Below are 57,393 nucleotides of genomic sequence, written 5' to 3' on the forward strand. Positions count from 1 at the left end.
ACCTCGTAATCCAGCGACGACGCCCCGGCGCGCAGAAACTCCACGTCGACCTTCTGCAACTCCGACGGCGGCAACAGCGCTTCGAAATGCTCACGAACGCCGCGCCGCATGGCGTCGATCACACCGTCGGTCGCGTCGGCCTGATGCCGATAGCCGATGCCAAACTCAATCTCGATCCGATAGCCGCCGGATAGGTTTTCGGGATTCGTCGCCAGAAAATCCTCGGTCTGGTATGTGACGCGTGACCCGCCCAGCAATTCGACAACAACCATCTCTGGCGTCTGCGCAACGACCTGCCCCGCTGTGTCGTCTGACAGTTTGACCCAGTCGCCCTTGTTCGACGGAAACCATGCCTCATCCACCGCAGCGGGCCGGGAGTGCATGGAAACGATCTCTCGAACTGGAAGCGTGAACTCACCCCCATCAAGGGCCGGATTGACGAGGTCGGTGAAGAAACTAAGACGCGCCACCTTGAACGGCACGCCGTTGAACAACACCCGCTCTCCTTCCTGCACGGCCCCGAGGTTCAGCAATACGGAAAGCTGCTCAAGCAAGTTCGGCAACATTTTCAATGCAACCCACAGCGCAGCGATGAACAACAGCATGGCGAGGCCCAGCAACAACCAATCATTGCGCATGTTGAACACAACGACCATCGCGCCGAAGCTTGCAAAGACCGAAAAGACGACGAACAGGATGCCCCCCAATCGCATCGCGAAGGTCTTTTCTTTTGTTCTGCGTGAGATCGCCTTCTGCGCTAGGAACAGCAAGAGGCGCGCGATGATCAGCACGCCAAGAAACGCCCCGATCCCAAGAATAAGGCTGATGCCGCGATCCCGAAAGAACCGTTGGAACGTCGAATTCACGTTGCGGCCAACCGTCACGCGTTCCGATTGCAAATCCTCGATCTGCTGTGACAGGGCGTCGACTTGCGTTTCATGCAATGTCAGCCGCTCGTTCCAGGTCGACAGATCGTTGTTCAATCGTTCGGCAACCGCGGAGCTCGGCTCCTGCGCCAGAACGGCCTTGATGTTTGCGATGGCAAGCGCGGCGCTATCAAGCCGCCGCACCGCAACATCCTGATTGCGGCGCGCGCGTTCCAATTCACGGGCATCGTTTGTCGCTTCGTTCAGGACAAGCACGAAGGGTTCAATGAGGCTCTGAAGCTCAGAGTTCAAATCAAACTCCGACTCATCCATCGCTTGATAGCCCTGCTCAGAAATGCCGGTTACGACGACTGAAATCTGCTCTTGCACGTCGCTGAGTTCTGACCGGAGCCTCTCTAACTCCTCCGCCGCCGCTTCGTCCCCCTCCTCTGCCGGGACTTCGTTTGCGGTGGCTATTTGATCTTCGAGGCTGGTTTCCAAATCCAACAGAGGCTGCAGCAAATCGATGGTATTCTCAGCGCGTTCCACAATCTCACTGCCGGTGTTTTCCTGCCCCGAGTCCGACGTCTGCGCACTGGCCCAGCTTCCGAATGTCAAACACACTGCCAGAACGACAAATCGCAGGCCCATCGTGTAAATCATGCGCGTATGGTTCAAGTTTCGCCCTCCACCTCTCACTGCCCATCCCACCAGATCAAAGCAGCCCGCCCACCATACCTGTCCAGCGGTTCATGGCCACATCTCAATTCGACCGTCGCGAATACCCCGTCGGCGCCCCCAAATGACATTGACGCAATTGCCGATCTGGTACATCAGCACAACAAAGCGAACGACCAGCTTGCACATGCGGGCTATTTCGACTTTTTTAACGATGCCGAGGCGAGGTCTGCGAAAATCGGGCCGCGTTGGTTATGATTGGCGCGTTGGAATAGAAGAAGAACACGAGGCAACGATGGGCTCGACGCCACTACTGCTTACCAATCAGGTAACGGCCGTTTTCCGAACTCGCCGGAAAGAGGACGCTGTTGTTGTGTCGAATGAGCTTACGGGCAATGCGGAGGCCGTCGTCCCGCCTATGGATTTCGCCGAAGTGGATCTGGACACGGAACAATCCGAAGCTGTCCGAAATACAACGGCTGAACCCCGACCTGCCGCCGACGATGCCGATCTTCGCGCATATGCTTTGTCGCTTGCCGATGCCGACTTGTTTGTTTTAGTCGATGAGCGGACCGAAACACCCGCATCAGAGCTTTCCATCGTCAAGATCGACGGGCGGCAATATACGCTCGCCTTCGAAACCGACGATAACGTGAGTGAACTGCTGGGCCGCGAGGCTGTCACGCTTGCCCTTAAGGGGCGTGATCTTTTCAATCTGGTCAAAGAGCGTGACGTCAGAGTCGCGATGAATGCCGGCGACCCGGAATCGGCAAAGCTGTTGTCGTGTGAATTGATCGATTGGGTGTGTGACAGGTTTGAAGAAGATGCCGCCGCAGAAACCCCCCAGTCGTTTGAACAGACATTCAACTTCAGGGCGTTGCTGACCCCACGGAATTTTCCGGACACGGTGAAAGTGCGTCTGGGCGAAACACTCTCGCCCTTGTCTGATCTGTTCGATCAGGCCTTTCTTCTGAGGGCCGAGTATGAGGATGGTAAATCCGGCTATCTCCTCGCCGTATCTTCTGTCGAAGAGGACAATCAAAGACGTATCGCAGACGCGATAACCACCGCCGTGACCGAAAGCGGTCAAATCGACCTCAAGCTTGATATCGCGATGCTGACCGACGACGAAGACACCCTGAATCGTCTTGGCCGGGTCGCCGTTGTCATCAAGCCTGCGCGTGCGAATAATCGTCAGGGATTGCGGTTCCGCCGCGCCCCAAGCGAGGATACGGACCAGACCTAAGCGACCAAAACGACCCCGGCGTTTGGAATAATCCGCGATTAAGAAATTTTTTACTTTTCTTGGCTCAACGCTGGATTGTTCATGCCTGCTTGACTCTTCCGGGGCGATTTATCCCCAGAAAGAGACAGTATCGGCCGTTTGCCGTGAATGTCCCTAATTCGTGACACAAATTCTCCCCAATTTTCGGTGAAATGAAACCGGTTGTTAACCAAAGTGGGGAAGTGAGCATGAAAATCAGTGTTTTCGGCATCGGCTATGTTGGCGTTGTTTCTGCAGCGTGTCTGGCCAAAGAAGGTCACGACGTTATTGCGGTCGATGTTGACCCTGGCAAAATTGATTCAATCAATGCGGGGAATTCTCCGATTGTTGAGCAGGGCATTGATGATCTTGTTCGCGAGGTTGTTGCCGCAGGAAAGCTGACCGCAACAGCAGATACAGAATTCGCCGTTCAGAATACCGAAGCGTCGTTCATCTGTGTTGGGACACCATCGGCCCCGGACGGGTCCGTTGGCCTGACCTATGTCGAAGGCGTCTGCCGTAATATCGGCGCGGCACTTGCAGGCAAATCGGATTATCATTCGGTCATCGTTCGTTCGACCATCGTGCCGGGCAGCACCGAAGACTGCTGCATCCCCGCGCTTGAAGAAACATCGGGCAAATCGGCCGGTGTTGGCTTTGGCCTTGGATATTACCCGGAATTCCTGCGCGAAAGCACGGCAATCAAAGACTACCATGATCCGGGCCTGATCGTGTTCGGATCGATGGATCAGCCGACGCAGCATATCCTGACCTCGCTGAACGAACATTTGCCTTGCGAGATTCACAAGGTCGATATCCGCACGGCCGAGATGGTCAAGTACACGTCGAACGCCTGGCGCGCGACCAAAGTTACCTTTGCCAATGAAATCGGAAATATCGCCAAGGCGTCTGATATTGACGGCCAGACGGTGATGGAAATCCTGTGTTCCGATGACAAGGTGGCGATGTCGCCCTACTTCATGCGGCCGGGCTTTGCCTTTGGCGGATCGTGCTTGCCGAAAGACGTCCGCGCACTGCGCTATCTGGCCCGCAGCACAAACACCTCAGCCCATTTGCTGGAATCCGTTCTCAAGGCGAACGAGGAACAGATCGCCCGTGCGGAATCCATGGTCGAAGCCTCCGGTGCGCGAAAGGTCGGGTTCGTCGGGATCAGCTTTAAACCCGGAACCGACGATCTGCGGGAAAGCCCGCTTGTCGCGCTCGCATCGCGTCTGATCGGCAAGGGGATCGAGGTCAACGTCTATGACCCGTTTGTTCAGGAAGCCTTCGACGCCGGAACACCGGGGGCGGGCCGTGGCAATGACGGCATCCCCGACCTGAAAGACCGGATGGTCGATGACCTCGACCAACTGCTGAATGACGCAGGTGCTGTCTTGGTCGGTAACTACTACGCCGACACGGTTGAAAAGCTGAAGGCCGCCGCCGACCGGCAAACCGTCGTCGACCTGACCAGACTGCATCGCGATCTGGTCAGCGAAGGCTCCTACGCCGGCATCTGCTGGTAAGGCGCGGGAAAGGGCGGGGGCCATGACACGCGCGATGACGCATATCGCCTATTTCGGACTCATCGTCTTGTTGACGCTGTCCGTTCCGGCGGCATTCGTGGGCGACCCCCGCGCTGCGCGACACGCGATCGTCGTCATCGGGATACTCGGCGCATGGCGCTATTCCTGGGCGACGATCAACTTCACCCGCGCGATCATTTTCCGCCGTTTCGCCCACCCGAAACGCAAACGGAAAGCGTTCAAGCGATACAAGGAAAGCGGGGTCGTCAGCCACGCGTTCTTCATGGTCACGTCCTACATGGTCGATCAGGACACCACGCTGATGGTCTACCGGCGCCTGTTTCGTGCCGCGGCGAACGCCGAAGGCGGCGCGACCATCGTATCGTCGGTCGTGGATGGCGCTGATGAACGTCTGATCCGTCAGGTCTATGCGACGATGCAGGAAGACATGTCGTCGGTCAAACTGGTGATCGACCGGATCAAGTCGAACGGCAAGCGCGATGCAATGGCGCGGGCGCTGCGGATACTGGCGTCGTTCTCGCCCACGCCGCATGACATCATGATCTTCGTCGATGGCGATACCGTCGTTCCCGACGATGTCGTTGCCCAGTCCGCGCCGTGGTTCAGCGACCCCAATGTCGGGGCGCTGACGACGCACGAGGCCGCGATCATCGAGGAAGAGGGGCTGTTCAAGGACTGGTTCACCCTGCGCTTCAACCAGCGGCAGGTCATGATGTGTTCGATGGGCCTTGCCCGGAACGTGCTGACCCTGACCGGGCGCATGTCCGTGTTCCGCGCCACGCTGGCGACTGATCCGAATTTTGTTCAGGGCGTCGGTCACGACTATCTGGACCACTGGCGCCTTGGTCGCGTCAACTTCCTGACCGGCGATGACAAATCGACGTGGTATTGGCTGCTCAGAAACGGCTACCAGATGCTTTACCTGCCGGACGTGGTTTCCAGATCGGTGGAAACACAGCCAAGGGATACGTTCTTTGACAGCGCCAAGACGCTTATGGTGCGCTGGTTCGGCAACATGATGCGCACGAACGGGCGTGCCCTGACGCTGGGCCCGAAGGCGATGGGGTTCTTTACCTGGTGGTCGATCCTTGATCAGCGGGTCAGCATGTTCACGACGCTGGTCGGCCCGATCTCGATTCTGGCGACCGCCATCCTGCTGACCCCGGCGGTGCTGCCGCTATATATCGGCTGGGTTCTGGCGACGCGCTATATCTTCTGCGCCTTCATCGCGCTGTTCAACGGCACATGGTTCCCGGTCACGCACCCGCCGACGCTTTACTTTTCGCAGATCGTCGGGGCAGCGATCAAAACCTTCGTCCTGTTTCGCCTCGATAAGCAGAAATGGACTCGCCAAAATTCAACCGGCAAGGCCGCCGTATTGGCCTATTTCGACCGCCTCAAAGCAGTGGAATCTGCAGCACACCACGTCGCAACGTTGTGCTGGCTGACAATCGCTGTCCTCTTCGTAATGACAATATAAGAGAAGAATAATGGGACTTAGAAACATCGAGAATAAGGGACTTAACCTGGTCAGCACCAGCGTCCCCGCATCCTACGAGTTCGGCTTTGAGAATGAGCATCCGACCGTTTCGCCGCCGTTCACGATGTCGGTGTTTGGGCAGCGCTTCGAAGGGCGCCGCCTTTCGCTGACGACGGTGCATCTCGCCGCAGAGGACGAGGTGATCCTGATCGCCGGGTCCAACCACACGGTCACGATCCAGTTCGAGTTCCAGAATTTTTCCGTGTCGATCTACCCCGAGGTGATCGTTGTCGGCGAGAAAAACGGTGAGCTGATCCTGAAATTCGCGGACCCGTCCGGGGATCACGCGGCGCAGCTTCGGTTCGTTCTGAACAGCTTTATCGCGGGCGATTTCGTCACACTCGGATCGGTGATGAGCTATTCCGGCCCGACAAAGCCGAAAGAAGAAAAGGCGGCGGTCGAGAAAAACTGGAAAGAACGGTATCGGTCGATCGGGGTGTTCTTGGCCTCTGCCGCGCTTGCTGTCGTCGCGGCGTCGGCGCTCTTTACGCGCTACACGACCAGCTACGAAATGCACCCCGTTCTGATCGAACGCGCGGGTCATTCCATGCAGGCAACGACCGCCGGTCAGGTGGCTTATCTGAACCCCGAGGCGACAAAGGGAGAGATTCTTTTTTCGGTTAACGCGAATAGTGGCGACGTGCTGAACTTCCAGATGCCATGTGACTGTAAAGCTGTTTTGGCTCAAGGTGTTAGAGAAGGCATAACAGTTCTTCCTTCCGACGTAATCTTGACAATATTGGTTAATAACTTCGATCTCAGCATAGAGACTTTGATGAGTGTCGAAGGGCTAGCACGCGCGATGAGTGGGGATCACGTGTATCTGGATCTGGCGGACGGACGGTCCATCCCAGTTCAGGTAATTGCTGGCCAGGCCGCCAACACCGCCGCACTAAGTGGTGAACTGTTGGTCCCGGTCCGACTGGAAGCTCCTGAAGGTGCTCTGTCAGAGACTGACATAGGAAAGTTTGCTCAGTTGCGGTTGACGAAGTCGTTCTTCTGAACCGAGCACATCGAGGGGAGTTGACGTGAAAAAGATTTACCCACTCATACTGTGCGGAGGCAGCGGCACACGCTTGTGGCCCCTTTCGCGGACACGGAGCCCAAAGCAGTTCCAGAAAATTGGCGGCAAGAACTCTCTGACGTTCTTCCAGACGGCCATCCAGCGCCACCGAGGTGAGCGTTTTCACGAACCTTGCATCGTGACCAATCTGCGCCATCGCGGCACCGTGGTCAGCCAGTTGCGCGAAATTCAGTCAGGGTCGCAGATCATTTGCGAACCGATGGGGCGGAATACCGGCCCGGCCGTCCTGGCCGCCGCACACGCCATGAACAGCCGCGACCCGAATGCGATCATTCTGGTTATCCCGGCAGATCACGTCATCGAAGGCGACATCAACGAAACGATCTTTTCGCAGGTCGACGCGGTCGCCGACGGACAAATCGTTACATTCGGCATTGCGCCGCGTGGGCCCGAAACCGGTTTTGGCTACGTCGTTCGTGGCGAAGAACTCGCGGATCATCCCGGCCTGCATAAGGTTGAACAATTCATCGAAAAGCCTCCGCTGCAACAGGCAGAGGAACTTGTCGCCGGTGGAAATGCGTCTTGGGCGTCCGGGATTTCGATGTTCTCGGCCCGGTCGATCATCGAAGAATACGAAAAACACGATCCTGAAACCGCCGCGAACGTGAAAAAATCGGTCATGGGCGCGAGCCTGTTCCCCGAGGCGTTGTATCTTGACGCCGACGGGTTCAGCCAGACGAAAGCAGAGCCGACGGAAAAAGCGGTTTTCGAAAAGACCGACCGCATCGCCACCGTTTCGCTTGATGTGACGTGGAGCGATGTTGGCAGCTGGGCTGCGATGTATGACATCTCGGCACCGGACAAGGACGGCAACGTCTTTCAGGGTGATGTTGTCGCCGTGAATTCGAAAAACACTCTGGTTCGGTCGGAAAGCCGATTGGTAAGCGTCGTTGGGGTTTCAGACATCATCGTCGTCGACACCTCTGACGCGATCCTGATTACCCGGCGCAACAAGTCGCAGCACGTCAAGGAAGTGGTCGAAATCCTCAAGAAAAACAGCCGATCCGAAGCAGAGCATAACGTCGGGGCCGCACCAAAGATGATCCCCTTCTCTGCGCCAAAGGTTCAGGAACAGATCCTGCAAACGGACAATTTTCAGTTGGGAACAAGCCAGATCCCGGTTGGCGGATGTATTGACATGGAAGACGGTCACGGAAAGCAGGTGATTGTCGTAAACGGGTCGGTGCACGCACAGGGTCCGGGTTGGCAGAAAACGGTTCGCGAAGGCGGTCGTATCTACTCCGATCCCGAAGGCTCAATCCGCATCACGAACTGCGAAGATGTCGAGACAGAACTGCTGTTCATGGCGTTCGATGTCGGGGTGGAATCGCCCAAGTCCGTGCCAATGGCCGGACATGCCTAGCCTTTTCAGGAAGGGATGCTTAGACGCTCAGCGATTGATCCTCGCCGCCCTTTTTGGTGCGCATATGTCAGGCGCAAGCTCTGCCGCGGAACCCGCGTGGGAACTGCTGGAGCTTCGGGCCAATCTGACCCAGCTTTCCGATGACCTTCGGCCCCGTGGTGGGTCCAGAGAACCAAGGGTGCGCGACTTGGTTGAGGGGCTGAGCTGGTCCCTGCCAAACGCGGTCCCATCGAATAACCCCGAACTCCGCGACCCTGCCACCCCTGCGGTATTCGGCTGGACAGACGGGCGGATGGCCCTTGCCACCCTGTCGCAAGTTTACGGGGGTGCTGACAATTTCGACGTGCTGCAAGCCACGCGAAAAGGCGATAACGAGGCTATTCTTATTGAATCCGGCGTCGCAACGCTGGATCAGCTTCGCAGAAACCTGACCAACCGCCATATCGGATGGGATGTCAGAACCCGAACCGATGTGCTTCGGGTGCCGATCATCGTTGGCCAAGACGCGACCTTGCAGCTTGGCCGCGATGAGGTGTTGATGCTCAGCCGGCGCGATGGCGCGTTTATTATGAACTACGGCCGTCTTGAGGTTATGGGCGGGGAAATATCCGCCACCACGGACCAGAATGAACGCAATGATGAGTTCAATCCGTTCATCGCCTCACTTGGGTCGGGGTCTGTGCATCTGTCCGAGGCGACGTTCACGGGACTCGGCTTTGGCAATACCGAAAAATTCGGCGGATTTTCGATCCTTGCCTACCCGACGCTGCGCCCCTCACAGCGCTCCGTCATCGAATACAGCAGCTTTGAAGGCTTGGTCACGCTGTCCGTCGTTGGCGTGACGAATGTAGAGCTGCGGGAAAACAAGCTGTTCGACATGCGGCGCATTCCGCTTCTGATTTCGCGGTCGCAAAACGCCTTGGTCGTCGGAAACCTGTTCGCAGGCGACTCTCCTACCAACGCCATTCGGGTGTCTGACGGATCGGACCGCACCAAGATCATCGGAAACATCATCCTTGAAGGCAGGCGTGCCGGGTTGCTGATTGCATCGGGCAGCGATCATGTTGAGGTCAGCGGCAACCTGATCTGGCACCGCAACGGCGGCGGCGTAAAGCTGCACAATGTGGCGTGCGGGCGCGTCGAACAAAACACCATTGTCGACGACAAGCAAAAGGGCGTGGAAATTCGCAACAGCCGGGATTCCTTCATCCACGCGAACCATATTATCGGCAATAAGAACGCAGGAATATGGGTGTCCGACCAGATCGCCAGCGATGTTACCTATGTCTCTGACAATATGATGCGCGAAAACGGGTCGGGTGTTGCGACGGCAACCGGTGCAAATATCGCGATGTCGGGCAATGATCTGTCAATGCAACTGCCGCGGCTGCTGGATGGCGATGTCACGCAGCACTTCCGTTCAATCGTCAGGGACTTGCACGGGCAAACACCGATCATACTAAACGCTGGCGGTGCGCTGGAAACAGAGCAACTATCCCCGGAGTCGTGCGAGTCTTGATCCGCGACACCCCTGAGATAGACTGAGGTTAACGACTTAGACAAATAAGCGACGACGGCTTGGGGTTGGCGACGCGCGCAAAGAAAGCGCAAACATACTTGGGTGCGAGCAAGGGACGATGGGGCGAACAGGAATAAATCCTATTTGGTTAAGGGATTGGCTAAAGATATTCCTTGTATCTTTGGCGGTGCTTTTTTCCGTGCCGGAAACAGCGAAATCTCAGTCAAACCTTGGGTGCCGTGACCTTCTCGGGGGGCGGTTTCCGGCGATCGAGGGCACGGGCGGCATGTTCTTCCGGGTAGAGCCGGATATGCTGATGTATAATCGGCTGTCCGACGAAATGGTCGATCAGATCGGCGACCTCGCCAAAGCCTTGTCCGCGAACGGCACGACGCTGGTTTTGTTGCCGATGCCGACGAAAGCGCTGGTGATGTCGGAACGCCTTGGCCCCGACGCCGCGCAATTCGGATACGATCCGTCGCTGGCCGCAACGATATATGCCGACACGCTGGCCCGGCTGGACGCCGCCGGTGTGACACTGATCGACGTGCGCGCGGTTCTGCGCAATGCCAACGCGCAAAGCCAACCCTATTTTGACGCTGACAGCCGGTTGAACAATGCCGGGCTGCTGGCCTTGGCCCGCGCATTTGCCGAAGGCGTCGTTGGTGCCGATACCTCCGGCATCGCGACTGAGACTGTCGGAACCACCGAACTTGCATCCGTCGAACGGCTGTCGCTTCAATCACAGTGCCTGATGTCGTTGCCCGAAGTCTCATCGCCCGATGTCAGGCTTGATACGGCTGAGGTGCCAGACGGCTCGACGGCCAGCCGGATCATGTTGGCAAACACCGATCTGACCGGGCAAAGCGACCTTAATTTCGTGCATTACCTTGCCGGACTATCCGGCCTGCCGGTTGCGCAGCACAGCGTTACCGACAGCGGCGTGGCCGCAGCTGCGTCTGCGCTGACGTCAGACACGTTCTGGGACCTGCGGCCCGAATATCTGATCTGGGAATTGCCGCTTTGGCAGAATCCGGGGCGTCATGGCGACCAACCTCTGCGCGAACTGATCGCTGCCGCGAAAGGGCAATGCGGTCAGGAACTGGTGGCGGAGCGCACCGACACAGGGAAGCTTCGCGTCGATCTGCCGCAGCTTGATCGGCCCAAGGTTCATTCCCTGTTGCTTCAGTTGGGCGATCAGGCCACACGCCGCGCTGATTTCGGCTTCACCTCTGCGCAGGGCCAAGTTCGGTCGCGATCGATCCTGCGCCCGGAGGATCAGCAGCCAACCACTCGTTTTCTCATGCCGATGACCGGCCTGTGGCCGGATGGGGCCGAAACGGTCGAGGTCACATCAGATGCGATTGCAGATGGCGACGCCAAGGTATTCCTATGCGAAGGATAGGTATGATGACCGGGAAACGCATCAGCGGCGTTCTGTTCGCACTCGTTTGCCTTGCGATGCCACGGCCCGCATCGGCAGAGCTTTTGTCGCTGAATTTCCTGCCACCGGACCTGCCCGCCAGCAACCTGTGCGGAATACAAGTGGCGGATGCAGACCCCGCATCCAGCGAAGAAAACGAAGGGGGCGACGGACGACAAGACCTGACTGAAGAGGATCGGCTGGATTTCCTGTCGCGCGATATCAACAGCCTGACCCGCCAAAACCCGGACGCGTGGTTTGACTTCATCGCTGGCCTGATCACCTACCGGGCAGAACTTGACCCCGAGTTTGCCGGCGCCGAAGAAGCCTTCGCGCGGATCAACCTATATGTCGCGGCCGAGCGGTTTGACGAATTGCAGCAAACCGAAACCGTCGAAAACCTGCGATTTCAGGCCGATACGCTCACGAACAATCAAAAGGTAAAACTGGCACATTACTACCTGTCCGGGGTCGGCGTCGCACAAGACCGAGACCTCGCGCTGGAACTTATTGTTAGCGCCGCGCTGGAAGGTAACGCGAACGCCCTGCTGGACATCGTGCGGATGCAGCTATCCGGCGAAGAGATGACGGATTGGTCCCTATCAGCCGAGCAGACAGCGACGATGGCCTATGGCGGCGTGATCGGCAAACTCAACGCCGGTATCTGCAATCGCGCCGAACGTCTGGCGCGGGAATACACCGACGGCGACATCCTTTCGCCCAACCCTGATCTTGCCTACGCGTGGCGAAAATTCGCGGCGGATATGGGCGGCAAGGATGCCGCGTGGCGCGTCGTTGAACACCAGTTGAACTCCGTGTCCCCCGAAAAGGATTACGAGGAACTGCAGCGCTATCTGAACATCGCTATCGGTGATTTTCGGGACATCGGCAGCGCTGACGTTCATCGGTTGATCGACCAAGGCGCACGTTCAGAGGCTGATGTCAAAAACGTCCTAGGCCATTATCCCAGCCCCTCTCCGTCGTTGCAAAGGCGATCCGCCGTACCATTTCTGGAACTGGACCTCGACCTTGAAACCGGCGACCAAGCCACCGACAGCCCCTATCTGCAATACCTGCGCGAAATCGCAGCCATCCCCGACGCGCCCGGCCTGATCTACACCCGGCTGGCAAAGGAACTGCTGCTGTTGAAAGGCGCGTGGGAAGGGGCTGCCGAAGCGGTCCCCATCCTCGAACAAGCCGTCGAACTGGGCGAACCCGAAGCAATGGCCATTCTTGCCGAAATTCTGCTGCGCGACGTGGATGATCCGGCCATCGCCAAACGGGCGGAACAATTGCTGATTGATTCCGTGTCGCTTCACGGGCACGCGCCATCGATGAATAGGCTGACTAACCTCTATCGCTGCCAGATGCCCAACGCCCCCTTGCTGGCCGAGGCGAACTATTGGGCCGACACCTATGGGGCGACCGATCTTGCGCCGATCAGAATGCCCGCAACCGATCTGGCCCGGATCGACGCAACGCTAGAGCCCGAAGCCGTCGCAAAAATCCAGAGCTTAGCCCTTCTCGGCCATGGCAGTTCAGCCGCGAACCTGCTGCAATTGATGCAATCTGACCTTATGGTGTCGGACCAGACCCTTCGGTTTTGGGCAGAGCGCGTAGGTCGCAGCGACCGGGCGCTCGAAGATTTCGTGCGTCAGGAATTCGAACTCGCCCTGACCAGCGAACAGCGCCAGAAAGCGGTAGAGATTTTCCGGCGCGCCTACCTTCACATCGGCCCGGCGATTACGCTCGATCTGGCGGTCGCGTTGGTGAAACATGCCGGGCGCGATCCGGTGGTCAGCGCGGAAATCCAGCAACTTCTGTATGACGCCGGCCAACGTGGCGAAGGGGCCGCAATCCGTCTGCTGAGCCGTCTGACCAAATCGGAAGGGATCATCACCTACGGCGTGTTCAGCGACGCAATCGAAACGCGCGGCGACTTTCTGGCCTTCATGTTCGCCGCCCCGTTCATCACCGATGAGGAGTTCGATGACTACATGAAGCGCGCCGTTTCGATCATGAACTGCACCTCTAAAGACATTGCAGAACTGACCGATGCCTACGTCCTGCGCGGCCGCGCGGACGAAGCGACCCATTGGACAAAAATCGGGCTGACAATCGAAGAAGGCCATATTCTTTCGCGGCTGGGGATCAACGAAGTGCACCGCGCCTATTTCGGCACCGGCGCGCCGGAGGCGTTTGAACCGAACGACACCGCCCCTGCCGATCTGGCCACCCTGCAACGGGCTTACCTGCTGGCCTCAAACCCAAACGCCCGTGCGTATGATCCTGAGGGTGCGGCAGGCCACCTCGTCTCCCTGCTTAGCCAATCGGACAGCTCCGTTCTGTCGTGGGCGCTTGATAAGTATCGAAGCGCCCGCCGCCCCGTGCAGCGTGGCGTCGAGGCGCAGCTTGATATTCCAGCGGTCTATGAACAGGTCGCAAATTCCGGCGACAGCCGGGCGATGTTTGAATACGGAATGCACTTGCGTACGCAGGCAGAGGGGGCGACGGACTTGGCTCAATCGACCGACTGGCTGCGACAAGCGGCAGAATCCGGTCTAAGTCAGGCGATGGTCGAATATGCCTATGCAATCGGCTTTGGTCTTGGCCAGACCCCTGATCCAAAGCTGGCGGTCATCTGGCTGCAAAAAGCCGACGGCCTGAACGCGCCCGACGCGCGGGGGCTGCTCGACATCTTCAACGCGATGACCCGTGAATGAAACCCCGCACCCTCAGACCCATCGCAATATGGTCCGCCGCCATCCTGTTTCTGTATTGCAGCCCCTCTGCCGTGCACGCCGAAGACCGCTGTGCGCCTGAAACCCCGCCGATCATCTCGCTGTCCTATGTCAGCCGCTATTCCGACGACGACGGCAGCAGCAGCGTCTTGGACCCGCTCCGCGAGGCAGAGGCCGAGGCTGCGCTCGCGCCGCTCGACCAGTTCATCGTCGACCTCGCGGTGCTGACTGATCGGCTATACACCGGCACCGTCAGCGACCGCGAAGCCACCTCGACCTGCATCCTTGAACAGCTTGCCCACTGGGCCAGCGCAGATGCGCTTTCGGACCTTGGCACCGAAACGGTCGAATTGACAATCGGCGCGAGGTTGGCGGCGTTTGGCATGATCCTCTGGCAAACCTCACCCTATGCGCCCGCCGACCCAAACCGCGATGTTATCCTTGATTGGTTGGGGCGGCGCATGGACGCGCAGATGGCATTTTGGGAAACCGCCCATGAAGGCGCGCAAACCGGAAATCTGCGGGCGTGGGCTGGCCTTGCCGCGGCGGCGTATTCCCTTCAGGCGGACAGTCCAGAAAAACGGGATTGGGCGGTCAAATCTGTTGAGGCGGTTTTATGCACAGCATCGCCAGACGGAAGCCTGCCGCAAGAAATGTCGCGCGGAAAATACGCCCTGCATTACCAACTTCACGCAATCGCGCCGCTGGTCTCCGCGACCCTTCTGCTGGAACGGCAAAGGGTGCCAATCAGCGATAGCTGCAACGGCGCCCTGCACCGCGTCGTCGACTTCGCAGTGTCCGATCTGTCGGACGGCAAACAAACCCAAGCCATCACCGGCACCGAACAAAACCTGTTCGACGGCACCGATACGTTGATGAACTTCCAACTGGCGTGGATCGAGCCTTATCTGCTACTGCGAAGCAGCGAAGCACTTGAAGACCTCGCAACGAATTTCCGCCCCCTGACCTACTCAAAACTCGGGGGCAATCAGACGGAGCTTTGGCAGCGGTAGCCCGATAGGGCCACCCCTCCCCTGTCATTTCCTTCACTCCGACGCGCCGATTTCTTTATAATTACGCATAACCTCGGCGTGCGGTTCGATCACACCCCACTGGCCCGCCGCGAATTCGATATCCAGCGCCTTGGCCCAAGCGGCTTGCGATGTAACCTCAGGATCTGTCGCTTAAGCATGACATTCTAAATAGCCGTCCCGGCCAACGCCTGTTGATGCGATCGCAGCGATTACGTTGTATTCTTACCTAAAGATGGAACCTGCAAACCCCGATCTGGCCAAATTTCCCGCGAATGGAGCATCAACTGAAGATAGCGACGCGTGTAGGCGAACGTTTCGTAGAAAAGCGACAACGGTGTAGGCCAAGGCGGGGTCAGCGCGGCTTCTGCCTCGCCGGCGTCAAAATGCAGAACTGCATCGTGCTTTTGCGCCAGGTGTTGCATGCGCTTGTTCTCTTTCAGGCAGAGCATGTGAATCGACTTGATGTTGCGGTTCTGCGCTGCGGTGATAGCACGGTCGAATAATGCACCACCGATGCCCAACTCCTGCCATTCGGGTTCAACCAATAAAGCAATCTCGGCGGTCCGAGGCCATCTGTCCTTAACAACACGCAATTCAGCGATACCGTGCAATGTTTGATCGGGGAAAGCGCCAAAAGCCACGGTATCCGTCGACATCAGGCTTTCGACGTAGCTTTTCAGATACTCATCACTCACCGGGGCACCGAACCTGAGGCGGCGCGTTTGCAGGTCCATTCTTTGAAAGAAATCGACCATTGTTGCCTGGTCAGACTGCCACAATCGTCTGATATTGGGTCGGATATAGCCTGCTTCAGTTTCCATGAACTCGGACCTTATTGCTAAAACAGCCGCGCTGGCGGCTATCGTGGCCTCCCATATGATAGGTAATGCTGCGTCGCGGCATTTTCCAGTGGCATGGAGGGCAAAGGCAGGTTTTCGTTCAAAAGAATTCGATTCCCGAACATGGCCCATGCTGGGTTTCCGACATTGGATGGCCGGATGTCGCTCAAAGTAGATCAGCGAGTTTTAGCCTTTGGATTTTTCCCGACGGCCCCTTTGGCAGTTCCTTTAGAAAGTGCACACGCTCTGGCGCCTTGAATTTGCCAAGACGCTCTTTGCAAAGCGACAATAGATCCGCTTCCGCCAGAACGGAGCCATCGCGGATAGCGACAGCCGCCTCGACCCGTTCGCCGTATTGCGTGCAGGGGCGAGCGAATGCGGCGGCCTCGATGATATCGTTGTGGCTATATAGAACTTCATCGATTTCACGCGGGGCGATGTTCTCGCCGCCTTTGATGATCAGCTCTTTCAGGCGCCCGGTCACGAAGACATAGCCGTCGGCATCCATTCGCCCAAGGTCGCCGGTGCGCAGCCAGTCGCCAGCGAATGTCGCGGCTGTTGCATCGGGGTTGTGGAGGTATTCGTGCATAACATTTGGCCCGCGCACTGCGATTTCACCTTCGGACCCGCGGGGGGCTTCTGTCAGGTCAGCGGTCAATATCCGGATTTCATTCCCATACCCAACGCCGGGCGAGCCTATCTTGCGAACCCCCGGCGGCAATGGATTGGACAGGATTTGTGCCGCTGTTTCAGTCAGCCCCATCGTTTCGATAATCGGCACACCGAAGCGGGATTCAAACGCAGATTGCGTCTCAACCGCCAAAGCAGACGAGGCCGACCGCCCGAACCGGAGCCGCGCACGCGCGGCATCGCTTGGGTCTGAGGCACCATGCAACAGATGGCTGATGATCGTCGGCACGACCGAAAACCACGTCGCCTCGCCCTTATTGATCTGCTCCCAGAACTTGCCCGACGAAAAGCGCGAAACCATAGCCAGCGACCCACCCGAGACAAGCGCGCCCATGACCGTCACGCAAAGACCGTTGATGTGATAGATCGGCAGAACGCAGAACCCCCGGTCGCGCGATCCCAATGCGTGCGCAACGGCGGTCGTCCATCCGCCCGCCAGCAAGCTGGCGTGGGTGTGCACAACACCTTTGGGTTTGCCCGTGGTGCCGGATGTATACATCAGCAGCGCATGATCGCCCGGAGTGATGTCGTGCAGCGGCGCTGGCGCTTCTAAATCGTCTGGGCGAATGGCCGCCACGTCGTTTGGTGCGATTTTGGCAAAGGCTTCGTTCTGCGAGGCATGAACAAAGGCGAACCGCGCGCCCGAATGACCCAATGCGTAGGCAATCGCATCCGGTCCGGCGGCCAGGTTAATCATCGTCGCCCGAAATCCACCGTAGAGCGTGGCATAAACCGCCACCAGGCCTTCGCGCCCGTTTGGTTGGATGATCGCGACGCTTTCACCCTTTTCAATGCCGAGCCCTGTCAGTCCTTCCGCGGTTCTGCGGGCTTCATCGCGCAAATCGGACCAGCTTAGGGTTTCGCCGGTTTCAGGGAACACAACTGCAACCCCATCGCCCGCCGCGCGGGCATCAAGCCAGTCGCGGACCGTGCCGTTGGGGGGGGTTGCCGTTTCAAAGATCACTTGCCGACCTGCTGCCAATAGCCATCGAAGATGTCTTCAACAGAAGGTTCTCGGGCGGGGATTTCTCGCACGATCTTGGTCGACTGGATAAAATGTTTCCAATGCAGGTTGTCGTCGATGGAATTACCACCCCAAGACCCGCAGCCCATCGAAAGGGAAAACGGCATCCCGTTGTTGAACGCGCCGCCCGTTGCAAAGGTGTGGGCCTGATTGACGATGACGCGGCTGGTTGGAATTACAGTGGCCAGCGTCATTGGGCGGCTGTCATCCTTGGTGTGGATACCGACCGAATGGCCCGCCCCTTGATGCAACTGCACCTCGCGCGTAGTGGCCACGGCATCATCAAAATCGCGCGCGCGATACACAGTCAGAACACGGCTGAGTTTTTCGCCCGACAGCGGAAACTCTGGCCCGATACCTTTGGTTTCCACGGCGATGAATTTTGTATCTGACGGCACGTCACCCGTAAGGCCCAATGCATCGATCAAGACATGGGCATCCTGGGCAATGGCGCGCGGGTTCAGATGCCCTTTCACCCAGAGGGAGCTGGTGATTTTCGTATCGTCCGTAATCAGAGCGCCGCCCGCCTTAGCAAGCTCTGCGGTGAATGCATCGTAGATTTCATCCACGACCACGATGGCGTTTTCCGATGAGCACGATGTGGCATTGTCAAAGGTCTTCGACGCCGCGATTTTTTGGGCGGCCGCAGAAAGATCGGCAGTTTCGTCCACAATCACGCAGACGTTGCCCGCGCCCACAGCCAGTGCAGGCGTGCCAGAGGTATAGGCACGCTTCACGTTGTTCTGGCTGCCTGTCACAACGATGAGGTCGGAAATCTCAAGCAACCGTTGCGTTTTTTCCTTTGACCCGCGTCCGGGGATCATCTGCACCAAATCATGGTCCAGCCCCAGCTTATCGAACTCGGCATGGATGTAGCCCAACAGCGCCTCGCAAGTGGGCACACCTTTGGGCGACGGTGACACAACAATTGCATTCCCGCATTTGAGCGCATTGATGATGTTGTTTGCTGGCGTTGCGCCGGGGTTGGTCGACGGGACCACAGCACCGATTACCCCAATGGGGCGGGCGATTTCGGTGATGCCTGTTTCTTTATCGTCGCGGATCACGCCATAGGTCTTGGCGGTCGCGATGTCGCGCATCAGACCCAGCGTCTTGCGGTGGTTTTTGGTGATCTTGTCCGGCACGTTGCCAAGACCGGTCGTCTCGACCGCCAGCTCTGCCAGGTGACGGTTGCGGGCCGGTTCCATAATCGCCCAAGCTGCGGCCTGAGCCGCGCGGTCATACAGCTCTTGAGATCCGCGTGCTTCGAATGCAGCTTGTGCTGCTCTCGCGCGGGAAACGATGGCGTCGACCTCGGCAACCGTGTCTGGGGCGTTCATGGATAGTCCTCTTGGGCATATGACGGAGCGCGCAGTGCCGCTCCGTCCGTTTGTTTTAGCTGTCGCGTATTGGTGTCGCGCTTAGAGGCCTGCCAAAAGCGCCTCAAGCGTTTCCTTACGCTGCGCCCACATCTCGATCACCTCGTCGCGGGTCATGATGTGCATTGGCGAACCGCCAGCGGTCATACGCTTTGCCACGCGTTCGTTTTCGAACATTGTAGGGACGACGGCAGCGAGATGATCGATAATCGCCTGATCTGTGCCCGCTGGCACCATCACACCACGGAAGTTTACGGATGCGTTGTCGATGTCATAGCCCTGTTCCATCATGGTCGGCACATCCTCAAGGAACTCATTGCGCTCAACGTCGAACACGCCAAGGATTTTTATAGTGCCCGCCTCACGTGCGCGGAACGCATCGGAGAGGTTGTTCACACCGCCCAGAACTTCGCCTGCGATCACTGCCCGCATTGCACCGGCACCACCTGCGTTGTTGGGGATATAGGCAAGTTCCACGCCAGCGGCTTTTTCAAGCTGCAAGGCCGCGATGTGGTGGCCGACAAACAGGCCAGCGCCAGAGAACGTCAAACCGCCGGGGTTTTCGGTCGCATAGGCAATCACGTCTGCCATCGAATTGAATTCGCTATCTGCGGCAACAACGAACACAGCAGGATCAGCGCCCCAGTTGGCAATGGGTTCAAAGCTGTCGACTGAATACTCAACGCCGCCTTCAATGGACTGCGCGATGAAATGCGGCACGTTGTAAGCACCCATTGTGTAGCCATCGGCTTCGGCCTGGGTTGCAAACCAGTTCCAGCCGACACGACCACCCGCGCCGGGCTTGTTCAGAATTGCGACGGGCATTTGCAGCGCGTCTTCGTTTCCTGCTGTCATGGTCACGATACGCGCCTGAAAGTCAGTAGCACCGCCAGCACCATAGCTGACCATCAACATGACCGGACGTTCGGGATAACCACCATGACCATCGGCCATCGCCATTCCCGTCAATGCTGTCACGGCCAATGCCGCTCCTGCGATCCATTTTTTCATTTTTCTCTCCCTTGGTTAGACCCCAAAACTGCCTCCCGCAGCTTCAGGAAAATATCTCTCGCGGTGTGAAGACACTCAAAAGAACCGCGAAAAGACCGTATAGAACCGCCATGAAACCGGCGGTGATCAGAACCCGTTTGACCCATGTTTTTACATCCGAGTGGGATGCGGGATCGTAGAGTGTCAGCAGAATGAAGAAGGTGATCGTGGTCGCCGTATAGAACCCCAGCGCCTTGGCCGCCCAGAACGCATAGATCAATGCCACGATCAAACCGGGCAGCATGTTGCGCATCTCGGGCCCGCTGATCCCGGCACCGACCTTGGTGCGCCCCAGCACGGCTTTCACAAAGGTCCAGATCGCCAGCACCGCAAACACAGATGAAATGAGGCGTGGAAAGACAAATGCACCGGCCGGTTCCTGAGTAAAGCTGACATAGGCCACAGAAAGACCAACAGCGGCAATCAGACCCGAGGCGATGATGTGTTGCGTGCGAGGAAGATCTGTCATGCTGCGGCGTCCTCCTTGGTTGTGTAGCGACGTTGGTGCAGTTCCATCCAGATTGAATAGCCGATGGACAGGACAACAATCGCAATCAGCAGCCAGTTAAGCCATCCGGTGAAGAAAAAGACCAACTGCCCAACGGTGGCGTCGGCAATCATCGCGCCCTGCATAAAGTTCGCTTCAGCAATTGGACCAAGGATCAGGCCAAGCACCAATGGCGCGGCCGAAAATCCAAAACGCTCCAGAAAGAACATCCCCAGCCCCAGCGCCATCATCACATAGACGTCGCCCATCGAATGCTGGACCGAATAGCTGCCAAACACTGCCAATCCCAATACAACGGCGGCCATCACCGCAGGCGGGACGCGGGCGACATTGGCCGCCCAACCCGCGATCAGCAGGCCAAACACACACATCAGGATTTGCCCGATCAACATCGAATTGATGAACGGCCAAACGACCTGCGGATATTGGGTGAACAGGGTAGGCCCCGGGAAAATGCCGTGGATCAAAAGACCTCCCAGCAGCACCGCCGCAGTGGGCGATCCGGGAATGGAGAGCGTCAGAAGTGGAACCAGCGAAGGACCAACCATAGCATTGTTCGCACTTTCTGCGGCGATCACGCCTTCAGAGTGACCGGTGCCGAATTTTTCGCTTTCCGGGCTGAGCTTCTTGGATTGGTCATAGGCCACAAGCCCGGCAATCTGCCCGCCCACACCGGGGATCAGACCAATGATCGACCCGACGGCGGTGCCGATGGACAATGCGCGCGTGCGGCTGAAGACCTCGCGGAATGCGGCCCCAATGGGGTGCCGCTTGACGGTAATGATCTCAGCATCGGAGCCTTTGCGCCCCTTGGCAAACATCGTGATGACCTGAGGGATCGCGAACAACCCAATCAACGCAGGTATCACATTGATCCCGCCACTGACGGACGAATGAAAGATAAACCGCTGCGCGCCCATGATGTCATCGAACCCGATGGTGGCGAGCCACAGACCGATACATCCGGACAACAGGCCCTTTACGACCGAACTGGAATCCAGAGTGCCGATGACAGTGACGCCGAGAATGGCAAGCCAGAACAGTTCTGACGGTCCAAAGGCCAACGCCCATTCTGCCAGCACCGGCGTCAGAAAGATCAACAGGAAGACGCCAAACAACCCACCAACTGCCGAAGCGATGAACGACAACTGCAGCGCCTTCGCGCCCTGACCCTTCTTGGCCATCGTATGCCCATCCAGCGTGGTGGCAATGTTCGCGGGTGCACCGGGGATCTTAAGCAGGATCGCACTGACCGCTCCGCCGGCGACGGTCGATGTATAGGCGGCCCCCAGCAGAATCAGCCCTTGCTGCGGCTCCAGCTTGAACGTGAACGGGATCATCAGAGCAACTGTCATCGTGGGCGACAACCCGGGTGTGGCACCCAGGATCAGCCCACCAATTGTCCCTAGCAACAACAGTCCGAAGTTCATCGGCGTGAACACGTCGCTCATGTAGAACAGAAAATCCAAGCGCCAGACCCTCCCAACTTAGCAATTGACCAATCAGGGTAAGTGATGAAAATAGTTTTGCAAATGTTTTCATAAATTCGTGGGATTCTGGGGTTAAGTGTCAGACAAGAGAAATAAAAAAGCCGATATCGTCAGCGTGGCACGGGTCGCGAAGGTGTCTGCGTCGACTGTTTCGCGGTATTTCAATCACCCGGAACTTTTGAAATCGTCGACCCGTAAGCGGATCGATACCGCCGTGCGCAAGACAGGATATATTCGCAATCGCGCGGCCCAAACCATCCACGGCATCCGCAGCGGAACGATCGGTGTTCTGGTGCCGACCTTGGATCACGCGATCTTTGCCGAAGTGGTTCAGGCGTTCTCGGATGAAGTGGCCAAACAGGGTTTCACCATCCTGTTGGCGTCGCATGGGTATGACCCGCAGCGCGAATACGCGATCCTGCGCAAAATGCTGGAACACCGTGTCGACGGAATTGTCCTGACCGGGTTGGATCATGATGAGGCTGTCTTTCAACTTATCGACAGCCAGACCATTCCGTCGGTCTTGATGTGGAATTTCGCCGATACCGCACGGTACCCTTGCATCGGAACCGATAACCAGCTTGCGGGGCGGTTGATCGCCGAACATGTGCTCAGCCTTGGCCATCGTGACATCGCATGTATGTTGCCGCCAGTTGCCGGCAACGACCGGGCAAGCGACCGCCACACCGCAATCATGAAAACACTGGCGGCGGCCGGTGTTTCGGTGCGCACCGAATGGAAGCTGACGACGGTCTACAGTGTCGCCGCATCCAAGCGCGACACGATGGCGCTGTTGCAAAGCAAGGCGCGGCCAACAGCCCTTATTTGCGGAAACGACGTTCTTGCAACGGGCGCTATCTATGGCGCGACCGCCGCTGGTCTTTCGGTGCCGGATGACATGTCCATCACCGGAATTGGGGATTTCAAAGGATCCGCTGACATCGAGCCGCCCCTGACTACAGTGCGTATTCCAGCGCGGCGGATCGGCCGCGAAGCAGGCAACGCATTGTCATCCGCGATAATTCACCCAGGTTCGGTGTCCGTTGGCATGCATTGCAAGCCTACTCTGATCACGAGAGCATCAAGCCGGGCGCTTAATAATGCATGAGGGTTTCTGCGAAGGTGAGAGCACGCCGTATGGGCTTTCTCGCGCTGCGTTCAGGGTGGAATCCGATATGGATCTTCTCCGCGGACTTATGAAAATACATCCGGTATTAGACCCACTAATGCGATTGAGGGCTTTCCTTACGCGGCCCGGCGCGTATTAACGGCTGTGTCCCCTACTAAACTTCTCAGCGAATGTGGATGACTTTGGTGCCTATCGGAGCGCTATCTGCCCACAGGCCAACATCACTATCCCTACTACCCTGCCGATTAGCAGCTCTAATACTCATGATAACCAATCGAAGATGGCGGTTGCCCAGATTCTTGAACATACTGGTGCCACATTTCGAACTGGAAGAAGAGCGGGCCAATGTTTCTGAAAAATTGTTGGTATGTGGCAGCGTGGGCCAAGGACATAGGCCGCGAATTGCGGGCGGAAACGTTTTTGGGCGAAAAGATCGTGATGTATCGTCAGGAAGATGGAACGCCTGTCGCGCTGGAAAATGCCTGCCCCCATCGCAAGCTACCGCTAAGTGACGGCAACCTAAAGGGGGATACCGTCGAATGCGGCTATCACGGGCTGACCTTCGACTGCTCCGGTACCTGTGTCGCCGCCCCGACGCAGGCCAACGCCATTCCACGGCGTGCGGTGGTCAAATCCTACCCTGTGGTGGATCGGTATCGCTTTACCTGGATTTGGATGGGCGACCCTGCACTCGCCAATCCCGACGACATCTTCGAGATCGAGAATTTCGACAACCCGTCCTGGGGTCTTACCGATGGCGGAGTCATGGACATCGATTGCCACTACCTGTGGGTTTGCGACAATCTGCTGGACCCGTCCCATGTGGCCTGGGTGCATGTCAGTTCCTTCGCCGGGGCGGGCACGGATGATGAACCGCTTGACCTGACCAAGACGGATCGCGGCGTCATCGTTTCACGCTGGATCTACGACAGACCGCCCTCCCCCTACTACGCCAATGTGGTTGATTTTGAGGGGAACTGCGACCGGCTTCAGCACTACGAAATGTGCCTGCCGGCGATTGGCCTAAACAAGTCGATCTACACGCCGGTCGGCACCGGCGGCTATGACAGCACCCCGGTGGACAAGACCTTTGTCAACATCAGCTACAATTTCATGACGCCCATAGACGAAGACCGCTCGCGGTATTTCTGGGTCCAGCACCGCAATGGGCGGCCCCATGACAAAGAGGTTTCCAAGTTCATGAACGATGGGGCGCTGATGGCCTTCAACGAAGACAAGGACATTCTCGAAAAGGTCCACCTCGGTATGAAGCACGCGACCACCCCGCATATCGACCTAGGGTTGGACGCGGGTGCCAAAACCTTCCGCCTGATGCTCGACCGCGCGATCAAAAGCGAAAACGCTGAGGAACCGGCAACGGAATAGTCAAACGCTTTGCCTCGCCGTGAGGGGTTCTGTTGCTCTGAGGAAGATCCACTGGCGGATCGATGCCGCGCTTTGGTGGAAGCAGTCGTTTAAGGCGCCCCCCTACCCGTCTGCCGTCACGACAATATTACGGCCCGGCCCGACCTCTGCTTCGACAGCCTCAGCGATCAGCGGCAAAAAATGCGTTCCGACATATTGGGCAACGAACCGGCTCTCGGCGGCCAGCGTGTATCGGCCGCCGCTGTCCGAAACAAAGCGAAGCGGTGCGAACCAATTGGGATATTTATCGGGATATAATGATCGCAGCCGTTCCAAGACCGGATGCCATGGGCTGTTTTCCGGTGGATTAGAGTCTGTTTCGGCCGTTTTCGCAAAATCGACTTTAACCACTGTTGCCGTTGGCGCCGGGTCGAGGCTTCGCATTCGATCGGCAAAGTCCGGCCCCACGGCGCTCCAAATTTGCTCTGACATTCGGAAGATATGCGGCAGGTTCAGCCGGTAGGCCCCTACCCTGCCCCGCACGCCGCGTCGTTTGCAGATCAGCACATTGTTGTCGATCCAACGCTTGATCTCTCGTTTCACGGTGCGTTCATTGACATTCCACATCCGCGCCATTTCGCGCTGGCCCACGCAGAATTCATCAAGTTTCCAGTTATACCGCGCCGTAATCAGGGTGCACAGCCGGGCCATAGAGACTTGGTCCCCCGATGATCCATGCAGACCAACGACACCAAGTGCGGTCAGGATATCATATTTAACAGACCCCGCGCCGGGTCCGGTAAGTTTCTTGGTTTGCATGGTCCGCCCATCTGTCGCCTCAAAGCTTCGACCATCTTCGGGCCGATTCTGCTTGAGACAATTTAGGGCATGATTTCCCGTTTTTTGTCAACGGTCAGATTTTTACGGGAAAAATTCAATCTCATTAAGAAAACAGGTATATATGGTATAGGGTGACAGTCTAGTGTCACCAAATGGCGCCTTGAATGTCACCTTATTTGGGCCATGCGCGATTTCGTGTCACTAAATATCGACTCTGAATTCGTGTTTTTCGACTCTCTCGCTGAAAATCGCGAATTTTCGATTTCCCGCATTTTGATTTTGCCAGAAACCTTATATCCCGTTATTCATGATGGCAATCGAAAGAACAAGAGCAGTGTGATGAGAGACTATTCCGACCTACAAGAGATGAACGCCCGCAGCCTCGCGCAGCAGACAGCGGTGCGGCGTGCCACCTTCGATCCCGGCGAGGTGAAGGCGCTTCGTCCCTTCTCGATCTGGGAGATCAGCCATTTCATGTTCGATGTGGCGGCCGATACGCTGCGCAAGAAGCTGGCCGACGATCCCTCCCTGCCCCAGGGCGAAACGCAGGATGATGGCCGGCAGCGCTGGTTTTCGCTGGAGGAGATCAACGAACTGCGCCGCCGTCTTCGGTTTCGTGGCAAAAGCCTGCAACCCGCGCGCCCGAAAGGCCGTGCGATGCGGGTGGCGGTGTCGAACTTCAAAGGTGGGGTTGGCAAGACCGTCGTGGCGCAGCATCTCGCCAACGCTGCGGCGTTAGATGGATACCGGGTGCTTTGCATCGACTTTGACCCGCAGGCGACGCTGACCCATTCGATGGGGATTGTTGAGGTCAAGGAATGGAATACCGTCTGGGGCATCATGTGCCGCGATCTGTGCCGGGAGGCCGACCGAATCATGGCGACCTATGATGACCCCGACGATTGCCCCTACCCCGCCGCGGATGAACTGCCGGACGATGTGCAATCCATCGGCGCACAGCGGGCGCAGGACTTTATCCAGCGCACCTGCTGGCCGACCATCGACATTATCCCCAGCTGCGCCAACGCAGCCTTCGTCGAATTCGCCAGCGCCCAGTATCGCGCGCTGCATAAGGCGTGGTCGTTCTTTGGCTGTGTCGCCCGGTATCTTGATGAACTGCCGGACGATCAATACGACCTCATCATCTTCGACTGCCCGCCTGCGATCGGCTACCAGTCGCTGAACGCGGCTTTCGCGGCGGATATTCTCTATATCCCTTCCGGCCCCGGCTATTGGGAATATGACTCCACCACCAGCTATCTCGGGCAATTGGGCGACGCGATGGAGGATATCTCCGAAGGTTTCGCCAAGCTTGCGGCGGACGCTGGGATCAGCCTTCCGAAACGGTTTCGTGACATCCGTGTGCTCATGACCCGGTTTGAAAGCAACAACCCCCTGCACGTTGCCATGATGGATGCGTTCCGCAACGTGTTCGGCGCCGATGTTTGCCAGAATCCGATTGAGATGACCCGCGCCGTTGAACAATCCGGGCGGTTCCAGATGTCGGTGTATGAGCAGGATTATCGCCAGATGACGCGCGAGACATGGAAGCGTGCGCGGCAGAGTTTTGACCGCGCTTATGAAGAGTTCAAGGGAACGCTGCTGAAGACCTGGGGCGAAACCCTATCGGAAAAGGAGCAGTAGGATGAGCAAGAGCAACAAATTCGGGTTCGAACCGATCAGCCCGGAAACGCCGCTGCGTCGGGAACGCTCGGTCGGACCGATGGGCGCAGCCGTGCGCGAAGCGGCGGAGAGCCTTTCGGAAACGACAGAAGCCAAGGTCGAACAGCGCCGCAAGAATGCCGAGGATGCAAAAGCGTTCCGCGCCGCGCAGGATGAGGGCAGGGTGCTGATGTCGCTCAGCCTGTCGGAAATTTCGACGACCGACCTGCCGCGCGACAGGCTCGACCTTGAAGAAGTCGCAGCCTCCGATGAGATGGAGGAACTGAAGGCCTCAATCCGCGAGCGGGGCCAGAAGGAACCGATAGAAGTCTACCGTGACGACGAAGGCGCCTATCAGCTCAAGAAAGGCTGGCGGCGCTTCACGGCCCTGTCGCAACTGCTTGAGGAAACCGGCGACGAGCGGTTTGGCGAAATTATCGCCCGCGTCGAATCCACCGCCGAAGATCGGCTGGGCCGTTATATCGACATGGTCGAAGAAAACACCGTACGGGAGGATCTGACCTTCGCCGAGATGGCACAGGTTGCGATCACAGCGGCGCAGGATGAAGCGATTGATGAGATCGACCCGGATGCGATGGTCATGCGGCTCTACGGTTCTCTTCACAAGATGAAGCGGTCCTATATTCGCAGCTTTGTCTTCCTGCTGTCGGTGCTGGGCGAATCGCTTCAATGGCCGAAAGCGGTGCCGCGGAACCTTGGTGTGGATGTTGCCCGGTCGCTGAAGACGGGGCAGGAGGCAGACGGCCTGCGTGCGAAGCTTGAGGCGTGCGGAAACCCGGAGGATCAGACAAAGGCGCTCCAATCCTTCGTGGATGCTGGCAAGACGACCGCGAAACCTACAAAGGAACCCGCCGCGCCGCGTGAGAAGTTTGAGTTTCACGTTGGCAGTCTGAAAGTTACAGCCCGACGGGGTGAGTGCCGCATCGTAAGCAAGGACGATTTCGCATCTGTTCCCCGGCACGTGCTTGAGAAAGCCATCAAGGCTTTCGAAGATGAGCTGCGCGGCGGAAATGCCCGCGTCACCCAGTTTTAGACCGAAGGTAACCCACGGGTTACCCTCGACACCAACAGGAGGTAACCCACGGGTTACCCCAAGGCCAAACAGAGGTAACCCATGGGTTACCCGACGCCACATCCACAGGCGCTGAGCACCCCGGCCAGTCAGATAAACTTGAAAACACAGGTAATTGCGCTAGTCTAGCCAGAAAGCTAGACAGGTGCGGTATGTGGACTCTCCAAGACGCCAAGAACAAGTTTAGCGCGGTTGTAGAGGCCGCGCTTGCCGGCACGCCGCAAGAGGTGACGCGGCGTGGAAGGCCTGCGGTCGTCGTTCTGTCGATTGAGGAATACCATCGGTTGCTCAACAGCGCAGTGCAGGCGCGGGAGAGTTTCGCAGATCATCTGATGGCCTTTCCGGGCGGCGATTTGGGCCGACCTGACGTGGCGCCGCGTAACGTCGACGTCTAATGTATCTACTCGACACCGACGTTCTCTCCGCCACTTGGCACCCGGCCCGCGCACCGCGCATCGCTGCGTGGCTACAAGGTCGGGCAGAGCAGGAAATGTTCCTAAGCGTCATCACGCTGGGAGAGATCGAACGCGGCATCCTACAGCAAGAGGCGCAGGCCCCTGACCGTGCGACTGAGCTGCGAACATGGCTTGATCGAACCGCGACGCTGTTTGGGGATCGCCTGCTTGAATTTGGGCCTGATGACGTTCGCATCTGGGGGCGGTTGTCGCACCAGATAGCGCAAGGCGGCGTCGAATTGATGATCGCAGCGACGGCGCTTAGGCATGGGGCGACGATCGTAACCGGGAACCCCGCCGCTTTCCGCCCCACTGGCGTTTCCGTGGAAGGCTTGTTCTGAGCGCTACCCCAACAGATCCGTTGCCGGGTTCTCGGTGATCTCCACATCGTCGTAGTATTTCTGGGCCTGCGCCACGGATCGGTGCAGCGACAGGCGCATGGCGGCTTGGATCGGCGCTCCGTCCAGCGCCGCTTGGGTCAGGAAGCCGGAGCGGAGGCCGTGGGGGGTGGCGTAATCCTCCGGCAGGCCGGCCAGCAGCAGGCGGCGTTTGATGATTTGGTAGACGGCATCGGGCGACAAACCTCGGGGCAGGGGGCGGTCGGCCTTGCTGATCGCGCGGAACAGCGGGCCTTCGGTGATCTCTGCCGCATCGATCCACGCGACCAGAGTGCGCGCCGCGCGGCCCTTCAGCACCAGACGCGGGGTCTTGCCCTGCATCGTCGTCTTGGTTTCCAGCATGTTAAGCCAGATCAGCCCCTCAGCGTCGAACGGCGCCAGATCGACATCCTCGCGTCTCAGCCCGACAATCTCGCTCCGCCGCCGCCCGCCAGAGGCCCAGCCGGTCATCAGCAGCGCCCGGTCGCGCAAGCCGCGCAAACTGGGCCCGCAAGCCTCCAGCAGCGCCTCTAGCACCTCACGGGTGATCGGGCGGGCGGATTTCGGGGCGGGGGGCCGTGCAGCGGCACGCCGGGCCTTGGCGCGGGCCTGCTTGACCAGCGGCGCATCAAACGGGCTGTCGATGTTCTTCATCCGGTGAAACGCCCGCCAACTGGCGATGCGGCGATCCAGCGTCGACGGGGCCGGGCAGGCGAGCGTCTTGCGCAGACCGGCGGCGATGAGGGTTTCGGCAGTCGCCCGCGCCGGGTCTTGCGGATTGGCGTCGGAAAGGTCGCGGGCATGGTCGAGGATGAAGCGCAGGGCGACAGCCTCGGCCTCTGGCCAACTGAGGGGCTTTTCGAAGGCCGCATCGGCCCAGGCGGTGATATAGATCAGATCCCGCTCGTAAGCGCGGAGCGTGTTCGCTGGAGTGCCCCGGACGTAGAGGTCGGTCAGCGCGGCTTCATCCGCATCCGACAGCGCCGCGGGGCGCGCAAGCGAGAGGGCAGGAGCCTGTTTCATGGCGCCAGAGTGCGGGTTTGGGGGGCGAAAAGCAATAGACATGATAATCGCACCTTATCGCGTATAATTGAGTTTCCCCAGAGTTGGGTGAGTAATGCGCAAACGGAAGGTATTTTGCAGATCAAGGGGCGCAACAAAATGTAAACGAACAATAATAGCGCTAGAGCGGTACGCTGAATCCGGTTTCAAACAGTCCCGGACCGAAGATAGAAGTAATCCGCATGCAAATGATGTGTTCTGGAAAATGACGGCCTTTGAAGGAAATCACGATGGGCATCTCCATGAGCGAATGCTCGCGGAAGGGTGTGCTCCATTGTCATCATTGCCAATCAGTTCAAAAAAGTTTGCGACAGAACCCAATCCAAAGATCCCGTTTCAACAAGTCGTCATTTACAACCCGCCAGAGAAAAAGAGCGTCGGACAACGAGAATTCCGAGATGCACGCGCCTGTGGCGGGGCAATGCGACCTTACAGCCTACTGCTGCGCCTCACTCCACCACGCCGTGATCCGGTCCGCGATCATCTGGGGCGCTTCCTCGTGTGCCAGATGGCCCAACCCAGTCAGGCGGATGACCTTGGCCTTTGGGATTTTCGCCGCTGCTTCGGCTGAGGTGTTCGGTGGGACGGCGCTGTCGGACTCTCCGACGATGAACAGCGTTTGTGCTTTCAATTGATCCAGCCGGGACAACAACCCATCCAAAGACCATTGCGCCATCATCGCGAGGGTCGCATCGACATGGGCGCGATCACTGGCGAGGCGTTGGTAAAGCGCCAAGCCATCGGCGTCGATCTTCGACCCCGTGCCGGCAATCAGTTTCCGCACATTCCGTGGCGAGGACGACGTCGCTATGAACAAATCAGCGCTGAAAGGGCTGAGCGACAGCAGTCTGGCCAGCATGGGAAACAGCCATCCCGCGACGCCTTTGAAATTCCCAAGCGCTGCGTTAATGCCGATGACGGCGGGCGGGGCGTCGCCCAGTGCCTCGGTCATTCGCAACGCGATTGCGGCCCCTGCGGAATGGCCGATGATCGCGTCGGGGTGCCAGCCCTGATCGGCAGAGAGTGAAAGCAGATCTTCGGCCACCTGATCGAGTCCGCACCGCCCGCGCGCGCCAAGCTGGGTAAAGCCTTGCCCCGGAAGATCGATAGCGACGACATGGTAGGTCTTCGCAAGGATCGGGAACAGGCCGCGCCAACTTTGCGTCGCACCACCGGCGCCGTGAATCAGCAGCAGCGTCGGGCCAACGCCGGCCTCTTGCACATGCCAGCGATGAGGGCGGTGGAGGACAAGGCGGGAATGCTCGGTCAGGGGCCAGTTTTCGGCATGTTCAGGCCAGCGCATGTATCAATCGCTCAGCGCGGAAGACACGGCGCCTGACAGCCGATGCGCGTCGGCGCGGGGCAGGGGGATGTAGGTGCCGCCAAGCGTGCAGGCCAGTTCTCCAAGCGTTGGTTCCGGTCTGTTTCCTATGTCGATCACGATTGTATCGCAGCTTTGCGCCAATACCTTGAGAGCGACCCTCGGGTGGTTTTTTCGCTTTGGGTGGCCGGTCGGTATGATCTACTGATTGAGATCGTCAGCAACGACAAAGATGCCCTTCAGGATTTTCTGGAACGAGAGATCCACGCGCAAGCGGATATTGCCGACGCGGATGTCATGCTCGGGTTAAAGAACTTCAAAAACCAGTTCCTGTTGAAACGGGACCTGTAGAAAAGCGGGTTACGATGACGGGGTCGTCCCAAACCGGGGTCTATGACGCCGGATCGGAAGCGGGGGTGGCTAAAGTGCAAGGTAGCCGACACCGCAAAACGCGACTGTGCAGCCGGTCCATTGGGGTAACGTCATCCGCTCCTTCAGGAGTAGCCATGCGAGCAGGATTGTAAGAAGCCCGAACATTGACGCAGTGACGGCTGCATATTGTGGATCAGGCAATGCGCCTGCTGACAGGACACACAGTAGCGCCACCCCGTCAGCGGTTCCCATCGCGATCAACCATGGCAGGGCGCGTGTACCGGGCCAGAATGTTTGCCGCAACGTCAGGCCGATAACGATGACCAATCCAACGGCCATGACCCGTGTAACAAGCGTGCTTGGCATTTCGTGGCTAAGTTCGGCAGCGTGCTGGCCCAACGCGAATGTTCCTGCGAACCCAATCGCCGAACCCAGTGCAAAAACGATCGTCGGCCCCTTTGCGGGACTGTTTTCGCCGTTGTCGTCCGAAAGCGCGGCAACAGTCGCAACACCAGCCACGATGCAGATCACGGCGATCCACTGAAAGGCCGAAATAGGGGTTCCCCGGACCATAGCCCAGCCGACAGACAGGACGGGGTAGGCGGCGATGATCGGCGCGACAAGACGGACCGGCCCGCGCTGGAAGGCGTAATATAACCCGTAAGTCGCTATCACGAAGAACACTCCGGCCGTAAGTGCGAACCACAGGGCATCCGCCGCGATCGGTGCAAACTGCCCCGTTACCGTCATCAATCCAGTGTGGAACAGAAGGCCAGTCGCCAGAACGGTGAAGATGCAGGCGCTGATTGGAACCGTTTGGCTTAGAAAGCGCACGCAGATGTCATGAAAGGCCCAGCACAGTGCCGCGAACAAACCAAGGGCGAGCGTGCTCATTCGTGGGTCCGGAACAAAGCAATGACTGGAATCACACAGGCCAGCAGAAATAAAGCCGATCCTGATGCTGCCCAGAAGCCACCCACAACGGCGATAACAGAATGAAATGCCGCGGCGATCAACAGGGCTGAAGCTGTATAATCGATCCGATGATTGCTGAAGCGGTTGAATTTCATTGCTGTGTCGATCGCTGTCTGCTTTCTTGTGGTTAAACAATTATTCCACAAATGCAACACCTGTCGGGAGAAGTAGATGCTGGACGAATATCCTAGTGTACGGCCCGGGCCTCCGAAACCCAGTGCGATCATCAGGCCGCAGGTGTTTTCTTTACCCCCCGGTACCGAACGATACGTCGTTGAGGGGCAGGGGGCTGTCCTGATCCCGCTTGAGGCGGGCGATCAGTTGACGATCATCAATGATGAGGGTGGGCAGCGTTGCGAGATTGTCGTGTGCGACCCGAAAGGAACGATTGACGCGGGCATAATCGGAGCGCGGGCTGACGGGCCGGCCGACGGCCTTCGCGCGTTATTGACCTCTGACAACCAGTCGCTGCGCGGCCTTCGCATCGGGCTGGATGCTCGAAACATCGAGCTGGCCTCCGCCGACGCGGTTCACCTGTTTGGGCAAGCAAGCCCGCCCAAATCCGAAGCCAGTTTTGTCGCCAACCGCGAAGGAGCCGCGATCATAGCCGCCCCCGCCGGCGCGATGGATGCAGAGTTACAAGACACGGCAACGCCACTGACGGTGATGGTTAAGCGCGCCGTATTGAAACGCCATGTCAGCTTTGAGCTGCCGGCACCGTTGGCAGAGCCGGTCGCGGACATCCGCGTTCACAGCCAGACGGCCGAAGCGTATTTCGTCAAGGCGGGGGACTATATTCAGATAATCGACGTCGATGGGCGTCAATGCACGGATTTTGAGTGTTTCTCGGCCCGTAAACTGGACAAGGGCATCGAACATGCGCTGGACGTGACGACCACGCGGACCTTGATGGGCCATGCTTATCCGATGCCCGGCCTTCACGCGAAATACTACGATCAGGAAATGGTCCCGCTGGTTGAAGTTGTGCAGGATACATGCGGGCGCCATGATGCCTTCGCGCTGGCGTGTTCGGCGAAATACTATGACGATATCGGCTATCCGGGGCATGTGAATTGCTCGGAGAATTTCAATCACGCTTTGGCTGACTTCAACGTGACAGGCCGCCCCGGTTGGATGGCGATCAACTTTTTCTTCAACACGTTCCTCGACGAACATGGGGTGATGTATTCGGACGAACCCTGGTCACGCCCGGGCGATTTCGTCTTGCTGCGTGCGCTGACCGATATTGTCTGCGTGTCCAGCGCTTGCCCCGATGACACGACTGCCGCAAACGGCTGGAACCCGACCGATATCCACATCCGCACCTATAGCGGAAAGGAGACTTTCCAGCGCGCCATCGCGACCCGCGCGACCCCAGATTCAGAGGCGAAGATGACCAAGCAAACCGGTTTCCACGACAGCTTTGCAAAGCACACCCGGAATTTTGTCGAGTATAACGGTTATTGGCTGGCGAATTGCTTTGCCGCCGCTGGCCCGATCGAGGAATACCAAGCCTGCCGCGAAAAATGCGTGATTATGGACCTGTCTCCGCTGCGCAAGTTTGAAATAACCGGGCCGGATGCGGAAGCGCTTTGCCAGTATGCGTTTACCCGGAACATGAAGACGCTCGCCGCGGGCGGCGTTGTCTATACGGCGATGTGCTATGAACACGGTGGGATGATCGACGATGGCACCGTCTTCCGCCTTGGCAGGGATAACTTCCGCTGGATTGGTGGATCGGACTACGGCGGCGAATGGCTGCGGGAATTGGCGGACAAGAATGAACTGAAGGTATTGGTGCGGTCGTCGACCGACCAGTTACACAATGTCGCCGTGCAGGGGCCGGAAAGTCGGGATTTGCTGCGCAAGCTGGTCTGGACTGCGCCCCATAACCCAAAATTCGATCAGTTGGACTGGTTTCGATTTACCCCCGCCCGTCTGCGGAACGAAAGTGGAGCGCCTTTCGTTGTCAGCCGGACAGGTTACACCGGTGAGCTGGGCTATGAGGTCATGTGCCATCCAAAGGATTGTGCCGAAATCTTTGATGCGATCTGGGAGGCAGGGCAGGATCATGGGCTCAAGCCGATGGGGTTGGAGGCGCTGGATATGGTGCGGATCGAGGCTGGCCTGATCTTTGCGGGCTACGATTTTTCCGATCAAACCGATCCGTTCGAGGCTGGGATCGGGTTTACCTGCCCACTAAAGTCCAAGACCGATGACTTTGTCGGGCGCGATGCGCTTATCCGTCGAAAGGAACACCCGATGAAAAAACTCGTGGGCCTTGAGATTGAGGGCAATGTCGACGTCAGCCACGGTGATTGCATTCATATCGGACGCGCGCAGATCGGAGAGGTGACATCGTCGATGCGGTCTCCTTTACTGAACAAGAACATCGCCTTTGCCCGGATTGACGTCGCCCACGCCGAAGCCGGGACAGAGGTTCAGGTTGGCAAGCTGGATGGACACCAGAAACGTCTACCGGCCAAGATCGTTGAAAATCTTGCTGCATATGATCCAAAGAAGGAACGCCCCCGGTCATGATCCGATCTGCTTTGACATTCGCGGCGATCGCTGGCGCGGCGGGGGCGAAATTGGCATTCCGCTTGAAGGCAATCAGCTGGTGGCGGAATGAGCGTTCTTGACGACATCGGCGGCGAAGACAAACTGCGTGATCTGGTTGAGACATTCTATGACCTTGTCGAAACATTGCCCGAAGGGTCGAACCTGCGCCGCCTGCATGGGCGCGGTCACGGCGTGCCACATGCAAGGGTGGAGCAGTTCAACTTTCTGTCGGGTTTCATGGGTGGGCGTCACTATTACAAAGAGAAACACGGGCATATGGACGTGAAACTGATGCATGCCCATGTTCCGATCCGGCAGGTCGATGCGGAAAACTGGCTGTTTTGTATGCGCAAGGCCCTGGCCGACGAAGGCCATACCGGCCCGCATATCGATAAGCTGAATACAGTGTTCGAACGGGTCGCAAATATCCTTATCAACGATGTGGTGGATTGGGAGGACGATATGGACTTTCCTCCGCGCACACCATGAACCGGCTTGTTGGCGTTCTTGCCGCGTTTCTGATCCCTGCTGTGGATGCCACGGCAGGCGCGTTTTGTGACCAAATGTCAGCCTTGATGGAACAGGGCGATGCCATAACGCTTGCCCTGCCGGACGCCGAAGCGCCTGCGACTTGCGCGGTGTCTCGGTCGCTGGCAGGTGGTTTGGAGCGTCACTGCCATTGGGTGTTTCCCTATCGTTCAGCCGAGGCATCTGCTGCGTTCGAAGCTGTTCTTGAGGCTGTGACGGCGTGCCTTGGGCCCGGTATTTCTGTTAGGACCGACGAAAGCGTAAACCACCCGGATTCTTATGATTTGCGGATCATCGAACAGAAAGATGCGGTGTTCGCGGTGTTCGCGGTGTCGCTGAAAGACAAGGCCGCCCTTCAGGCGACCTTGGTTTTCTTGCGTCTGCCCATCAGCCCTTAGGCGTCAGTTTTGTAGATAGACCTCTAGGCTGTCATCAAGTGCATCTTTCCACGGGGTGTGGTGCTTTGGGGCCATCGTGCCTGTTATCACCGACTTATATCCGTTGTCCCGGAAGGTCATGATATTGGCCTTCTTGTGGCCCTTCCAAGCCTTGAACGCTTGGCACGCGCCTTCGACATCGAAGGTCGGGTAGTCCGTTTCTTCGATCAGTTCCTTGATGTAATCGCCCTGATACCAGATCGCGTCATAGTCATCTTCGCCCGCATCCTCGCGCGTGATGCGGTCGACGACGTCGGCTTTCATGGCGGCCTTGTCCGGTATTGCGATCTTGCCCATGATCGCGTCCCGCACCCACCACGCCTGTGCGTCAAACATATTGAACGTGAACCACTGGTCCTGCATTCCGATGTAGAACAGCGCAGGGTCGTGGATGTAGGCGACACCCTTATAAAGATTCGCAGTTGCCAGCCGATTGGCGGTCTTGAGGCGGAGGCCATCAGGCAGGAACGGAAAGTGGTGTTTGTAGCCGGTGCACAAGATGACTGCATCAACCTCACGGCTGGTGCCATCTTTGAAGTGTGCTGTATTGCCGTCGACATGGGTCAACAGCGGCACTTCGGCCCAGTTGTCGGGCCAGTCATAGCCCATAGCGGCGGTCCGGTGGCTGACGGTGATCGACTTTGCGCCATATTTCCAGCACTGGCTGCCGATGTCTTCGGCAGAGTAGGACGTGCCCACGATCAGGATATCTTTGTCTTTGAACTCCATCGCGTCGCGGAAATCGTGGGCGTGCAAGACGCGGCCCTTGAAACTTTCAAACCCGTCGAACTGGGGCACGTTTGGCGTGCTGAAGTGACCGGAACAGACGATGACGTGGTCAAAGCGTTCGGTGTAGGTTTTGTCTTCGGGCAGGTTGCAGACGGTGACGTTGAACTGTTGGCCATCCTTTTCGACCCAGCGAACGGCTGTTTCAAACCTGATCCAATCCCGCACGCCCGCTTTGGCGACACGACCTTGGATGTAGTCGAACAGAACAGCGCGGGGTGGGTAGCTTGCGATCTGTTTGCCGAAGTGTTCCTCAAACGAATAATCGGCGAATTCGAGCCCTTCTTTCGGTCCATTGGACCAGAGGTAGCGGTACATCGACCCGTGGACCGGTTCGCCGTATTCATCCAGACCCGTTCGCCATGTGTAATTCCAAAGACCGCCCCATTCAGACTGTTTTTCAAAACAGACGATCTCGGGGATATCAGCGCCCTTTGCGGCAGCCGACTGAAAGGCGCGGAGTTGCGCGAGGCCAGAGGGCCCAGCCCCGATGACAGCGATGCGTTTGGTCATTGCCGGATTTCCTTCTTTCGATGGCGCGGATTCGCAGGGTCAGATGTCGAGGGTGTTGGCGCGCTCCCAGCTCGAGAAATGGCCGCAAAAGTCATTCCACTCCTGCATTTTCATCTTCAGGAAAGCGTTTGAGAACTCTTCACCCATCCCGGCTTTCAGCCCCTTGTCTTTGTCATATTCGCGCAGCGCGTCGAGCATATTCAAAGGCAGCTTTGGAGCACCCTTAACCTTGTGTCCCTCGGCATACATATCGATGTCGTGGCGCTTGCCGGGGTCCGCCTTGGAGCGGATGCCGGAAATACCCGCCGCGATGATAACAGCCTGCAAAAGATACGGATTCACGGCGCCATCGGGCAGCCGTAATTCAAACCGACCGGGGCCGGGCACGCGCACCATGTGCGTTCGGTTGTTTCCAGTCCAGGTCACGGTATTTGGCGCCCAGGTCGCGCCGGACATGGTGCGTGGTGCATTGATCCGCTTGTAGCTGTTCACGGTTGGGTTGGTAATCGCCGCCAACGCGCTGGCGTGTTTCATAATCCCGCCAAGGAAGTGTTTGCCGCGTTCAGACAGTCCGACCTCACCGGTTTGGCCCTCACCTTTGCCTGCGAAGACGTTGGTTTTGGCCTTGGACCCCGGTGCGTCCCAAACCGAAATATGCGCGTGGCATCCGTTGCCGGTCAGGCTTTCAACCGGCTTTGGCATGAAGGTCGCGCGGTAGCCATGCTTTTCGGCCACCGTCTTGGTCATGAACTTGAAAAAGCTGTGCTTGTCTGCGGTCGCGAGCGCATCGTCGAAGTCCCAATTCATTTCCCATTGGCCATTCGCGTCTTCATGGTCGTTTTGGTATGGGTTCCATCCGAGTTCGAGCATGTAGTCGCTGATCTCTCGGATCACATCGAGGCGCCGCATAAAGGCCTGCTGGTCATAGCACGGTTTGGCAGCGGTATCGTATTCGTCGCTGATATGTTCGCCAGAGGGGGTCAGCAAGAAGAACTCTGCCTCGATACCGGTCTTGACGTGCATTCCTTCCTCGGCGGCCTCGGCGATCAAACGGCGCAGGACGTTGCGTGGCGCTTGTTCTACCGGCTCGTCTTCCATGACGCAGTTGGCCGGCACCCAGGCGATTTCCTTATTCCACGGCAAGATAATCGCGGCTTCGGGGTCTGGCACGGCCAGCATGTCCGGGTGTGCGGGCGTAAGGTCCAGCCATGTTGCGAAGCCCGCGAAACCGGCCCCATCCTGCTGCATTTCGGCGATGGCCCGTGCCGGAACCAGCTTGGCCCGTTGTCCGCCAAAGAGGTCGGTGAAAGAGATCATGAAGTATTTGACGCCATTGTCCTTGGCGAATTTAGCGAGATCAGTTGCCATGGTGTATTTCCCTGTCCTTGGAAAGAATGGGGCGCGGTCTGAAATCAGCCGCGCCCTCGTTTTCGTTTAGAATGATGTGTTGGGTTTGCCGGGATACCAGTCCGTGCCCGCCAGTGGCACTCTGGCCATGGCTGCGGCTTCCATCGTCAATGCCACCAGATCCTCGGGTTCGAGGTTATGCAGGTGGTTCTTGCCGCAGGCCCGCGCGATGGTCTGCGCCTCAAGCGTCATGACCTTCAGATAGTTCCGCAATCGCCGCCCACCTTCAATCGGATCAAGGCGTGCCATCAACTCCGGTTCTTGCGTGGTGATCCCGGCGGGGTCTTGGCCTTCGTGCCAATCGTCGTAGGCCCCTGCGGTGGTGCCAAGCGCGTTGTATTCCTGTTCCCACTTCGGATCGTTGTCCCCAAGCGCAATCAAAGCGGCGGTGCCGATTGCGACGGCGTCTGCGCCAAGAGCCATCGCCTTGGCAACATCCGCGCCGGACCGGATACCGCCAGACAGGATCAACTGCACCTTGCGGTGCATCCCGAGGTCTTGCAGCGCCTGAACAGCGGGCCGCACAATCGCAAGCGTCGGTTGGCCGACATGTTCGATGAAGACATCCTGCGTTGCCGCAGTTCCGCCCTGCATCCCGTCGAGAACGACAGCATCCGCCCCAGCTTTGATCGCAAGCGTTGTGTCGTAATAGGGGCGTGCACCCGCAACCTTGACGTATATCGGCACCTTCCAGCCGGTGATTTCGCGCAGTTCCAGAATTTTGATTTCCAGATCATCCGGGCCGGTCCAGTCAGGGTGGCGACAGGCCGAACGCTGGTCGATCCCTTTCGGCAAGTTGCGCATTTCCGCCACTCGGTCGCTGATTTTCTGGCCAAGCAACATCCCGCCGCCACCCGGCTTTGCGCCCTGTCCCACGACGATTTCGATGGCGTCGGCCTTGCGCAGATCAACCGGGTTCATACCATAACGCGAAGGAAGATACTGATAGACCAGCTTTGAGGAATGTCCGCGCTCTTCCGGGGTCATGCCGCCGTCGCCGGTGGTTGTAGAGGTGCCCGCAGCGGATGCGCCACGGCCCAATGCCTCTTTGGCAGGGCCAGACAGCGCACCGAAGGACATGCCGGCGATTGTGATCGGGATGTCGAGTTCGATTGGGTTTTCTGCGTTCAACCCACCTATGGTGACATTCGTGTCGCATCTCTCGCGATACCCTTCGAGCGGATAACGAGAGATCGATGCGCCCATGAACAACAAGTCGTCAAAGGAGGGCACTTTGCGTTTCGCGCCACCGCCGCGGATATCGTAGATACCCGTGGCCGCCGCCCGTCGGATGTCGCTGTTTACGTCTTGGCTGAACGTCGCGGATTGGCGTGGTGTTGTATGGGGGATACCCTTTTGGTCGTGCATGTTCATGTTGGTATCCTTAATATGCGCCGGCGTTATCAACGTCGAAGTTGTAAAGGTTTCGGGCCGATCCATAGCGGGTGAATTCGGCTGGGTCGGCATCGACACCGGCTGCGTCCAACAGGTCTTTCAATATTTCGACGTGCTCAGGACGCATTTCCTTTTTTTCGCAATCGGCCCCAAGCGATGTCACTTTGCCGCGCACAAAAAACCGTGCTTCATAGCAACTGTCACCCAACGCATCGCCTGCATCGCCGCAGACGACCAAGTTGCCGGACTGGCCCATGAAGGCAGACATGTGGCCGACATTGCCTTGCACAACGATATTTACGCCCTTCATGGAAATGCCGCAGCGGGACGATGCGTTGCCTTTGACAACGATCAGGCCGCCATGTCCGGTCGCTCCAAGATACTGGCTGGCGTCGCCATCGATGACGATCTTGCCAGACATGATGTTTTCGCCGGTGCCCGGCCCGGCCGAGCCGTGGATATTCACGGTCGCCTGCTGGTTCATGCCACCGCAGTAATACCCGGTGGAGCCTTTGACCGTCACCTCGATCGGAGCGTCCAGCCCGCAGGCGATCGCGTGCGCGCCGCGCGGATTTACGATTTCCCATGCGGTCTGGTTCGTATTGTCCGCTTGCGCGTGGAGTATCTTGTTCGTCTCGCGCAGGCCTATATCGGACAGGTCAATTTTTTGCATTTCTAGGCGGCCTTTTCGGTCGTCGTCGGGGCCGCGTTGTGGCTCCAAAAGTAAACGGTGGCGGGTTCCGGTTCCCATACGCGGGCGTCTTCAATGCCCGGCAGGTCGACCAGCGCGCGATATTCAGAACCGAAAGCGACATACTGGTCGGTTTCCGCCATGACGGCGGGCTTACAGGCAATCGGATCGCGGACAACGCCGAACCCGTCTTTGGTCCCGACGACGAAGGTGAAGAAGCCATCAAGGTCATCAAGGCTGCTTTTCAGCGCCTCACCCAACGTTGCGCCATTCTGCATCTGCCATGTCAAATAGGCGGCGCCGACTTCGGTGTCGTTTTCAGTTTCGATGTGGATGCCTTCGCGGCGCAGTTTGCGGCGCAGGGAATTGTGGTTGGACAGCGATCCATTATGCACGAGGCATTGATCGTTGCCGGTGTTGAACGGGTGCGCGCCCATCGTGGTGACGGCGGATTCGGTCGCCATACGCGTGTGGCCAATGCCGTGGGTGCCGGACATTTGGCTTAGGTCAAAACGCGCGGCAACGTCTTTGGGCAGGCCGACTTCCTTGTAGATCTCAAGGCTGTCGCCTCGGCTCATTACGCGAAGGCCCATCTCATCCATAATGGAGCGGGTCTGCGCCGCTTTTTCGGTGGGGATATCCAGGACGGCATGGGTGCTTTTCACGCGCATCTGGACGGTGCTGCCAAGCGCATCGCTTAGCGTTTTGTCCAATCCGTCAAAGGCCGTTTCCGGCGTATCGGATTGAATCGTCATCTTCGTGCGGCCCTTTGTTTCGGCACCGTAAATTGCGATGCCGGCACTATCGGGTCCACGATCTGTCATCGTTATCAGCATGGCGGTCAAAAGCTCACCAAGCTGCGGTTCAAGCGATTTGTCTTTCAAAAACAATCCTACGATTCCGCACATTTTCGCAATCCTTCCGGGAACTGAATACGTTCGATTCTCAGGCTAACAATAATTCGAAAAAGCCTCAACCGACAGGAAACATATTTTCCCCGTGGTAATAGGATGGCCCTCATAAATGGGCCGCCCTGTTCTTTGCGTTAGTAGCGATCAAGCATCCTCGTGATCTTATCCTTGTCACCCATTTCCTTGGCTTTATCGAGGTGCCGACCCTCCCGCACGAACTGAATGCGGTGCCAGCCAAGCCAAAATATGACACCGAGGGCGGTCATCGGAACTTCCCAACCTTGCAAAGGATAGACAGCGCCGACCTCGGCCAGATCAACGGCCCAGTTTTCATATCCAATCGTAGACATTGCTTCTTTCCCTTCTTCTAGGTTCTGGCTGCAAGTGCAGCTTTGTCAGCATCGATGATGTCGGTTTTCGCTTCTTCGTAGGCATGGTGTTCTGCGTAATCGAGCCCCTGAAGTTCGACTTCTTCCGGGATGCGTAGAACGCCAGCCATGGATTGAAGCTTTGCGACGATGAAACCCGGAAGGAAGCCAAGAACAAAGAACATGATTACAGCACCAAGAGTCTGACCAATCGGGTTGATTGACGCATAGCCCTCATACGGAGAACTCGGCGCGCCCCAGAGGACGAAACCCGCGACGATCAGGCCGATCACGCCGGAATACCCGTGGACCGCAACCGCACCGACCGCATCGTCCAGCTTGAACTTCCGCTCAACCCAGTAGTGCAGCTTGTAGACGATCACGACACCGCCAGCGCCGATAAGCATCGCTTGGATCGGATGGTAAAGGTCGTTACCGGCAGACGCTGTGATGATCCCGGCCAAACCACCGGAGAATGTCCAGAACGCATCGCCTTTCGATACCACATAAGCCGCCATCAAGCCGCCTGAGAGGGACATCAGGAAGTTAAACGTGATCGCCGACAGGGATGTTGGTGCCAGATAGATATTTGTGGCTGTCCATGTTGTGCCAGTGATCTGACCACCAATCGCTTCGGGTGAAATCACAGGCACGTTGCAGGCCGCGTAGAAGCCCCAGAACCCGGTATAGATCAGGAAAATCCCGATTGTCAGCATCCACGGATTGTGCGGAGGGATGTCGCGCGGTGTGCCATCTTTGGCAAACTTGCCAAGCCTCGGACCCAAGACCATGATTACGCCCAGTGCATAGCCACCGGCAATCGCATGGATCACGCCGGACGCGTAAGCATCGTGATAACCCAGTTTTTGAACCATCCAACCGGCATAGTGCCAGCCCCATGCCGCATCGATAATCCAGAACACCGAACCGATCAGGACGGCGTGGACCCACAAGGCAGAAGACCGAATACGTTCGATCACCGACCCCGACACGATCGAAGCAGCCGTCCATGAGAACAGCAAGAACGCCGCCCAGAACACACCTGTGATGCGGTCGTCTAGGTTTGTGGCCATGTTTTCCGACCACGGTAGATTCGCGGCCCCACTTTCAAGGTCGAGCGATCCGCCGAAGATCCAGAAATTGGGGAATGCCCAGTAAATCCACCAACCAAAGAGGAAGAATGTGACCGTGACCAACGGGATGATCATGATGTTCTTCATCAACGTGTGCATATGATTTCGTGCGCGGCTGGCGCCGACTTCATACATGCAGAATCCCACGTGGATCAGGAACATGAAAACAACTGTGACCCAATAATAAAACTCGGTAAAAATCGTTGTTAGCGCGTTTAGATTTCCATCCATTTTTCAGCCTCCCTGCTGATGGACTTAGGCGTTTGTTGCCTATTAGTAATATTTTTTTCCTTAGACTTCACACTGAACCGAAGCGACGTGTCAACTGTTTCACCCAACTAACAATCAATTTTTTGCCTGACAGGAAACTTTTTTGACTAACAGTCTTGCTTTTGAATCTCACCTGAGTCTCAATCAACCCAGCCAAAAAAACATGACCGGGAGAGATACATGGCCATCCTATGGAGAGCGTCAGCACTTGCACATCGCCACGCTGCAATCGGCGGGGAGCTAGAAGACTGGAATGGGATGGGCACCGCGTGGTTTTACGACCATACCCCCGAACGCGCGAAGGCTGACTATGAAGCGATCCGCACCAAAGCCGGTTTGATGGATGTTTCCGGTCTTAAGAAGGTCCATGTTGTCGGGGCCGACGCGGCTTATGTGATTGATCGCGTAACGACCCGGAATGTCGAAAAGATAGCGCCGGGCCGTTCGACCTATGCGTCGATCCTGAACGCCGAGGGAAAATTCATTGATGATTGCATCATCTACCATATCGCTGTGAACTCCTGGATGGTCGTCCACGGGACGGGCACGGGGATGGAGCAACTGGCTTCGGTCGCGGCAGGGAAGAACTGTGAAATCCTGTTCGACGACGACCTGCACGATATGTCGCTTCAGGGTCCGGTGTCCGTCGATCTTCTCGCGAAGGAAATTCCGGCTATCCGCGATCTGGCCTATTTCGGAATCATGAATGGCCGCCTTTACGGTCGCGATGTCATGATTTCCCGCACCGGCTATACCGGTGAGCGTGGCTACGAGATTTTCTGTCGCGCAAAAGACGCCGTTCACCTATGGGACAGCATACTGGAAGCGGGCAAAGAGCTTGGCGTGCGTCCGGTGCAATTCTCGACCCTCGATATGCTGCGCATTGAAAGCTATCTGCTGTTCTACCCCGGCGACAACTCTGAAACCTTCCCGTTCGCGGATGAGCCTTGCGGCGATACGCTTTGGGAGCTTGGTCTTGAATTCACAGTGTCCCCTGAGAAGGAAGGCTTTATCGGAGCCGAGAACCACTATGCGTTGGAAGGCAAGGAGCGGTTCAAGATCTATGGCGTCCAGTTGACCGACAGCATGGATCAGATGGAAATGCACGCGCGGGTTCTGCATGACGGCAAGGATGTCGGCGTCATCACCTATGGTTTGTCATCTGAACTGAACAACTACAGCGTTGCCATCGCGCGCCTTGATCCGTCCGTGGCAAAGGCCGGAACGCCGCTTGTCGTGAAACAGCCGGACGGAACAGAACTAAGCGCGACCGCCGAAGAAATGCCGTTCTATGATAAAGACAAGTCGATCCGCACTGCAAAGGGTTGATCTGATCGGGCGCGGGGCGTTGTCCCGCGCCTCATTCTTTCCTGAGGACTGATATGTCGAAGTTTACGTTTCCCGAGAGCATCCGCAGTCGACCCGTCTATGGGACGCTCGCACCCCGCGATGGCTCAGCCCATTTGCTGATCGCCGACGCCCACGGGGCCGAGGCGATTTTGGATGTCGCAACGCCAGAGATGATGGCGAAGGGTCACATTATCTACATCCCGAAGGGTGAGACGTTCGAAGCTAAACTGCGCGCTTTGAACCCTGCGTCTTTTTATGCGGGTCCATCCTACGGAGCTGCCGAGCAACGTATTCACAAGGCGTTCTCGGATGCGAAGATGGGATTGCAGGTCTATCTGGCGGGGACCGAAGGCCTGATGGGTCAGGCGCAGATCGCCGCCATGCAGGCTGGAATCCCGCACACCGCCATTCAGACGGAGCATCGCGGGTCAGTCGCGCGCCGAATGCAATGCGTGCATTGCAAAGGTATCACAGAGGACGTCGAAACCGATCCGTTTGTATGTGCCCACTGCGGATTGAACCTATTTGTCCGCGATCACTATTCGCGCCGTTTGGCCGCCTACCAAGGTGTGTGCATCGACGCGGAAGACCCGGGCAATGTTCCTGCACCAAAGGGGATTTACGAATGAGTGGGGCGGAAAAGATCGCCGTCAAAGTAACGGATGTCGTGCCGCTGAATGACTTGGTGACACGTTTTAGATTTGAGCGTGTCGATGGTGGGTTGTTGCCGACGTTTTCCGGCGGCGCGCATACTGTGGTCGAAATGCAGGATGGCGATATCACCCGGCTCAATCCCTATTCGCTGATGTCTGATCCGATGGACCAGACGGCCTACACGATTTCCGTGCGTCGGGATGACGAGGGGCGCGGCGGTTCGCTGTTTATGCACAATAACGTCAAGGTCGGGGATGAGATGACGATCTCTTATCCCGTGAACCTGTTCAGCCTCGACCTGCGCGCCAAGAAGCATCTGTTCCTTGCGGGCGGCATCGGGATTACACCGTTCCTGGCGCAGATCAAGCAGTTGGAACGCTTCAATGGCAACTGGGAATTGCACTACGCCTGTCGCACCGAAAGCCTTGGCGCCTATGTAGATGAGCTGACGAACCACCATCCGAACGAGGCGCACATCTACTATGACGATCAGGAGCAGAAGATAGATTTGGTGACCCTGCTCGACGGGCAACCGCTTGGAACCCACGTCTATGTCTGCGGCCCCAAGGGGATGATCGAGTGGGTGTGCAAAACAGCGGAGGCCGAGGGTTGGCCGCGCGAAGCAATCCACTATGAAGAATTTCTTGCGCCCCAGCCTGGCAAGCCGTTTGAGGTAAAGCTGGCAGTCTCGAACAAGGTTATTCAGGTCGGCGAACAAGAGAGCCTTTTGGAAGCGATCGAACGCGAAGGCGTCGATGCCCCGTATCTGTGTCGGGGCGGCGCTTGTGGGCAGTGTGAAACGCGGGTGATCGACTACACCGGTCACTTTATCCACCGCGATCACTGGCTTGAAGACGATGAACATGCCTCTGGCGAAAAGATCATGCCCTGCGTATCGCGTTTCGAGGGCAAAATCTTAGTATTGGACCGTTGATATGACCATTCAGTTTAATGACGAGACTTTCCGCGACGATTATTCGTTCTACAACTCAGAGCGGGCAATCAAGCGCTTTCCATTCCCGTTTCACGAAGACAGCTACATGTATTCCGTCAACATGGAGCAGCACCGGGGCGGTCCAGTAGATAGCGTCTATGAAATGCGGTTCGATGTGGACGAACATTATGTGGCCGAGATGAAGGATCGGGCGATGGTTCTGGCGGACGATCCGCTGCGCTGCCAGTCGCTGCCGCATATGACGCTTGCCGGATGGGATTTGCTTGAACTGATTATGGTCAGCAAATCCGAAGACTACCCTGATTTGTTTGAACTGCATCGTGACGGCAACAATTGGCGTTGGGTAAACAAACCGCTGGGGATCGACGACAGCTTTGTTTTTCTTGATGAAACCACGCTACGCTATGGCCCGATGGAGTACATCACACGACAGGCGCAGGGCGATTTCTGCGTGCTGGATCAGCGGGATGATAACCTTTGGATGGACGCGGGAATGGTGACGACCCAAGCCGATTGGTCACTGGATTTCGACATTGGGATGAACTTTTTCGAATGGCACGCCCCTGTGCCGCTGGCCCATGAAAAGGGTATCTTTGTGCGTGCGTTGAAGTTCCTGCTGAACATCCAGCAAGGCTCTCCGGCGCGGCGACTGAATTGGACGATGACGGTCAACCCGCTATTGGATACGTCGCCTGAGAACTACCACAAGTGGGGCGTTCAAAAGACAACTCTGACGCCTGAAAACATCGGGACCAAGCAGCATTTGCGGGTTGAACTGCAAACCTTTTTCCGCCTGCCGCGTTCGAACGCGCTCGTGTTCCCGATCCGCTGCTATTTGTGCAGTTTCCAGGACTTAATGACTGTGCCGAAATGGGGCCGCCGGTTGCATCGTGTGATCCGTGATCTGCCGGTTGAACTGGCAACCTACAAGGGCTTTATCGACAATCGGCCCATGATGCTGGATTACTTATCTCAGTTTGACGATGGGCAGCCGACATCGCCCGGAATCTGGCCCGATCTGGACACTGAACCAGCGCTACAGACCTAAGTGTCAGGTTGATGGCGCGCATCGGCTTTTTTCTGCGGGTCTTTATTCTTGGTGTCTGGTTGGCGCAAATGGCCCAAGCGCAGTCTTGCCGCCATGCGCTTGTCTTGGCGCTTGATGTATCAGGATCGGTGAATTCGACCGAATACGCACAGCAAGTCAACGGATTGGCGGCAGCGTTGAATGATCCGGATGTCCGTTCGCTGATCTTGTTCAGTGCCGATGCGCCGATTGCAGTAACTGTCTTTGAATGGAGTTCGCGCAATCATCAATTTGTCATCCAGCCCTGGATTTCACTGGACGGTCCCGCCGCCCTAGATCGGGTGATTGCCCGGATTAGATCGCATCAGAAAGTGCGGGCTGGGTTGAAAACCGCAATAGGCACGGCGCTGTCGTTCGGAGCGGTTTTGTTGGAAGAACAGGAGCAGTGCTGGCAAAGAACCATCGATGTTTCAGGCGATGGAACGAATAACATCGGCATCACCCCGACAGAGGCTTACCGCACCGGCGCGTTTGACGGGATCACGGTGAACGCGCTGGTTGTGAATGATCCCGCTAGCACCACCATTGCCGGGACAAGCAGTTCGTCAGAAGCGCTAAAGAACTACTACGAAGACGAAGTGATACACGGCCCGCTTGCATTTACGATGGTTGCGAACGGGTATGCTGATTATGCCGCCGCGATGCAGCGCAAACTCATGCGGGAACTTTCACCTCCAATATTCGGTGAGCTGCGCGATTAGCTGTCTTGTGGATAACTGATGACGGACAGATAGCGCGCCGGCAATTGAACGAGCGTCTCTGGTCCATGCGGCGCATCCGCGTCGAAGAACAGTGTATCACCCGGCTTGAGGAAGTAGACATCGTCGCCGTGCCGATACCCGACCTCGCCTTCCAGCATGTAGATCGTTTCGATCCCCGCATGTTGAAAGGTCGGAAAGACGTCAGCCTTGTCGGACAGGGTAATCAGATAAGGTTCAACGATCACGCCGCTTGAGTTCGCGCCGATATGGCCAAGTAGATTGTACTGGTGGTTGGCGCGTGTCCCCTCGCGTTCGTGTTCGACACCTTCGCCAGCCTTCGTATGCACCGCTGTGCGTGCTTCTTCAAAGCCGCGAAAAAACGCGGTGAGCGGAACAGAAAGCGCGTTTGCCAGCGTTTGCAGCGTTGTCAGTGAGGGCGACGTATTTCCGTTTTCGATCTTCGATAGCATCCCGATAGAAAGACCTGTCGTCGCGGACAGTTCGGCAACGGTAATCTCTTGCTTGCGCCGAAACGCGCGCACTTCACGGCCGATGGCGACTTCCAGTACGTTCTCGCGGTTTGCGCGCACGCGATGTGGGTCTTGTGTCAGGATCGTTGCGGTCATGTCGGTATCCAGTTCTTGAATGTCCATGAATTACCGCTTTGCAATAATCAGACAAGGGCGTCGCCGAAGAAATTTGCCCCTTCCATACTGGCATAATATAATTGTTTCCTGCTAGGATAATTTTATGACTAGAAATGAAATAATGCAGGTTGGCTTCCTTATCTTTCCTGGCTTCCCGATGGCCTGCTTAACGTCGATGATCGAACCGCTGCGCGCCGCAAACGAAGTTGCGGGGCAGGAAGCATTCGGGTGGACGTTGATCTCTGAAGAAGGGGCTCGCGTTAAAGCGAGTGCGAATGTCTGGTTTGAACCAGAACACGCCTTGGCGGATTGTGACGGGCTTGATCAGTTGTTCCTGTTGAGCGGACCGTCGTCGAAATTTGTAAACCCGACCTCATCTCAGGGAAAGCTGCGCAAGCTTGCGCGTCACGGTGTCACTATGGGCGCGATCAGTGGCGGTATCTTCCCTTTGGCGCGAACTGGATTGCTCGATGGTTTCACGACATCTGTTCATTGGTGTTATGAGGCCGCGTTTTCCGCCGAATTTCCGCGTCTGGAGGCGACGGAGGATGTGATCGCGATTGATCGGCGTCGTGTGACGGCCTCAGGTGCGGCGGCTGCCTTTGATCTGTCACTGCATCTGATTGAAGAGGTGCTTGGCGCTGACGTTGCAACCGAAGTGGCGTGCTGGTTTCAACATCCGCTTGTCCGTGGTCAAGGTGTGAGCCAACGCAAACCCACTTTCGCCGCCGAAAGCACCAACGATATGTTGCCGCAAATCGTGCGCAAGGCGGTCGACATATTCGCAGATCACATCGAAGATCCGATCAACATCGCAGATGTCGCGGCCGAGGTCGGCGTTTCGGTGCGTCAACTGGAACGTATGTTCCATAAGACGACCGGGAACACGCCACTTGGGTATTATAAATCCCTGCGTATGCACAAAGCCCGTCAGCTGCTGCACTATAGCAAAGACACGATGATCGAGATCGCGACCGCGGTCGGCTACACAAGTTCATCCGCGATGTGCAAGAATTACATTGACGTCTTTGGCATCCATCCCAGGGAAGATCGCAAGAAAATCAATATGTTCCGCGTGCGTGACAACACGATTGTGCCGTCTGCTTAAGCGACCGATTGCGCTGTCGTCAATAGTGCGTGGTGGAGCGAGCCAGCCGATGCGCGTGGGCCGAGGATGCGGATGTGTTCCGCATCTTGGTATCTGATTACAAAGCAACTCATATGGTGGATCATGGTGCGATGCGTGTCGCCCGGCCTCATCTTGCGAATGGGCACGGCGCAAAGCCGCTCGCACAAATCCGCCATCGCCGGACCTGTGACGTCAAAGCAAACCCACGCCCCGGTTTGTTCCGTGATCGATGCGGTTTCGGCAAATAGATCCGCGAGCGTTTCCGCCATCTGTTCATGTTCGTCGCGGGCTGCGCTAAGCATCCATTGATCCGGGCCTGTCCAAAACCCCGACATAGGTTCGCCAAACTGGGCTTTGTCGGCGCCGGGAACCGCCCTGATAAGGTTCTTTAGTTTTGCGTGACATGCGGTTTCGTGCCCCATGCGCGCCGTGACAGAGGCGAGCGCAAGCGCGTCATTTTCGGAAATCGTGACGTGGTCGAACGCGTCGACGCACGGCTCAGCACCGCCGAGGGCGGTTATTGGCAAAAGATCATGCACGAAGCCTCTCCCCTTCTGGGTCAACGAAATGGGCGCTGACGATTTCCACGTCCACATGAACGTCGGTCAACGGGCTGACAAGCCGCATGGTGTCCCCCAAACGCTCTGACCCGTTCTTGAGGAACCCGAGTGCGATTGCGTGGCCGAGGGTTGGCGAATAACAAGCCGAAGTCACGTAGCCCTGATCGTGCACCGCATCGACCGGCCCTTCCGCATTCATCAAATGCGCGCCTGCGGGAACAGGATCTTTCGGATCAACGGGTTTGATCCCGACTTGCCGCAAATCGCCCTCTGCATTCAGTCCCGGACGTTGTGACAAAGTTTTTCCTATGCAGTCCTTGAGGCCGCTGATCATTCGCCCCATTCCGAGGTTTTGTGCCGTTGTGGTGCCGTTTAGTTCATTCCCTGCAGCATGCCCTTTTTCGATGCGCATGACGCCAAGCGCCTCAGTGCCGTAGGGTGTAACGTCAAACTCCGCCCCGGCCTCCATTATCTTGCGGATCAACGCGTCGCCATACGCCGTGGGCACCGCGATTTCATAGGCCAGCTCTCCGCTGAACGAGATGCGGAACAACCGCGCGCGCAATCCGCCGCAGATCGTGATGTTCGCGCAGGCCATGAAAGGAAACGCATCGTTGCCGATGTCTTGATCGACGATCTTTTCCAGCAGCCTGCGGCTGTTCGGCCCGGCGACCGCATACTGCGCCCATGCTTCGGTTGTCGAGATCAGCTGGACGTCCATGTCCGGGCTGAGGCATTGACGCACGAATTCCATGTGCCGATAGACGGGCAGGGCGTTTGCGGTCGTTGTCGTGACAACGAAGTGATCTTCGGCAAGGCGGGCAGCCGTGCCATCGTCCATCGCGATACCGTCTTCGCGAAGCATCAATCCATAGCGCGTCTTGCCGACGGCCAGCTTTGCGAAACTATTGCAGTAAATCTTATTCAGGAAAGCCGCCGCATCGGTGCCCTGCACATCGACCTTACCCAACGTCGTTACATCGCAAACGCCGACCGAGTTTCGGGTCGCCAGCACCTCTCGGTCGACGCTTTCGCGCCACGTCGTTTCACCAGCGCGGGGAAACCACTGCGCACGCAGCCAGTTACCGACTTCAACGAAGACAGCACCCTGTTCCTCGGCCCATTTGTGCGACGGTGTCAGGCGTTTCGGGTGGAATTCCTGTTCGCGGTGGCGTCCGGCAAACGCTCCGATGGCGGTAGGAGTATAGGGCGGACGGAAAATCGTCGTGCCAACTTCGGGGATAGCCTTACCCGCAAGTTCGGCCATGATCGCGAGGCCACCCATATTTGATGTCTTGCCTTGATCTGTGGCCATGCCCAACGTGGTATAGCGCTTAAGATGTTCGACAGACCGAAAGCCTTCTTGGTGGCTGAGCTTCACGTCCTTTACGGTGACGTCGTTCTGCTGATCGAGCCATGCACGCGAACAGCCCTCGACATACCAAAAAGGAGTGATGTTTACCGGCGCGTCTTCAGCTTTGGGCATGGCGGGACTGCGCCCTTTCAGACCAAGGGCATTCTTTGCGGTCTGCGCTCCGCCGCGCAAGGCGCCTGCGGTGCTCATGTCACCGTTGGCAGCTCCGACGACGGACATACCAGCGGGCAGGTCGCCGCCGGGGACGAAGGCCGCGATACCGTCGGCCCATGCGGGGCGGCCGCGTTGATGACAGGTAAGGTGCACGTTCGGATTCCATCCACCCGACAGGCCAAGCGCGCCGCATTCGAGCGTGCGCGTGCTACCGTCGGCCAATTTGACCTCAGCGAAGGCAAGGCCCAAGCGGCCTTTGGTATCGGTGATCTCGCCATGCAGCACCTCGTAGTCCCCGCTGCGTGGAGCATCTGGACGGACATCTACCACGGCGGCGATCTTGATGCCCCGCGCGTGTAAATCCGACGCCGTCCGGTGCCCGTCGTCATTGTTGGTGAAAATCGCGACCCGCTTGTCGACGGCGACGGCGAACCGGTTCGCGTAAGTGCGCAAGGCAGACCCAAGCATGATCCCCGGACGGTCGTTGTTTTCAAATGCAATCGGGCGTTCGATGGCGCCCGCTGCAAGCACGGTTTGTTTCGTATAAATTCGCCAAAGCACTTGGCGGGGTTTGCCAGCATCCGGCGTGTGAACGTGGTCGCTGATCCGTTCAACTGCGCCATATATACCGTGGTCGAAAGCTCCGATCACCGTCGTGCGCGTCATCAGGCGCACATTCGGAAGGCTGCCGAGTTCGGCCGCTGCCTGCGCCGCCCAATCCGCACCGGTCTCATCGCCAATCACCAGAGTTTCACTGTTGAGGCGGCCGCCAACACGAAAATCTTCATCCGCCAGAATCACATCAGCCCCGGCGCGTCCCGCCGTCAGCGCTGCCGCGAGGCCAGCAGGTCCGGCTCCGATAATCAGCAGATCGCAATGCAAGAACCCCTTGTCGTAAACGTCCGGATCGTCTTGGAGCGAAAGCGATCCCAGACCAGCCGCATTGCGGATAAGCGGCTCGTAGAGCTTTTCCCAGAATGCGGCAGGCCACATAAAGGTTTTGTAATAAAATCCAGCGGTCAGAAAGTTGGAAAGACGATCGTTGATCGACAGCAAGTCGAATTTCAAAGACCCGAGCCGATTTTGGCTTTTTGCGCGCAGGCCATCGAACAGTTCGGTTGTTGTGGCGCGCGTGTTGGGTTCCTGCCGCGCTCCGCTGCGCAGTTCAACAAGCGCGTTGGGTTCTTCAGAGCCAGCAGACAGCGGCCCACGCGGGCGGTGGTATTTAAACGACCGCCCCATTAGGCGCACCCCGTTTGCCAGTAGGGCCGAGGCTAATGTGTCGCCGGGGTGGCCTGCGTAGGACTTGCCATCGAGGGTGAAGTTCAGCAGTTCGGTCTTGTCGACTTGCCCGTCACCAATGCGGTTAACTTGGCTCATTTACTGCGCCCTCTGCTACGGGCGACATCGCGGGCCAGCCTCACATCGGAAATCTCATGCGTGACTGTGTTGCGCGTTACAACAAGCCACGAACGATCTCCTGCTTCGTGAAACCAAAGTTCGTCGTGCCACCCGGCCGGGTTGTCGCGCAAATAGCCGTATTCGTAGAAATCCTTCGCTGCCGTGTCGGAATCTGGATCGGGGCGATCAATCAGTTTTGCATCGCCCATGTAGGTGAATTCGGCGCTATCGCGCGGTCCAAGAAGGGGGTGGTTAATAATCATCAGTGCAAGTTGGGCTGATTGCCCATTCCCTTTTCATCAATCATCAGGCCCTTTTCAAAGCGGTCGAACCGATAGGCTGTGGCGGTCGGGTGTGGGGCGTCTTTGGCAAGAAGGTGGGCAAAGCAGAAACCAGAGGCAGGGGTCGCCTTAAAGCCGCCGTAGCACCAGCCGCCGTTGAAGTAGAGCCCGTCGATATGCGTTCTGTCGATGATCGGTGAGCCGTCCATCGACATATCCATGATCCCGCCCCACATGCGCAGCACGCGCGCGCGGCCAAATGCCGGGAAGATCGCCATGCCGCCCTCGCAGACATCCTCGACGACTGGCAAGTTGCCCCGCTGGGCGTAGGAGTTGTAGCCGTCGAGATCACCGCCAAAGACAAGCCCGCCCTTATCGGATTGGCTGCAATAGAAATGGCCCGCGCCAAATGTGACGACCCCCGGCATGACCGGTTTCAGGCCTTCCGAGACAAACGCCTGCAATACGTGACTTTCTATCGGTAGGCGCATGTCAGCCAAGGCCATCAAGCGGCCGGATGATCCTGCAACCGCACAACCGACCTTAACCGCTCTGATGAGCCCTTTCGATGTCTCAACACCGATGCACTTTCCGTTTTCGATCTTAAATCCGGTGACTTCGCAATTCTGAATGATATCGACACCCCGGCTGTCGGCCCCGCGGGCATAACCCCATGCAACCGCGTCATGTCGAACCGTGCCACCCCGATGCTGTGCTAACCCGCCCTTGATCGGAAAACGCGCATCTTCGGTGTTCAGGAATGGATACCTTGCTTTGATCTGTTCGGTGGTCAGCATCTCTGCATCCGCTCCGTTCAAGATCATTGCATTGCCCCGCCGGATGAAGGCGTCGCGTTGGGCGTCCGAGTGTATCAGATTGAGGATGCCACGCTGCGAAATCATCGCGTTGTAGTTCAAGTCCTGCTCAAGACCTTCCCACAGTTTCAGCGAGAATTCATAGAAGGGCTCATTTCCGTCCAGCAGGTAGTTCGAACGTATAATAGTCGTGTTACGACCCACATTGCCGCCTCCGATCCAGCCCTTCTCCAATACCGCAATGCGCTTTTGGCCGAATTCTTTTGCCAGATAGTAGGCGGTCGCAAGCCCATGCCCGCCGCCGCCTATAATGATGATATCGTAATCCGCCTGCGGTTCAGGATCGCGCCAGGCAGGCTTCCACCCTTTGTGGCCGGTCAATGCCTCTTTGATAACCTTGAAACCTGAATAGCGCATTTTCGACATCCTCTTTCAGACAGTGTGCCGCAACCCCAATGGATTGAGGCTCTGGGATTGGACGCGCGGTTCCTCATTTGCGACATCTTTTCGAATTCCTTGGATCATTCATTTCGCACTGGTAAGAAAAAAACTTGATTGAGAGGAAAATAATGCCAGAGTGTTTGCGGATGTAAGCAAGAGGCGAAGAATCGCCCGACATAAGATCCGCCGTTTCCCGGACAACGAAACGGTTCTTGCACCGCAAAATGAGCGGACAAAAAATATAGGGAGGAATAGTTATGAGAAAGATGACGACAGCAATGACGGCCGGCGTTTTGGCCTTCGCACCATTCGCCGCACTGGCCGAGGATAGCGGTGATCCAATTGTGATCCCGATTCACAACTGGTCCAGCCAGATCGTGATGTCCAACGTCGTTGGGCAAATTCTGGAAGAGAACGGAAACGCGGTCGAGTATGTCACAACAGACAGTCAGGCCGTATATGAATCCGTGCGCCTGGGCGATGTGACGCTTGAACTTGAAGTTTGGGAAGGCGCATTCGGCGCGTCGTTCCGTGCGGCACTTGAAAAAGGTGGTATCGTTGATGTGGGCGACCATGACGCGGTTACACGCGAAGACTGGTGGTATCCGATGTGGACGAAAGACGCCTGTCCGGGTCTGCCTGACTGGGAGGCGCTGAACGAATGTGCGGCCCTTTTTGCAACCGCCGAGACGGGCGACAAAGGCCGCTATCTGGATGGTCCGGTCGATTGGTTGAAACACGGTCAGGAACGTGTCGAAGCATTGGGCATGGACTTTGTGGTGGTGAACGCGGGATCTGCCGCTGCCCTATGGGCTGAAATCGGTGCTGCCGAAGCAGACAAGCGCCCGATCGTGGTGTTCAATTGGACGCCAAACTTCGCGGAAGCCGTCTGGCCGGGCGAATTCGTTGAATTCCCTGTGTGGGAAGACGGCTGCGACAAAGATCCGGCAGTTGGACCCAACCCCGACGCGTTGTTTGACTGCGGCAACCCGGCTAACGGCTATCTGAAAAAGGCCGCCTGGGAAGGCATGGAAGAAAAGTGGCCAAGCGCTTATGCGGTGCTTGAAAACGTGAACTTTACGAACGCGCAAATCGCAGAGATGGCAAAGCTGGTCGACATCGACGAGATGGAGCCGGAAGAAGCTGCTACCGTTTGGTTGGAAGACAACAAAGACGTTTGGGAAAGCTGGGTTAACTAAACCCGACTTCTTATTCAAAGTCTCCCCGTCCGGCATACGTTGGGCGGGGACATCTATCATAAGGGATCCCATGTCAGCCAAAGCCCCCGTCATTTCCTGTCAGAACGTCTGGAAGATTTTTGGAAGCAACCCGCAGCGTTTCTTAAGAGACATGACCCCAGGGATGAGCTTTGATGACATTCGGGCAGCAGGTTATATTGCTGGCGTCAAAGACGTTTCCATCGAAGTTCATGAAGGCGAGATGCTGGTGATTATGGGCCTGTCCGGCTCTGGCAAATCAACGCTTGTGCGCTGCTTTTCGCGCCTGCATGACATCACCGGCGGGACGATCACCGTCGAGGGCCAAGACATCATGGGCTTGTCCGAAAAGGATCTGATCGAATTGCGCCGGTCCAAAATGGGTATGGTGTTCCAGTCATTTGGGCTGTTGCCGCATCGCACAGTGCTGGAAAATGTCGCCTTTCCGCTAGAGATGCGCGGTCAGGACAAGCACACCCGGCGTGAACGCGCGTTGGAGGTGGTAAAGCTGGTCGGCCTTGAAGGTCGTGAAGACTATTTCCCGCGCGAACTTTCCGGTGGTCAGCAGCAGCGTGTCGGTATCGCGCGCAGCCTCGCCATTGAGCCGGATATTTGGTTCCTTGATGAACCTTTCAGCGCGCTTGACCCGTTGATCCGCAAAGAGATGCAGGATGAGTTCTTGCGCCTGCAACAACTTCTGAACAAAACGATTGTCTTTATCACCCATGACTTTGATGAGGCTCTGCGTCTTGCCGACCGGATTGCCATCATGAAGGATGGCGCTGTCGAACAATGCGACACACCCGACCAGATCGTGCTGCACCCCGCGACCGAATATGTCCGCAAGTTCACGGAAGATATCGACAAGGCACGGGTTGTGCACGCGGGCGTTCTTGCCGATGCGACCGAGACCGGCGAGGGCGATCCCGTTGATGC

The 57,393-nt window shown here is 57.4% G+C and carries 51 protein-coding genes (2 of these 51 running past the window's edge); 27 read left to right on the forward strand and 24 right to left on the reverse strand.

What is annotated here, in order from left to right; translation table 11 throughout:
* Positions 1–1,529, reverse strand: the 5' portion of a protein-coding gene (locus ACEWPJ_RS16580) for a hypothetical protein (RefSeq protein WP_416514238.1). The gene continues 157 nt to the left of window position 1, outside the view; only the first 1,529 of its 1,686 coding nucleotides appear in the window; it begins with the start codon at positions 1,527–1,529; its stop codon lies beyond the left edge, outside the window.
* 388 nt (positions 1,530–1,917) lie between these two features.
* Between ACEWPJ_RS16580 and ACEWPJ_RS16585 the strand changes: the two genes are divergently transcribed.
* The 9 genes from ACEWPJ_RS16585 (at position 1,918) to ACEWPJ_RS16625 (ending at position 15,038) form a co-directional block, all read left to right on the forward strand.
* A complete protein-coding gene (locus ACEWPJ_RS16585; protein WP_416514239.1) occupies positions 1,918–2,790 on the forward strand; it encodes a hypothetical protein in 873 nt (290 codons plus the stop codon).
* Positions 2,791–3,017: 227 nt separating this feature from the next.
* Positions 3,018–4,334, forward strand: a complete 1,317-nt coding sequence (locus ACEWPJ_RS16590; RefSeq protein WP_416514240.1) for a nucleotide sugar dehydrogenase — start codon at positions 3,018–3,020, stop codon at positions 4,332–4,334.
* Positions 4,335–4,356: 22 nt separating this feature from the next.
* Complete coding sequence (locus ACEWPJ_RS16595; protein ID WP_416514241.1) at positions 4,357–5,835, forward strand: glycosyltransferase; 1,479 nt, start codon at positions 4,357–4,359, stop codon at positions 5,833–5,835.
* 10 nt (positions 5,836–5,845) lie between these two features.
* The gene (locus ACEWPJ_RS16600; protein WP_416514242.1) at positions 5,846–6,898 is read left to right on the forward strand and encodes a hypothetical protein; all 1,053 of its coding nucleotides are present in this window, start codon (positions 5,846–5,848) and stop codon (positions 6,896–6,898) included.
* 25 nt (positions 6,899–6,923) lie between these two features.
* The gene (locus ACEWPJ_RS16605) at positions 6,924–8,342 is read left to right on the forward strand and encodes a mannose-1-phosphate guanylyltransferase (protein ID WP_416514243.1); all 1,419 of its coding nucleotides are present in this window, start codon (positions 6,924–6,926) and stop codon (positions 8,340–8,342) included.
* Positions 8,335–9,861 (forward strand): right-handed parallel beta-helix repeat-containing protein, encoded by a 1,527-nt coding sequence (locus ACEWPJ_RS16610; protein ID WP_416514244.1) that lies wholly within the window; start codon positions 8,335–8,337, stop codon positions 9,859–9,861. Before ACEWPJ_RS16605 ends, ACEWPJ_RS16610 begins: the two co-directional genes overlap by 8 nt.
* A gap of 187 nt (positions 9,862–10,048) precedes the next feature.
* Positions 10,049–11,266 carry an alginate O-acetyltransferase AlgX-related protein gene (locus ACEWPJ_RS16615; protein ID WP_416514245.1) on the forward strand — a complete coding sequence of 406 codons (1,218 nt, stop codon included), beginning with the start codon at positions 10,049–10,051 and terminating at the stop codon, positions 11,264–11,266.
* Between the two features lie 5 nt (positions 11,267–11,271).
* Positions 11,272–14,007 carry a hypothetical protein gene (locus tag ACEWPJ_RS16620; protein ID WP_416514246.1) on the forward strand — a complete coding sequence of 912 codons (2,736 nt, stop codon included), beginning with the start codon at positions 11,272–11,274 and terminating at the stop codon, positions 14,005–14,007.
* Positions 14,004–15,038 carry an alginate lyase family protein gene (locus ACEWPJ_RS16625; protein ID WP_416514247.1) on the forward strand — a complete coding sequence of 345 codons (1,035 nt, stop codon included), beginning with the start codon at positions 14,004–14,006 and terminating at the stop codon, positions 15,036–15,038. The genes ACEWPJ_RS16620 and ACEWPJ_RS16625 overlap by 4 nt, the downstream gene beginning before the upstream one ends.
* 230 nt (positions 15,039–15,268) lie before the next feature.
* On the opposite strand, the gene ACEWPJ_RS16630 is transcribed toward ACEWPJ_RS16625, so the two are convergent.
* From ACEWPJ_RS16630 to ACEWPJ_RS16655, 6 genes are all read right to left on the reverse strand, one after another.
* Positions 15,269–15,880 carry a GNAT family N-acetyltransferase gene (locus tag ACEWPJ_RS16630; protein WP_416514248.1) on the reverse strand — a complete coding sequence of 204 codons (612 nt, stop codon included), beginning with the start codon at positions 15,878–15,880 and terminating at the stop codon, positions 15,269–15,271.
* 184 nt (positions 15,881–16,064) lie between these two features.
* Positions 16,065–17,552 carry an AMP-binding protein gene (locus tag ACEWPJ_RS16635; RefSeq protein WP_416514249.1) on the reverse strand — a complete coding sequence of 496 codons (1,488 nt, stop codon included), beginning with the start codon at positions 17,550–17,552 and terminating at the stop codon, positions 16,065–16,067.
* On the reverse strand, positions 17,549–18,952 hold the full coding sequence (sauS, locus tag ACEWPJ_RS16640) for an acylating sulfoacetaldehyde dehydrogenase (RefSeq protein WP_416514250.1): 1,404 nt from the start codon (positions 18,950–18,952) through the stop codon (positions 17,549–17,551). Before sauS ends, ACEWPJ_RS16635 begins: the two co-directional genes overlap by 4 nt.
* Positions 18,953–19,033: 81 nt before the next feature.
* Positions 19,034–20,002: a tripartite tricarboxylate transporter substrate binding protein gene (locus tag ACEWPJ_RS16645; RefSeq protein ID WP_416514251.1), complete on the reverse strand. Its 969-nt coding sequence runs from the start codon at positions 20,000–20,002 to the stop codon at positions 19,034–19,036.
* Positions 20,003–20,045: 43 nt separating this feature from the next.
* The gene (locus tag ACEWPJ_RS16650) at positions 20,046–20,510 is read right to left on the reverse strand and encodes a tripartite tricarboxylate transporter TctB family protein (RefSeq protein WP_416514252.1); all 465 of its coding nucleotides are present in this window, start codon (positions 20,508–20,510) and stop codon (positions 20,046–20,048) included.
* On the reverse strand, positions 20,507–21,979 hold the full coding sequence (locus tag ACEWPJ_RS16655; RefSeq protein ID WP_416514296.1) for a tripartite tricarboxylate transporter permease: 1,473 nt from the start codon (positions 21,977–21,979) through the stop codon (positions 20,507–20,509). Before ACEWPJ_RS16655 ends, ACEWPJ_RS16650 begins: the two co-directional genes overlap by 4 nt.
* Positions 21,980–22,154: 175 nt before the next feature.
* On the opposite strand from ACEWPJ_RS16655, the gene ACEWPJ_RS16660 reads away from it, so the two are divergent.
* Both ACEWPJ_RS16660 and ACEWPJ_RS16665 read left to right on the forward strand, forming a co-directional pair.
* A complete protein-coding gene (locus tag ACEWPJ_RS16660) occupies positions 22,155–23,147 on the forward strand; it encodes a substrate-binding domain-containing protein (RefSeq protein ID WP_416514253.1) in 993 nt (330 codons plus the stop codon).
* A 366-nt stretch (positions 23,148–23,513) separates the two neighbouring features.
* Positions 23,514–24,554, forward strand: coding sequence for a Rieske 2Fe-2S domain-containing protein (locus ACEWPJ_RS16665; protein ID WP_416514254.1), 1,041 nt, complete (start codon positions 23,514–23,516; stop codon positions 24,552–24,554).
* 102 nt (positions 24,555–24,656) lie between these two features.
* On the opposite strand, the gene ACEWPJ_RS16670 is transcribed toward ACEWPJ_RS16665, so the two are convergent.
* Positions 24,657–25,352 carry a DnaA N-terminal domain-containing protein gene (locus ACEWPJ_RS16670; RefSeq protein ID WP_416514255.1) on the reverse strand — a complete coding sequence of 232 codons (696 nt, stop codon included), beginning with the start codon at positions 25,350–25,352 and terminating at the stop codon, positions 24,657–24,659.
* A 360-nt stretch (positions 25,353–25,712) separates the two neighbouring features.
* Here ACEWPJ_RS16670 and ACEWPJ_RS16675 point away from each other — a divergent pair, with 360 nt between their 5' ends.
* The 4 genes from ACEWPJ_RS16675 to ACEWPJ_RS16690 all read left to right on the forward strand — a co-directional run bounded on the left by ACEWPJ_RS16675 (position 25,713) and on the right by ACEWPJ_RS16690 (position 28,924).
* Entirely contained in the window at positions 25,713–27,017 is a 1,305-nt protein-coding gene (locus tag ACEWPJ_RS16675; protein ID WP_416514256.1) for an AAA family ATPase, read from the forward strand.
* A gap of 1 nt (position 27,018) precedes the next feature.
* On the forward strand, positions 27,019–28,089 hold the full coding sequence (locus ACEWPJ_RS16680) for a ParB/RepB/Spo0J family partition protein (RefSeq protein ID WP_416514257.1): 1,071 nt from the start codon (positions 27,019–27,021) through the stop codon (positions 28,087–28,089).
* 191 nt (positions 28,090–28,280) lie between these two features.
* On the forward strand, positions 28,281–28,523 hold the full coding sequence (locus ACEWPJ_RS16685; protein WP_416514258.1) for a type II toxin-antitoxin system Phd/YefM family antitoxin: 243 nt from the start codon (positions 28,281–28,283) through the stop codon (positions 28,521–28,523).
* Positions 28,523–28,924 carry a type II toxin-antitoxin system VapC family toxin gene (locus ACEWPJ_RS16690; RefSeq protein WP_416514259.1) on the forward strand — a complete coding sequence of 134 codons (402 nt, stop codon included), beginning with the start codon at positions 28,523–28,525 and terminating at the stop codon, positions 28,922–28,924. Before ACEWPJ_RS16685 ends, ACEWPJ_RS16690 begins: the two co-directional genes overlap by 1 nt.
* 3 nt (positions 28,925–28,927) lie before the next feature.
* Here the strand turns inward: ACEWPJ_RS16690 and ACEWPJ_RS16695 are convergent, their stop codons facing one another.
* Together ACEWPJ_RS16695 and bchO are read right to left on the reverse strand one after the other, a co-directional pair.
* A complete protein-coding gene (locus tag ACEWPJ_RS16695; protein ID WP_416514260.1) occupies positions 28,928–29,983 on the reverse strand; it encodes a tyrosine-type recombinase/integrase in 1,056 nt (351 codons plus the stop codon).
* Between the two features lie 475 nt (positions 29,984–30,458).
* Positions 30,459–31,325 carry an alpha/beta fold hydrolase BchO gene (gene bchO, locus ACEWPJ_RS16700; protein ID WP_416514261.1) on the reverse strand — a complete coding sequence of 289 codons (867 nt, stop codon included), beginning with the start codon at positions 31,323–31,325 and terminating at the stop codon, positions 30,459–30,461.
* A 42-nt stretch (positions 31,326–31,367) separates the two neighbouring features.
* On the opposite strand from bchO, the gene ACEWPJ_RS16705 reads away from it, so the two are divergent.
* Positions 31,368–31,694, forward strand: coding sequence for an Lrp/AsnC ligand binding domain-containing protein (locus ACEWPJ_RS16705; protein WP_416514262.1), 327 nt, complete (start codon positions 31,368–31,370; stop codon positions 31,692–31,694).
* A 69-nt stretch (positions 31,695–31,763) separates the two neighbouring features.
* Here the strand turns inward: ACEWPJ_RS16705 and ACEWPJ_RS16710 are convergent, their stop codons facing one another.
* On the reverse strand, positions 31,764–32,609 hold the full coding sequence (locus ACEWPJ_RS16710) for a DMT family transporter (protein ID WP_416514263.1): 846 nt from the start codon (positions 32,607–32,609) through the stop codon (positions 31,764–31,766).
* Complete coding sequence (locus ACEWPJ_RS16715; protein WP_416514264.1) at positions 32,606–32,785, reverse strand: cytochrome oxidase subunit III; 180 nt, start codon at positions 32,783–32,785, stop codon at positions 32,606–32,608. Before ACEWPJ_RS16715 ends, ACEWPJ_RS16710 begins: the two co-directional genes overlap by 4 nt.
* A 76-nt stretch (positions 32,786–32,861) precedes the next feature.
* Between ACEWPJ_RS16715 and ACEWPJ_RS16720 the strand changes: the two genes are divergently transcribed.
* The 3 genes from ACEWPJ_RS16720 (at position 32,862) to ACEWPJ_RS16730 (ending at position 36,178) form a co-directional block, all read left to right on the forward strand.
* Positions 32,862–35,231: a DUF1989 domain-containing protein gene (locus tag ACEWPJ_RS16720; protein ID WP_416514265.1), complete on the forward strand. Its 2,370-nt coding sequence runs from the start codon at positions 32,862–32,864 to the stop codon at positions 35,229–35,231.
* 87 nt (positions 35,232–35,318) lie between these two features.
* The gene (locus ACEWPJ_RS16725; protein ID WP_416514266.1) at positions 35,319–35,741 is read left to right on the forward strand and encodes a group II truncated hemoglobin; all 423 of its coding nucleotides are present in this window, start codon (positions 35,319–35,321) and stop codon (positions 35,739–35,741) included.
* A complete protein-coding gene (locus tag ACEWPJ_RS16730) occupies positions 35,738–36,178 on the forward strand; it encodes a hypothetical protein (protein ID WP_416514267.1) in 441 nt (146 codons plus the stop codon). Before ACEWPJ_RS16725 ends, ACEWPJ_RS16730 begins: the two co-directional genes overlap by 4 nt.
* A gap of 3 nt (positions 36,179–36,181) precedes the next feature.
* Here ACEWPJ_RS16730 and ACEWPJ_RS16735 read toward each other — a convergent pair whose 3' ends face one another.
* From ACEWPJ_RS16735 to ACEWPJ_RS16765, 7 genes are all read right to left on the reverse strand, one after another.
* Positions 36,182–37,516 carry an NAD(P)-binding domain-containing protein gene (locus tag ACEWPJ_RS16735; RefSeq protein WP_416514268.1) on the reverse strand — a complete coding sequence of 445 codons (1,335 nt, stop codon included), beginning with the start codon at positions 37,514–37,516 and terminating at the stop codon, positions 36,182–36,184.
* 39 nt (positions 37,517–37,555) lie between these two features.
* Positions 37,556–38,884 (reverse strand): type III glutamate--ammonia ligase, encoded by a 1,329-nt coding sequence (gene glnT / locus ACEWPJ_RS16740; protein WP_416514269.1) that lies wholly within the window; start codon positions 38,882–38,884, stop codon positions 37,556–37,558.
* A gap of 66 nt (positions 38,885–38,950) precedes the next feature.
* Entirely contained in the window at positions 38,951–40,297 is a 1,347-nt protein-coding gene (locus ACEWPJ_RS16745) for an FMN-binding glutamate synthase family protein (protein WP_416514270.1), read from the reverse strand.
* 10 nt (positions 40,298–40,307) lie between these two features.
* Entirely contained in the window at positions 40,308–40,991 is a 684-nt protein-coding gene (locus tag ACEWPJ_RS16750) for a protein GlxC (RefSeq protein WP_416514271.1), read from the reverse strand.
* 2 nt (positions 40,992–40,993) lie between these two features.
* Positions 40,994–41,917, reverse strand: a complete 924-nt coding sequence (locus ACEWPJ_RS16755; RefSeq protein ID WP_416514272.1) for a class II glutamine amidotransferase — start codon at positions 41,915–41,917, stop codon at positions 40,994–40,996.
* Between the two features lie 137 nt (positions 41,918–42,054).
* The gene (locus tag ACEWPJ_RS16760) at positions 42,055–42,270 is read right to left on the reverse strand and encodes a hypothetical protein (RefSeq protein ID WP_416514273.1); all 216 of its coding nucleotides are present in this window, start codon (positions 42,268–42,270) and stop codon (positions 42,055–42,057) included.
* Positions 42,271–42,287: 17 nt separating this feature from the next.
* The gene (locus ACEWPJ_RS16765) at positions 42,288–43,652 is read right to left on the reverse strand and encodes an ammonium transporter (RefSeq protein WP_416514274.1); all 1,365 of its coding nucleotides are present in this window, start codon (positions 43,650–43,652) and stop codon (positions 42,288–42,290) included.
* 219 nt (positions 43,653–43,871) lie between these two features.
* Here ACEWPJ_RS16765 and ACEWPJ_RS16770 point away from each other — a divergent pair, with 219 nt between their 5' ends.
* Genes ACEWPJ_RS16770 through ACEWPJ_RS16790 form a run of 5 tightly spaced genes read left to right on the forward strand, consistent with a single transcriptional unit; the run spans position 43,872 to position 48,438 of the window.
* The gene (locus ACEWPJ_RS16770) at positions 43,872–45,020 is read left to right on the forward strand and encodes an aminomethyltransferase family protein (RefSeq protein ID WP_416514275.1); all 1,149 of its coding nucleotides are present in this window, start codon (positions 43,872–43,874) and stop codon (positions 45,018–45,020) included.
* Positions 45,021–45,073: 53 nt separating this feature from the next.
* Positions 45,074–45,670, forward strand: a complete 597-nt coding sequence (locus ACEWPJ_RS16775; protein ID WP_416514276.1) for a dimethylamine monooxygenase subunit DmmA family protein — start codon at positions 45,074–45,076, stop codon at positions 45,668–45,670.
* Positions 45,667–46,629 (forward strand): PDR/VanB family oxidoreductase, encoded by a 963-nt coding sequence (locus ACEWPJ_RS16780; RefSeq protein WP_416514277.1) that lies wholly within the window; start codon positions 45,667–45,669, stop codon positions 46,627–46,629. Before ACEWPJ_RS16775 ends, ACEWPJ_RS16780 begins: the two co-directional genes overlap by 4 nt.
* 1 nt (position 46,630) lies before the next feature.
* Positions 46,631–47,698 (forward strand): heme-dependent oxidative N-demethylase family protein, encoded by a 1,068-nt coding sequence (locus ACEWPJ_RS16785; protein WP_416514278.1) that lies wholly within the window; start codon positions 46,631–46,633, stop codon positions 47,696–47,698.
* Between the two features lie 11 nt (positions 47,699–47,709).
* A complete protein-coding gene (locus tag ACEWPJ_RS16790; RefSeq protein ID WP_416514279.1) occupies positions 47,710–48,438 on the forward strand; it encodes a DUF1194 domain-containing protein in 729 nt (242 codons plus the stop codon).
* On the opposite strand, the gene ACEWPJ_RS16795 is transcribed toward ACEWPJ_RS16790, so the two are convergent.
* The gene (locus ACEWPJ_RS16795; protein WP_416514280.1) at positions 48,435–49,091 is read right to left on the reverse strand and encodes a helix-turn-helix domain-containing protein; all 657 of its coding nucleotides are present in this window, start codon (positions 49,089–49,091) and stop codon (positions 48,435–48,437) included. The two genes, ACEWPJ_RS16790 and ACEWPJ_RS16795, sit on opposite strands and share 4 nt — an antisense overlap.
* Positions 49,092–49,188: 97 nt before the next feature.
* On the opposite strand from ACEWPJ_RS16795, the gene ACEWPJ_RS16800 reads away from it, so the two are divergent.
* Entirely contained in the window at positions 49,189–50,193 is a 1,005-nt protein-coding gene (locus ACEWPJ_RS16800; protein WP_416514281.1) for a GlxA family transcriptional regulator, read from the forward strand.
* Here ACEWPJ_RS16800 and ACEWPJ_RS16805 read toward each other — a convergent pair.
* From ACEWPJ_RS16805 to ACEWPJ_RS16820, 4 genes are read right to left on the reverse strand one after another with little or no spacing between them, the layout of a single operon-like run.
* Positions 50,190–50,753, reverse strand: coding sequence for a sarcosine oxidase subunit gamma (locus ACEWPJ_RS16805; RefSeq protein WP_416514282.1), 564 nt, complete (start codon positions 50,751–50,753; stop codon positions 50,190–50,192). The two genes, ACEWPJ_RS16800 and ACEWPJ_RS16805, sit on opposite strands and share 4 nt — an antisense overlap.
* Positions 50,746–53,682 carry a sarcosine oxidase subunit alpha family protein gene (locus tag ACEWPJ_RS16810; protein ID WP_416514283.1) on the reverse strand — a complete coding sequence of 979 codons (2,937 nt, stop codon included), beginning with the start codon at positions 53,680–53,682 and terminating at the stop codon, positions 50,746–50,748. The genes ACEWPJ_RS16805 and ACEWPJ_RS16810 overlap by 8 nt, the downstream gene beginning before the upstream one ends.
* A complete protein-coding gene (locus ACEWPJ_RS16815) occupies positions 53,679–53,966 on the reverse strand; it encodes a sarcosine oxidase subunit delta (RefSeq protein WP_416514284.1) in 288 nt (95 codons plus the stop codon). The genes ACEWPJ_RS16810 and ACEWPJ_RS16815 overlap by 4 nt, the downstream gene beginning before the upstream one ends.
* Positions 53,966–55,216, reverse strand: a complete 1,251-nt coding sequence (locus tag ACEWPJ_RS16820) for a sarcosine oxidase subunit beta family protein (protein ID WP_416514285.1) — start codon at positions 55,214–55,216, stop codon at positions 53,966–53,968. Before ACEWPJ_RS16820 ends, ACEWPJ_RS16815 begins: the two co-directional genes overlap by 1 nt.
* A 281-nt stretch (positions 55,217–55,497) precedes the next feature.
* On the opposite strand from ACEWPJ_RS16820, the gene ACEWPJ_RS16825 reads away from it, so the two are divergent.
* The gene (locus ACEWPJ_RS16825) at positions 55,498–56,439 is read left to right on the forward strand and encodes an ABC transporter substrate-binding protein (protein WP_416514286.1); all 942 of its coding nucleotides are present in this window, start codon (positions 55,498–55,500) and stop codon (positions 56,437–56,439) included.
* Between the two features lie 70 nt (positions 56,440–56,509).
* Positions 56,510–57,393: the 5' portion of a quaternary amine ABC transporter ATP-binding protein gene (locus ACEWPJ_RS16830; RefSeq protein WP_416514287.1), read on the forward strand. It continues 139 nt past the right edge of the window; 884 of the gene's 1,023 nt are visible here — the first part of the coding sequence; it begins with the start codon at positions 56,510–56,512; its stop codon lies off the right edge, out of view.

Source organism: Aliiroseovarius sp. YM-037 (assembly GCF_048060095.1).
Lineage (GTDB): Bacteria > Pseudomonadota > Alphaproteobacteria > Rhodobacterales > Rhodobacteraceae > JBLUOA01.

Coding starts and splice junctions, on each gene's coding strand:
- ACEWPJ_RS16720 (WP_416514265.1), top strand. CDS start 32,862: ATGCTGGACGAATATCCTAGTGTACGGCCCGGGCCTCCGAAACCCAGT.
- ACEWPJ_RS16690 (WP_416514259.1), top strand. CDS start 28,523: ATGTATCTACTCGACACCGACGTTCTCTCCGCCACTTGGCACCCGGCC.
- ACEWPJ_RS16610 (WP_416514244.1), top strand. CDS start 8,335: ATGCCTAGCCTTTTCAGGAAGGGATGCTTAGACGCTCAGCGATTGATC.
- ACEWPJ_RS16625 (WP_416514247.1), top strand. CDS start 14,004: ATGAAACCCCGCACCCTCAGACCCATCGCAATATGGTCCGCCGCCATC.
- ACEWPJ_RS16665 (WP_416514254.1), top strand. CDS start 23,514: ATGTTTCTGAAAAATTGTTGGTATGTGGCAGCGTGGGCCAAGGACATA.
- ACEWPJ_RS16780 (WP_416514277.1), top strand. CDS start 45,667: ATGAGTGGGGCGGAAAAGATCGCCGTCAAAGTAACGGATGTCGTGCCG.
- ACEWPJ_RS16745 (WP_416514270.1), bottom strand. CDS start 40,297: ATGAACATGCACGACCAAAAGGGTATCCCCCATACAACACCACGCCAA.
- ACEWPJ_RS16735 (WP_416514268.1), bottom strand. CDS start 37,516: ATGACCAAACGCATCGCTGTCATCGGGGCTGGGCCCTCTGGCCTCGCG.
- ACEWPJ_RS16600 (WP_416514242.1), top strand. CDS start 5,846: ATGGGACTTAGAAACATCGAGAATAAGGGACTTAACCTGGTCAGCACC.
- ACEWPJ_RS16695 (WP_416514260.1), bottom strand. CDS start 29,983: ATGAAACAGGCTCCTGCCCTCTCGCTTGCGCGCCCCGCGGCGCTGTCG.
- ACEWPJ_RS16755 (WP_416514272.1), bottom strand. CDS start 41,917: ATGTGCGGAATCGTAGGATTGTTTTTGAAAGACAAATCGCTTGAACCG.
- ACEWPJ_RS16590 (WP_416514240.1), top strand. CDS start 3,018: ATGAAAATCAGTGTTTTCGGCATCGGCTATGTTGGCGTTGTTTCTGCA.
- ACEWPJ_RS16815 (WP_416514284.1), bottom strand. CDS start 53,966: ATGATTATTAACCACCCCCTTCTTGGACCGCGCGATAGCGCCGAATTC.
- ACEWPJ_RS16685 (WP_416514258.1), top strand. CDS start 28,281: ATGTGGACTCTCCAAGACGCCAAGAACAAGTTTAGCGCGGTTGTAGAG.
- ACEWPJ_RS16800 (WP_416514281.1), top strand. CDS start 49,189: ATGACTAGAAATGAAATAATGCAGGTTGGCTTCCTTATCTTTCCTGGC.
- ACEWPJ_RS16795 (WP_416514280.1), bottom strand. CDS start 49,091: ATGGACATTCAAGAACTGGATACCGACATGACCGCAACGATCCTGACA.
- ACEWPJ_RS16680 (WP_416514257.1), top strand. CDS start 27,019: ATGAGCAAGAGCAACAAATTCGGGTTCGAACCGATCAGCCCGGAAACG.
- bchO (WP_416514261.1), bottom strand. CDS start 31,325: ATGCGCTGGCCTGAACATGCCGAAAACTGGCCCCTGACCGAGCATTCC.
- ACEWPJ_RS16595 (WP_416514241.1), top strand. CDS start 4,357: ATGACACGCGCGATGACGCATATCGCCTATTTCGGACTCATCGTCTTG.
- ACEWPJ_RS16705 (WP_416514262.1), top strand. CDS start 31,368: ATGCGCGTCGGCGCGGGGCAGGGGGATGTAGGTGCCGCCAAGCGTGCA.
- ACEWPJ_RS16765 (WP_416514274.1), bottom strand. CDS start 43,652: ATGGATGGAAATCTAAACGCGCTAACAACGATTTTTACCGAGTTTTAT.
- ACEWPJ_RS16710 (WP_416514263.1), bottom strand. CDS start 32,609: ATGAGCACGCTCGCCCTTGGTTTGTTCGCGGCACTGTGCTGGGCCTTT.
- ACEWPJ_RS16760 (WP_416514273.1), bottom strand. CDS start 42,270: ATGTCTACGATTGGATATGAAAACTGGGCCGTTGATCTGGCCGAGGTC.
- ACEWPJ_RS16825 (WP_416514286.1), top strand. CDS start 55,498: ATGAGAAAGATGACGACAGCAATGACGGCCGGCGTTTTGGCCTTCGCA.
- ACEWPJ_RS16810 (WP_416514283.1), bottom strand. CDS start 53,682: ATGAGCCAAGTTAACCGCATTGGTGACGGGCAAGTCGACAAGACCGAA.
- ACEWPJ_RS16730 (WP_416514267.1), top strand. CDS start 35,738: ATGAACCGGCTTGTTGGCGTTCTTGCCGCGTTTCTGATCCCTGCTGTG.
- ACEWPJ_RS16725 (WP_416514266.1), top strand. CDS start 35,319: ATGAGCGTTCTTGACGACATCGGCGGCGAAGACAAACTGCGTGATCTG.
- ACEWPJ_RS16650 (WP_416514252.1), bottom strand. CDS start 20,510: ATGACAGATCTTCCTCGCACGCAACACATCATCGCCTCGGGTCTGATT.
- ACEWPJ_RS16750 (WP_416514271.1), bottom strand. CDS start 40,991: ATGCAAAAAATTGACCTGTCCGATATAGGCCTGCGCGAGACGAACAAG.
- ACEWPJ_RS16715 (WP_416514264.1), bottom strand. CDS start 32,785: ATGAAATTCAACCGCTTCAGCAATCATCGGATCGATTATACAGCTTCA.
- ACEWPJ_RS16775 (WP_416514276.1), top strand. CDS start 45,074: ATGTCGAAGTTTACGTTTCCCGAGAGCATCCGCAGTCGACCCGTCTAT.
- ACEWPJ_RS16675 (WP_416514256.1), top strand. CDS start 25,713: ATGAGAGACTATTCCGACCTACAAGAGATGAACGCCCGCAGCCTCGCG.
- sauS (WP_416514250.1), bottom strand. CDS start 18,952: ATGAACGCCCCAGACACGGTTGCCGAGGTCGACGCCATCGTTTCCCGC.
- ACEWPJ_RS16630 (WP_416514248.1), bottom strand. CDS start 15,880: ATGGAAACTGAAGCAGGCTATATCCGACCCAATATCAGACGATTGTGG.
- ACEWPJ_RS16790 (WP_416514279.1), top strand. CDS start 47,710: ATGGCGCGCATCGGCTTTTTTCTGCGGGTCTTTATTCTTGGTGTCTGG.
- ACEWPJ_RS16655 (WP_416514296.1), bottom strand. CDS start 21,979: ATGAACTTCGGACTGTTGTTGCTAGGGACAATTGGTGGGCTGATCCTG.
- ACEWPJ_RS16645 (WP_416514251.1), bottom strand. CDS start 20,002: ATGAAAAAATGGATCGCAGGAGCGGCATTGGCCGTGACAGCATTGACG.
- ACEWPJ_RS16670 (WP_416514255.1), bottom strand. CDS start 25,352: ATGCAAACCAAGAAACTTACCGGACCCGGCGCGGGGTCTGTTAAATAT.
- ACEWPJ_RS16620 (WP_416514246.1), top strand. CDS start 11,272: ATGACCGGGAAACGCATCAGCGGCGTTCTGTTCGCACTCGTTTGCCTT.
- ACEWPJ_RS16785 (WP_416514278.1), top strand. CDS start 46,631: ATGACCATTCAGTTTAATGACGAGACTTTCCGCGACGATTATTCGTTC.
- ACEWPJ_RS16770 (WP_416514275.1), top strand. CDS start 43,872: ATGGCCATCCTATGGAGAGCGTCAGCACTTGCACATCGCCACGCTGCA.
- ACEWPJ_RS16820 (WP_416514285.1), bottom strand. CDS start 55,216: ATGCGCTATTCAGGTTTCAAGGTTATCAAAGAGGCATTGACCGGCCAC.
- glnT (WP_416514269.1), bottom strand. CDS start 38,884: ATGGCAACTGATCTCGCTAAATTCGCCAAGGACAATGGCGTCAAATAC.